Genomic DNA, 57,671 nt, shown 5'->3' with positions numbered 1-57,671 from the left:
GCGGTGATCGGCGCGGTCATCGCGCGTTGATCCTGACACTCGTGCAGGCTGCCCCAACCCTTGCCGAGGCTGGCGCTGTGGTTGACGCTGGAAATCACCAGCATCGGAATCGAGTCGGCGTAGGCCTGGCCGATGCCGGTGGCGGCGTTGGTCACGCCGGGGCCGGTGATGATGAAGCACACGCCGGGTTTGCCACTGACCCGCGCATAGCCGTCAGCCATGAAACTGGCGCCCTGCTCATGCCGGGTCAGCACGTGGCGAATCCCGCTGCCGGGCAAGCCGCGATACAGTTCAAGGGTGTGCACGCCGGGAATGCCGAACACGGTGTCGACGCCGTAGTTGGCCAGCAGACGCACCAGCGCCTGGCCACCGGTCAAGGTTTTGCTTTGCATGTTCAGCTCCTCACGCATGGCCGAGGCGAATCAACGCATCGACCGCAGTCGTGCCATCGGCGCCGACCAACAATGGGTTCACATCGAGTTCAAGCAGTTGCGCGACGTTTTCGCAGGCGTAATCGGCCACGGCACGGATCGCCGCCACCAACGCGTCCAGGTCCGCCGCTTCGCGACCGCGAAAGCCTTGCAGCAACGGCGCGCTGCGCAGGCTCAGCAAGGCTTGGCGAATCGCGCCCTCGGTGGTCGGCAGCAACAGGCTGCGACTGTCCTTGAGCATCTCCACCAGAATGCCGCCGGCACCCATCACCAGGGCCAGGCCGAAATCGTTTTCACGCTTGATGCCGACGATCAGCTCGGCCAAGGGCGGCGTGGCCATCGGCTCCAGCAGCAGTTGCTCGAAGGCCACGCCCGGCGCATACGCGGCAATGCTCGCGCGCATTTTTTCCAGGGCTGCGCTCAGGGCCGCGTCGTCCTTGAGGTTGAGCGCCACAGCGCCGGCCTCGGTCTTGTGCGGCAGTTGCGCGCTGACGGCTTTGAGCACCAGCGGATAGCCCAGCGCTTGTGCGTCTTGCAATGCGTTGTCTGGCGTACTCAAGACGCCGTTGGGCGTTGGCAGGCCAAACACGCGCAGGGCCTGCTTGGACTCCCATTCATTGAGCAACCGGTCTTCGCCTTCCAGCGCTTGCGGGCACAACGGCACCAGCGCCGATTCGCCCAAGGCCAGCAAGGCCTGACGATTGCGCTGATAACCGGCGATGCGGCCCCAGGCGGCCAAACCGTCTTCGACACCTTGCAATGCCGCGACACCCTGCTGATGCAAATGCTCGCGGGCATGCGCCGGCAGCAATTCGGGAAATGCCGAGGTGACAAAACCGGTCTTGCCGTGACGCACCAGCGCTTTGCAATACAGGTCCAGCAGCAGGTCGCATTCCTTACGCTCGCCGGTGAATTCCGAGGGGTAATCCAGTACCAGCATCGCCGCATCGGCTTCGGTGCGCAGGGCGCTGTCGAGCATGCGGTTCAGCGCTTCGCCATCGCCCCAGATCGCCGTGGTGAAATCCAGCGGGTTGACCAGGTTGGCGTAGCTGGGCAGCACTTGCGCCAGTTCATCGACTTGTCCTTGATCGAGTGTCGGCAGCGCCAGCTCATTGCGTTCGGCGTAGTCAGCGATCAACCCTGCATCACCGCCGGAACAGGCCAGCGCAATCAGACTGTTGCCCGCCGGCAGGACGCCGCACGCCGCGGCTTTCAGGGTTTCGACAAAACTCACCGGACCACTGACGCGAATCACGCCGAGACGGTCGAACAAGGTGTCGTACAGCGCATCGGAACCAGACAGTGAACTGGTGTGACTCAGGGCCAGTTCGGCACCGATCTGCGACACGCCGGTTTTCAGGGCAATGATAGGAATGCCCTTCTCCAGCGCCTTGTGCGCGGCGCGGGCGAAACCCGGCACGTTGTTCAAGCCTTCGAGGTGCAGGCCAATGGCGGTGACCCGCGGTTCATCGAGCAGGACGTCGAGCAATTCGGCCACGCCCAACTGCGCCTGATTGCCGACCGAGGCCATGTAGGCGATCGGCAGCGAACGGTCGCTCATCGACAGGTTGTAGGCAAAGTTGCCGCTCTGGGTCAGCACCGCCACGCCCTTCTCCACCGCTTTGCCGCCATGGGCCACCGGCCACAGCGCGCAGCTGTGCAGGTAGTCGAGCAGGCCGTAGCAGTTGGGGCCGAGCAACGCCATGTCGCCAGCGGCATCGAGCAGTTGCCGTTGCAGGGCCTGGCCTTCGGCACCGGTTTCGGCAAAACCGGAGGCGTAGCAAATCGCGCCGCCGGTGCCGATGGCGGCCAGTTCGGCGACGGCGGTCAGGGTCAGGTCGCGGTTGGTGGCGATGAATACTGCGTCCGGCCCGCACGGCAGTTCGGCAATGCTGCGCACACACGGCACGCCTTCGAGGCTGTCGTGCTGCGGATTGACCAGCCACATCTGGCCAGGGTAGCCGCCCTCGGCACAGCGCTTGAGGGCGCGGGCCATGCTGCGGCCACCGACGAACGCGACGTGCCGGGGTGCGAGCATGCGTTTAAGGTTGTCACGAAGGGTCTGGGACATAGCAATTCTCCGCGCCGATCAGCGCAGCAGTGGCCGCAGCAGTTCGCGGGAAATGATGTGACGCTGGATTTCCGACGTGCCTTCCCAGATCCGTTCAATGCGCGCGTTGCGCCAGATGCGCTCCACCGGACCTTCATCCATCAGGCCCATGCCGCCGAAAATCTGCACCGCCTCGTCGGCCGCGCGACCCAGCACTTCACTGGCAAACAGCTTGGCCATGCCAGCCTCGCCATCGGTCATGGTGCCCTGGTCCATCTTCCAGGCGGTGTGCAGGGTCAGCAGTTCGGCAGCGCGAATTTGCGTGGCCATGTCCGCCAACTTGAACGACACCCCTTGGTAAGTGCCGATGGGCTGGCCGAACTGTTTGCGGTCCGCCGCCCATTGCAGCGACAGGTCGAGTGCCCGTTGCGCCTGACCGACGCAGTTGGCGGCGACCATCACGCGTCCGGCGGTCAACCAGGCGTTGGCCACGTCCCAACCCTTGCCGACTTCGCCGAGCACTTTGGACGCCGGCACGCGGCAGTCGTCGAAGAACATCTCGAAGGTGTGGTAGCCGCGGTTGCTCACGCACTTGGGTCCCCGGCGGATGGTCATGCCCGGGGTGTTGCGGTCGACCAGGAACGAGGTCACGGCGTTGCGTTTCTTGCCGTTGTGCTCGTAGGTGTCAGTCACCGCAAAAACGATGGCGAAATCGGCGTGGCCGGCGTGACTGATGAAGTGCTTGCTGCCGTTGAGGACAAAGTCGTCACCGTCACGCACCGCGCGGGTCTTGATCGCGTTGGCATCGGAACCGGCGCCCGGCTCGGTCAGGGCGAAGCAGTCGATCTTTTCGCCCTGGATGCACGGCAACAGGTAGTCGTTGATCTGGTCGCCGGTGCAAGCCATGAGGATTTTCGACGGCCGCGCGACAAACACGTGCAGCGCCCAGGAGACCTTGGACAGCTCACGTTCGATCAACGCCTGTGACAGGTAATCCAGGCCGCCACCACCGACCTCTTCCGGCATGTTGAAGGCGTAGAAACCGGCGGCAATCGCCTTGCCGCGAATCTGTGCCGCCAGTTCCGGCGAAACTTCGTCGGCGCGATCGACTTCATCTTCATAGGGCAGCAGTTCCTTCTCGACGAAGCTGCGTACCGAGTCCACCAACATTTCTTGTTCTTGGGTCAGTTGGAAATTCATGCTGCTACCTGTTGTTCGTGTGCTGATAGAGGGTGCGAAGACTTAGCGACCGATGAAGCGTGCCGGGCGTTTTTCCATGGCCGCGCGCAGGGCTTCGTTGCCGTCTTCGCTGCGACCGCACATCAGGCCGGCGGCGAGTTCCGCTTGCAGTTGTTCGGGCAGGCTGCGGTTGGCGCCTTCGCGCATGAGCTTTTTGGTCTGGGCAAAGGCCAATGTCGGCCCGGCGGCCAGGCGAGCGGCGAGCTCACTGGCGACGCTTTGCAGTTGATCGTCGGCGCAAACGTCGCTGATCAGGCCCGCGGCCAGCGCACGGTCGGCACCCCACAATTCGTCGAGGAACAACAGGCGCTTGGCTTGCTCGACACCGATCAGGCGTGGCAGGTGCCAACTGGCGCCGGCGTCCGGCGAGTAGGCCATGCTGGTGTAGCCGGCCTTGAACCGCGCCGATTGAGCGGCGATGCGCAGGTCGCAACACAGGGTCAGGTCCATCCCCGCGCCGACGGCGGTGCCGTTGATGGCGGCGATGGTGGGTTTTTCCAGGCTGTACAAACGGCTCATCAGGGCGTGGGCGGTTTCGGTCCAGCCGTAGCTTTCCAGCGCGCCACGGGCTTCGGCGGCGGCCCATTCGTCGAGGTCGGCGCCGGCACAGAAGCTGCGCCCGCTGCCGGTCAGTACCACAACGCGGACCGCCGGATCAGCGTTGAAACCGTCGAGCAAGGCGTGGAGATTTTTCAGCATCGGGATGTCCAGCGCATTGCGCTGGGCGGTGCGATTGAGGGTGATCCAGGCAACGCCTGCTTCGACCTGACTGAGCAGAGAATCATGAGTAGTCATGCGAGTCCTCGAATTATTGTGTTTGGCATGAGGTGATGCGACTTGAGGCCATACTAAACGAGTGTTCAGTAAGGCGGCAATCGGGGGTGAAATGCGCTGTAACAGGCTTTAAATCTTTTTAAGTTGTTGTTTTATATTGATTATTTATCGCAAGGCGATCGTAGGGCGGTGGCGCTGTTACAACTTCGAACAACTGGCTACAGGGCCCCGTCGCGCGCTATGACGCAAACCTGCACCTATCACAAAACGAAATGTGGGAGCGGGCTTGCTCGCGAAGAGGCCGTGTCAGTCAACTTTAATGGTGACTGACACGGCCTCTTCGCGAGCAAGCCCGCTCCCACAGGGAAAGGCGTTTAATTCAAGGAATCAAACACTCGGCAAGCTCGGCGCCAGCACCGCCTCACGCTTGCGATGGAACACAAAGTACGCGCCATAGCACAACGCGATGAACCCAAAGCCCCAATACAGTGACGGCCGCTGGGTTTCATCCAGCGCCAGGAACACGAACAACGAGCAGCACAGCGTGATGCACATCAGCGGCAACACCGGGAACCAGGGGGCGCGGTATTTCAGGTCGCTGAGCTTGCCGCCGTCGCGCAGGTAGGCCTTGCGAAACTTGTACTGCGCCAGCGCGATGACGATCCAGGTCACGGTGCCGGACATCCCGCTCACCGCCATCAGCACCATGAACAAGGTGTCGGCCGCGACGAAACTGGTCATCAGCGACACCAGCGCAAAGCACAAGGTGATGCTCAGGGCGCGTAATGGCACCCCACGTTTGCTCAGGGGCGAAAGGCTTTTCGGTGCCATGCCGGTTTTCGACATCGCCCACAGGATGCGGGTCGAGGCGTACAAACCGGAGTTGCCCACCGACAGAATGGCCGTGAGGATCACGAAATTCATCAGATCAGCGGCGAACGGAATGCCGACCATGTCGAACACCTGCACGAACGGGCTTTCCATCAGTCCCGCCTGCTGCCACGGCACGATGGCCGACAGCACGATGATCGCCAGCACATAGAAAATCAGCACGCGGAACACCACGTTGCGCACGGCACGCGGGATGCTTTTTTCCGGTTGATCGGTTTCGCCGGCGGCCACGCCCATGATCTCGCAGCCCTGAAAGGCGTAGACCACGGTCATCATCACCGCGAACACCGCCGACATTCCATTGGGGAACAGAGAGTCGCCGATCAGGTTGGTCGCCATCGGCGCGGGCGCGCCACTGGTCAGCGGGATCGCGCCGAAGATCACCAGCACACCGACGACGATGAAGCCGAGGATCGCCGCGACCTTGATCCCGGAGAACCAGTATTCCGCCTCGCCGAACGCACGGGTTGCCAGGGCATTGATGCCGAACAGCACCACCACGAACAGCGCCGACCAGTACCAGATCGGTATCGCCGGGAACCAGCGGGTCATCAGCATGCCGGCGGCGGTGAATTCCAGGCCCACGGTGGTGGCCCAGCTCATCCAGTACACCCAGCCGATCATGAAGCCCGTAGCCGGGCCGATGAATTTTGTGGCGTGGGTCTGGAACGAACCGGACACCGGCATCTGCACCGACAGTTCGCCGAGGCAAACCATCACCAGGTACATCAGGAAACCGGCGACGAGGTACGCCAGAATCGCCCCCACCGGCCCGCCCTGGTTGATGGTCACGCCGGAGCCCATGAAGAGCCCGGTACCGATTACGCCACCCAGCGATAGCATGAAAATGTGCCGGCTCTTCAGGGCGCGGGTCAGTTGGATGCCTTTGCGGTCGATGTTATCGCTCATGTCGGCACCTCGGCAGTCAGTGAGGTGCGCAGCGCATGGCGCAGGGAAGGATCAGCTTTACGGCCATTCATTATTATTATCTCCAATAAGCTTCGAAGACCGCGCTGCGGCGGTTGCGTCGATTATTGGAAAGCCATGTAAGGTCACGTTGTACGTAAAGATCAAAGATGTAAAAAGTCGTAACAAACTTGTGCGTCAGGGCCGCAGCAAGGCGTCCAGCGCCGCTTGCGAGCGTTGCAATTGCTCATCCACTGACGGTGCCAGTGCGCGTATCGCCGCCTCGTCACTGGCCAGTGCGGCGGTTTCGAGTCGCCGCAAAACGTTGGCCAAGGCCCTGAACCCCAGGGAATCGCCGCTGCCCGCCAGGCGATGGGCCAAGTGGGCGACCTCGGTGCAATCGTCCGCCGCGATGGCTTCGCTCAACGCCTCACGATGTTGCAGGATCGAGTCGCGCAGCACCGCGAGCAGGCCCTGAACTTTCTGTTCACCGAGCAAGGTGCGATGGGTGTGCAGCAACGGCCAGTCCATCTCGTCATCCATCGCCGGCTCGGGAGGCGGCGCCTGCCCGGCCAGCGCCTGACGCAAATGATCGAGCTTCAGCGGCTTGGCCAGAACGCCGTCCATGCCCGCCTCCAGATAACGACGCACCAGCGCCGGTTGCACGCTGGCGGTCAGGGCGAAGATGCGAGTGTGGCGGTTCGGCCCCGGATGGTTGCGAATCAACCTGCACAGCTCGTCGCCACTCAGGCCCGGCAGGTGCACGTCCAGCAGAATCAGATCGAACGCCTGCCCGGCACACTGCGCCAACGCCTGTTGCGCCTCCTCGGCCAGCCACACCTGGTGGCCGTCCCGTTGCAGCAAGCCCTGGACCACTTCGCGGTTCAGCGCAACATCCTCGACCACCAGCACCCTCAACGCCGGCCCCATCACCGCAACGGGTGCGACGGCCGTCACACCGGTCGCGGGCCGCAACGTCAGCTCGAACCAGAAGCAACTGCCGCGTCCGACTTCACTGCTGACGCCGATGCTGCCGCCCATGTGCTCGACCAGATGTTTACAGATCGCCAGCCCCAATCCGGTGCCGCCAAAGCGCTGCGCCACCTCTTCACTGGCTTGGGTAAAACGCTCGAAAATCTTCGCCTGCATCAGCGGCGCGATGCCGATGCCGTTGTCAGTCACACTGATCCGCAGGTGTTGCCCGCTCTGCCCTTCGGGTTGTGCGAGGCACGTCACCTCGACACTGACCTCCCCGCCCTCGGTGAATTTGATCGCGTTGGCCAGCAGGTTGCTCAACACCTGTCGCAGGAATTGTTCGGCGCCGTGGTGATGCTCGGCTACCCGTTGATCGACCCGGCACTGCAGGAGCGTGTCGTTGGCCAGGGCCTTCGGCTCCAGCAGGGTCAGCACTTCGTCCAGCAGATGGCGAATAGCAAAATCCACCGGTTCGGGCAGGCTGGCGCCCTCTTCCAGTTTGGCGAAATACAGCACTTCATTGAGGATGGTCAGCAAGCCCTCGCCCGCCTTGTGCAGCGCATCCAGACGTTTGCCGTCGCGCTCGTCGAGGCTGGCGCCACGCAGCAATTCCGCCATGCCGAGAATGCCGTTGAGCGGCGTGCGCAATTCGTGGCTCATGGTTGCCAGAAACCGTGACTTGGCCTGGTTGGCCGCCTCGGCTTCATCCTTGGCGCGCATCAGGCTGGCCGTGCGGCGCTCGACCATGCGCAGCAGTTCATCGCGATTGTCCTGCAACGCCAGGCGATCGGTTTCACGCCGATCGATGTCACTGAGGATCGCCCGGCGCATGTCGTCGAGGGCGTGGGCCACGGTGTCGATTTCGTCAGCGTGCGCGCTGCGCCGCTTGTCCAGGCGCAAGGGCTCGTGCCATTCACCGGCGGCGATACGCCGGGCAAATTCAGCCATGATTTGCAGATGGCGCGTGACCAAGCGGTAAAACAGTCCGGACAACGCCACCGCCAACCCACACAGGAACACCCCCATCCACAGCAGGCTGGTCAAGCCGCTGACAATCAGGCGCTGATACACCGCGCCCAGATCGGTACTGACCTCCAGCTCACCGAGGTGTCGCAACGGGCCGGACGGTGGCTGATAATCCAGGGCGAAACGCTCGACCCGCAACGGCCCGATCGGGTCCGGATTGCCTTGCACCAGGTCGTAGTCCGGCCCCGTCAAGTGCACCCGCGCCACGTCGGAGAAATCCACCAGACCGCGCAATTGCACGTTCAACTGTTCCTGGTTCAGATCCCACAGGCTGCGTTCCAGGCTGGCCAGATAGCCAGCGCGGATCAGTTCCATGCGCGAGTCGATGTCGCGCATTTCCCGGCGGTATTCGATGTACAACTGCACGGTGCTGGCGAGCACGGTGAAACACAGGCTGAACAGTAGAATGAACAACAACAGGCGCCGCAACAGCCCACCGGGACGGGCGCGGATCATTGCTCGTTCGCCGGCAGGTTGATCATGTCGCGGTAGGTGACTTCGCTTTCATTGAGCAGGCGCTCGATATCGCCGGCATCGACCATGCGCTGCAGCTGCGCATTGATCTGCGCCATGCTGCTGGCCAACGGCGAGCGGCGCGACACCGCGACCCGCAAATAGTCGACGCTCAGGGCCGTGGGCAGGGCCACGATGTCTTGCGCTCCGGCCAGGTTCTCGATGTACAACTGGCCGGTGCGACGTTCCTGAGTAATGAAATCAATGCGTCCGCGAATCAGCTTGCCGAAGTTCTGGCGGCTGTCGGAGACCCATTCAATGTTGTTGTTTTGCGCGACCATGCGATCGAATTCCACGCCGTAACTCTCGCCGAACAGCAATCCGCCACGGTAACGGGCCAGGTCTTGCAGGCGTTCGAACTGCACTGGATGTTGGCGATTGATGAACAATGCAACCTCTTCGCGCAGCACCGGCACCGTGGAAAACAGCATGCTCTGCTCCCGTTGCGCGGTGCTGTAGGCGAGCACCACATCGACCCGGCCTTCGGCGGCGTCAAGCAGGCAGCGCTTCCAGTTGCCCAGCACCACGATGTCGACCTCGTAGCCCAGTTCGCCGAACAGTTTATTCACCACGCTGGGCGCGAGGCCACGCACCTGTTTGCCGTCGCTCCAGGAAATCGGCGGGTACACCGGATAATCGCAATAGCGCACCTTGTCGGCGGCCATCGTCTGCCCCGTGATCAGCACGAGCAGCAGCCACAACACTCGCCTCATCACGCCGCGAGGCTGGCCGTGAACAGGTAACCGGCGCCATGTATGGTGATGATCAACTGCGGTTCGGCGGGATCGTCGTGCAACTTGCGGCGCAAGCGGCCCACCAGCACATCGATGGAGCGATCGTTCGGCACCCATTCGCGGTTGCGAATCTGGTCCATCAATTGGTCGCGGCTCAGGGTGTGGCCGCTGTTGCGCAGGAACACGCTGAGCAACTGGTATTCGCCGTGGGTCAGCAGGGTTTCACTGCCGGCATGATCGATCAGGCGTCGACGGTCGGTGTCCAGCGCCCAACCGGCAAACTGTTTGATTGGCCGGGAAACGGCGGCCACCGGTGGTGGTGTCTGTGCGTGGCGCACCCGGCGAATCAGGTTTTTCGCCCGCGAGACCAGTTCACGGGGATTGAGCGGTTTGATCACATAGTCATCGGCGCCGCATTCGAGACCGACGATGCGATCGATTTCATCGTTGCGTCCGGTGATCAGGATGATCCCGACTTCCGAACGCACCCGCAGTTCGCGGGTCAGGGTCAGGCCGTCCTTGCCCGGCAAACGGATATCGAGCATGACCAGGTCCACGGTCTGGCTGGCCAGAAAGGTTTCGGCCAGTTCCGCCGTGGCGGCGCAATGCACCTCATAGCCTTCCTGGGACAAGTAGGAGTGCAACAGTTCGCGAATCAGCGGATCGTCATCGACGATCAGTACCCGAGGAGTCATTGCTGGGTGTCCTGCACGGGCCCGAAGGCTTGTTTCTTATTAGAGTGTTTTGCGGCGTCAGCGGCAGAGAGTAGCCACTGTTGAACAAGCGATCAACAGCTGCTCGTCTGCCCGCAAAAGCGCTGGCGACCGCCGGCCTGCAATCCGTCGACCCAGGCCTCGCAAATCTGCATGCCCTGTTCCGGGGTGAAGGTGCCGGGGTTCAGGCCCAACTCCAGCCACAAACCGTCAAGCAAAGCGCTCAGGCTGATGGCTGCGAGATCGGCGTCGAAGTTCTCCCAGTCTTCCTCCTGCGCCAGTTCCGTCAGCACTTTGCGCAAGATGCCGCGGTACTCGCCGTAGGAATGGTCGTGCGCCTGGTTGATCGCCTCGGCAGTCTTCACCGCGCCCCAGAACGCCAGCCAGGCGTCAATCAGCTGCGGATCGAGCAATTCGGCGGAGAATGAACCCCGAAAAAACGCCGACAAACGCTCACGGGCATTGGGCGCCGCTTGTTCCATGGCGTCGCGCAGCAAGGTCATGACCCGTCCGGTGATCGCCATATAAGCTTCGGCCACCAGTTCATCCTTGCCGGAATAGTGGTGGCTGATCAGCCCCACGGAAACCCCGGCTTCGGCGGAAATTTTGCGAATAGACGCCCCTTGAAAGCCGTGACGCTTGAGGCACACCAGCGTCGCCTCGATCAGATTGGCCTTGCGCAACTCCGGTTCCATGCGGGAAAAACGGGCTTCCTGATTCATCGGCGACACGCTCCTGGATTCAACATAGGGGCTCGCGTTTTACGGGCGAGCTGAACGACTGTACAGCAAGAGTGTTGCCGATCTCCAGTCTTGCAAGGCCGAAGAACCGAGGCGCCTGCATCGCGAGCAGGCTCGCTCCCACCTTCGATCCCATCTCCCCTGTGGGAGCGAGCCTGCTCGCGAAGAGGCAAGCCCAAACAACACAAGAACACAGGTCAATCCCTATACCCCGGCGCCACCCGCTCCAGCAACCGCAGCAAAGCCGCCCAAGCCAGTTGCATCGCATCCGGATCACTGAGTTCACCCTCATCCAGCGGCCGCCCAGGATCATTGAACTGCCGTTCGGTGTGCTCGCAAATCTCGGCCGGCGGTAGCACCACCTCCCCGGCGGCCTGTGCCGCCAACTGGATTTCGCACGCCTTCTCCAGGTAATACATGCGCAAAAACGCCTGGCTCACGGTTTCACCCACCGTCAGCAGTCCATGATTGCGCAGCATCAACACCGGTTTGTCGCCGAGGTCGTGCACCAATCGCTGCTGCTCGCTCATGTCCAGCGCCACGCCTTCGTAATCGTGGTAAGCCACACGGCCGTAGAACTCCATGGAGATCTGGTTCACCGGCAACAATCCGCACTTCAACGCGGCGACCGCGCAACCGGATTTGGTGTGAGTGTGCAGCACGCAGTGCGCATCTTCACGGGCACCGTGAATCGCGCTGTGAATCACGAACCCCGCCGGGTTCACCGGGAACGGTGACGGCTCGACCGCGTGGCCATTGAGGTCTATCTTCACCAGGTTGGACGCAGTGATTTCATCGAACATCAGCCCGTAAGGATTGATCAGGAAGTGATGCTCCGGCCCCGGCAGACGCACCGAGATGTGAGTGAAGATCAAGTCGGTCATGCGAAAGTGCGCAATCAGGCGATAACAGGCCGCCAGTTCCTCACGCAGCCGCTGTTCGTTGGTGCTGCGCGTGTCAGGCAGGTGGGTGGCGATCTCATTCATTGTTGTGATTCTCCAGGCTGATCGGCTGGAGCAGACAGTACGACTGGACACGCACGGTCGTCCAGCCACTCAGTGATAATCCGACCCTGCCACCGCACGTAAATAGGCATGATCGGCCTTGACTCGAAGGTCTCGCCACTCCTCCCAATCCACGATCTTCTGCCGATCCATTTCATCCGCTTGCCGGATCAGTTCCTCGTGATAGGCATCCGGGCAATCCATGCGCAGAGAGACGTTTTCGAGCGCACGGTGCCAAAAATCCAAAGCACGAAGTCTTCGCTCTTGAGCCAGCGTCAGGACGTTCTTGAATGAGTTCATGGCTGTACGGAATCCTGAAGGCATTTCTAGATGGATCAGGCAGCTTCGTGACAGGTTCATGAGTACCGACGGGAGGACGTAGCGTTGAGCGGTATCACCCTCACCGATACCGGATAAGGCGTTTGTCGAGCGTTCTAAAAGGGAACGGCGCAGTGACTCGAACCTGCCAAGGAATCGCCCTGCCATAAGGTGCATGCCCAGGGCGCGGGAGCGCGACATCAGTCACTTCATGTCGGCTCCCTCGCGGTTCACGGTTTGATTACCGCTTTCGGCCCGTTGCCGTCACCGATACGGAAGGTTGGCAGCGCGGCGGAGTTGACGTAGCGCACGCCATCCCAACTTGGCAGCGGTGTCGGCATCAACTGGAACTGCCCGGGTTTTTCAACGTCCCAGCGCAGCAGCATCGAGTTGTCTTCATGCTGAGTGTTGTGACAGTGCTCCATGTACGTCCCGGCGAATTCGCGGAAGTTGATCGCTATTTCGACGTTGTCCAGGCCATCCTTTTCCGGGCCGATGCGGTACACGTCCTTGCGTGCCCATTTTTCCCATTCCGGTGGTGCCTTGCCGCCGCGATTGAGGATGATTCCCTCCTCGAAGTGCACGTGCACCGGGTGGCTCCAGCCCTCGCCACCGAGCTTGATGTTCCAGATTTCCAAGGTGCCGAAACCGGCGATACCGGCATCGGTGGGGCCACTGGCCAATTTGATCGCGGTGTTCAAGCGCCGTGGGTCCATGCTGAAGCCGAACCCGCCATCGGTCTTGACCGTCCACGGTGCTTCATCAGTGCCATCGGAACGGCCGAAGGTGAAGGTGCGGTGACGGGCATTGGCCAGCAGCGCTTTGTCGGCGGCGTTGTCGCGATGGATCTTCAGCGGGATCATCACCAGGCCTTCAGCCTTGCCCGGTTTGGCCGGCTCATACGCTGCCGGGTCCATGGCCAGGTCCTGGCCGGTGTAGGCCTTGACGTTGAGTTGCAACACCTTGCCCACCGCCGGATCACCGTCCTCCCACTTTGGCCCCTTGCTGGTTTGCTTGAGGATCGCCTTGTACTTCTCAGACAGCACGTCAGCCAGGGAGACGGGTTCTTCCGGGCCCTTGCCGTCTTCGTGCACCAGCAGGTTGACGAAGAACAGCTTGTCGCCCGGTTTGATCCCGTTTTTCGCGAAGTTGACGATGATGTCGAAACGCTCGGCGATCCCCATGGTGGGCAGGATCGCGTTGTGGTTCTGTTTATTGCCGTCGGCATCCAGGTCCATGCTGCCGTCGAACGGCACGCTGTGTTCCATGATGTTGCCGTCGTTGGCGATCATGTGGAACGGCACGCGGGCAAACGACACGCCCGAGCCGGCAGGCCCTTGAAACTCCCCGCTGGTGCCCTTGATCTCACGTACGAGCGCCAGTTTGAAGTAGCGCGACACTGAGCCGTTGAGCATGCGCAACCGATAGCTGCGGGCACGCACATCCAGGACCGGTTTCCACTGCCAGTTGACCAACACCTGATCACCGAGGAAGCCGTCGGTATTGAACGGGTTGAACCATAGTTGACCGTTCTTATCCCACGCCTTGTCGGCAAACAGCAGGTTGACGTCGTAGTCGCGATTACCCCACGGCAAGGCGCTGCCACTGGGGAAACGCAGGTTGACGCCGTCATTCACCGACTCATTGCCGCGGTCCAGGGCGCTGTAGTAGTTCATCATGGCCGCGTTGCCCTTGTAGACGTTCTGTGCGGTGAAATCGAGCATGTGGTCATGGAACCAGTGGGTGCTCATGGTTTCGCGCCAGTCGCCGCGGATCTTGATCGTGCCGTTGTCGCAGGTCTTGCGGCTGGGGGTGACGTCGTTGGTCCACAGGGTTTCGCCCGGCGCGCAAGGAAATGCTGCACGCGGGTCTTCAGCCTTGGTGTTGATGCTGTCGTAGCCGGCCAGCTGGATCGGCCAGCGATAGTCGTAAAATTGCCCCGGGAAGAAAAACGCGTTGGCATAACCGTCGCTTTCCGCCGGGGCGTGACCGTTGTGTTCATGGGTACTGATGGTGTGCAGACCAAACCCCATGTTCGCGGACGGGTCGATCGGCAAGCCGTTGTAATGGCGCATCAACACCGGTTGCCCGTAACGCACCATGAGCAATTTGGGCGGCAAGGTGCCGTCGAAGGTCCACACCGAGTTGTGATTCTGCACCGGCATTTTCGGGTGGAAACGCGGGTCGACGCCCTTGGCGGTGCCATCCGTGACCGGAACACCGGCCACGTTGTGATAGAGGCCACCGGGGCCGAACTCACCCACTGCATAGCGATGCATCTGACGACTGTCACGCCAACCGCTGTTGAGCCTGGCCCCGGTTTGCACGGTCTTGTAGGCCACTTGCGGGTAGAACTCGTTCCAGCGCTGGTGCGACCAGCCTTTTCCTGGCGGACGGCCTTCCGCCGACGAGCCGATACGGCGATTGAGGAAAAATTCGATCTGTCTCTGCCAAGGGTTGCGGTCGACCACGTTGGAATACTGGCTCGGGAACGGGGTCAAGCCCGGTTGACGCAAGAACGCATCGAGTGCGGTGCTGGATGGCGCGCTGCGGGCCGCACTGGTGGGATCTTGTTGCGGCATCGGGCCAATGGCGGCCGGTGGAAACGGCAAGAGTGCCGCCGGGGTGGTGGGGTCGAGTTTTTCCGGACCGAATTCTTCGAACAGCACCAGTTGCTGAGTGAACGGCAGCGCACCGTACAGGGGGCTGGGTTTGCCGTTGGTAGGGTAATTGAAACTGGTCTGCACCGCCGGCGGCAGGATGTTTTCCTGGCGTGTGGTGTCTTTGCTGCCTTTGACGCCCGCCGGCAGGTCGAAGGAATCCAGGTTAGCCGGGGGCATGGTCAAAATGCCGTTCAAGGCGCCTGCTTTGTCAGCCGCTTCATCGTGGTAAGCCGAGGGGTCGGAAGGTTCTGGCTGTCGCTCGTCATCGATGGGGCTGGCACGCAGCGGCGTGGTGCCCAGCGTCATTGTCAGAAGAACGCTCAGAGGCGTCAGGAGGCCGAACCATTTGCAGGGGTACCGCGTTTCTCTGTCCATCACCAGCCGCCTCGAAGTTGTTAAGGGGGTAATGGGGCTGGTGCAAGGACCTCGCCAGACTTGTCACTTTTCTTACGAAAGTACGGAGACTGAACAAACAATGGCGCGTCAGCATTACTGTGCCACGACCGGGGAAAACAGCTGGGGAATGACACCCGCTAACGGGGAAAGTTCACACCCGTTTCAGGGCCCCCATCTGCACGACAGACGCACACTCTCGGTCTCTCCTTGACGACGAACCGCTGTGCTTTGTTCATGCCTTCGTCACCCACATTTGGGGGTAATGGTCGGGACGCGGCGATGCAGCACTTCGATTAAACAACCCGCGAAGGAGATCACTGTCCCGTAGACGGCCCTGTCGAACTTTGGAAAAAGTACAGCGATGGGGTATTTCAACTTTAAGGTCCAACCGGAAGAACCAGCCTCCACGACCCACCTGAAGTTATCGGTAATATCGCTCTATCCATGCGCCGATAAATCCCCCCATAAACGGGTTGTATTACCCGCATTCTATTGCAACTTTTTTAATGGAGAACGGGCCACAAAATCAGTCTGCCCCGCCGGCCGGGGTTTATAAGCTGTTGAATTTTTTGGCATAGAGAATGCTCTGTGTTCACTAGCGCATTCGTTGAGAGTTTGAAGCTGTTGCCGCCGGGAAGTCAGCTCTCCCGGGACACTCTCAGGCGTGCAATGCGTGCCCTTCCGAGGAGCCACTTTCATGCGCATCAAACCGCTAATCCTCTCGCTGGCACTCACGCTTTACATTTTCACGATCGGGGCAGCCTGGAGTCTTATCAGCTTGTTCAGCAACTAAGCGCCGGTTGAGTTTCCCTCTCTCCACTCCTCAGTCAAACATTGATCACGCGTTTCCTACCGTCCGACCTGCCAGGATGGCTGATCCATTTTCAGCGTAACAAACGGCCAGTTTCCTAGAAAAAAAAGAGGGAGGGCATCCCTGCCCTCCCCTCCGCTTTTCACGCGTCTGCAACTGTGCTGATCAGGACCTCAAGTGGCGAGAATGAAGTCGGCGGCAGTGACGGTTGTTGCATCGGCCACACCGACCAGGCGGATGGAGTCAGCTATTCCTGCGGAGCTGATCAAGGTATCCGCACCGACATCGGTGATGATGACGATGCCCGCAAAGGTCGCCGCTGTGACGCCGAACGAGGAAATGTCGAGCCGGTCCTGGCCTCCCACCGCGTCGGCGTCGAAGCCGATGATCTGATCGACCCCGAAGCCCGCTGCGAACATGAAGATATCGTTGCCACTGCTGGCAACCATCGTGTCGTTGCCGGCACCGCCCGTGACCGTATTGTTGCCGGTCCCTCCATCGATAACGTCATTGCCGAGTCCCCCCAGCAATGTGTCGTTGGCGTCACCACCGAGCAGCGTGTCGTTGCCTGCGCCACCGTTCAAGACATCCGCCCCATCACCGCCGTCGAGGCTGTCATCGCCCGTGCCGCCGTTCAGGGTATCCGTGCCAATGCCACCGAACAGTTGGTCGTTACCGGCGTCGCCATTCAGTGTGTCGTTGCCGCCGTTGCCGGTGAGGATGTCGTTGCCGTCGCCACCATTGAAGGTGTCATTACCCACCCCGCCGGTGATGGCGTTGTTCAACACGTTGCCGTTGCCGACGAAGTTGCCGGCGCCGGTGTAGGTCAGATTTTCGACATTGGCGCCCAGTGTGTAGCTGGCCAGCGACGTCTGCACGGTGTCCGTACCGCCACCCGCTGCCTCGACCACCACGTCTGCGGCGACATCGACAACGTAGGTATCGTTGCCGGCGCCCCCCACCAACCGGTCAACACCGGCACCGCCATTGAGGACGTCGTTACCCACCCCGCCGGTGATGGTGTTGGCTAGCGCGTTACCGGTACCGGTGAAGTTACCGGTGCCCGTATAGGTCAGGTTCTCGACGTTGGCCCCGAGCAGGTAGGTCGTCAGACTGGCCTGCACCAGATCGGTACCACCCCCCAGTGCCTCGGTGACAAGGTCACCGACGTTGTCGACCACAAATGTGTCGTTGCCGACACCGCCGCTCATGGCATCCGCGCCGAGCCCACCGTTGAGGGTGTCGTCGCCGTCCTCGCCATTGAGGACGTCGTTGCCGTCTCCGCCGTTGAGGATGTCGTTGCCAGTGCCGCCAAACAACTGGTCGATACCGGCGAGGCCATTCAGCGTATCGTTCCCGCCCAGGCCAAGCAGCACATCGTTACCCGCGGTGCCGGTGAGGGTGTTCGCCAACGCATTGCCCTGCAGTGTCACGCCCTGTACCGCAAGCGCCGCCGTGGCCGCCGTCGCCGCAGAGGTCACCGACTCCAGCGTGCCGAAGCCATCGGTATAGCGCACGATCACTCGCAGTTGCAGATTGACCTGCGCCACACCAGGGGTGAAGGTCGCGGCCGTCGCGCCGTTGATGTTAGTGAAGGTCGCGCCAGTACCTTGCTGCCACTGGAAGCTGAAGGTGCCAAGTCCATCGGCATCGGCAATCCCGCCCGTCAGCGCGGTCAGCACCTGCCCTTGATCCGGGGTCGTATCGCTGATCAGCAATAGGCCTGTCGGTGCATCGTTGACGTTGGCCACCGGCCCCAGGACGTTGGACGAAACGCTTTCGGACGCACCGAAATCATCCACGTAACTGACCACCACGCGCACTGCCTGGCCGACCTGGGCCTGGCCAAGCGCAAACGTGCTACCGGTAGCGCCGGCGATGTTGACGAAGCCAGGCCCGTTGTTCGCCTGCCATTGGTAGGTGAACTGCGGATTGCTGAGGCCATCAATGTCGATGATGCTCGCCGGGTTAGCCGTCAATACCTGGTTCTGCGCGGCAAGCCCGGTGACGGTCGGCCCTGCAGTCGGTGCATCGTTGACGTTGTCCACCGGCCCCAGGATGTTGGACGAAACGCTTTCGGCCACACCGAAGGCATCCACGTAACCGATCACCACGCGCACTTCCTGGTTGACCTGAGCCTGGCCAAGCGCGAACGTGCTGCCGGTGGCGCCGTTGATGTTGACGAAGCCAAGCCCGTCGTTCGCCTGCCACTGGTAGGTGAACTGCGGATTGCTCAGGCCATCGAGGTCGACGATGCTCGACGGGTCAGCGGTCAACACCTGGTTCTGCACGGCCAGCCCGGTAACGGTCGGCCCTTCGGTCGGTGTACTGTTCCCGGCCGAATCGACGATCTCCAGCGTGCCCTTGCCATCCTGGTACACCGCCCGGACGCGAATGTTCAGGCCCGCCACATCGTCCGCCACCCGGTAGGTGGTGCCGATCGCCCGCGTGGCCTCGCCCGCGGCGACAGTGGTGATGTCTTCAAAGATGCCCGACCCGGGAATGTTTTCAACCTGCCAGTAGTAAGCCACCGCGCCCGTCACCGCACCGGTCGGATTGGTGACGCTTTGACTGTCCGCGTCGTGTACTCCCCTGTCACTGACTCGCAGCAACTGGCCAGCGACAGGCGTTTCGTCACGCACACCGGTGGCCGCATCGAGGATTGCCAGGTGACCCACTGGGTCGTTGTTTTGCGCGGTCCCCACTCCGGACGCCAGCGCAACGTCAGCGAACTGCAGACGCTCGACGCCCGTCAGGCGATCGACGCCATCACGCCCTGCCACCGAGTCGGTCACGATGACCGTGTCGCCATCGACCTCGATACCGTATTCGCCCAAATTACCGGAGAACAACGCCGTGTCGAAGCTGTTATCGCCGGCCAGAATCTCCCGCACGATGACCAACTGGCCCGGGTTGTACGTACCGTTGAGCATGAACGGCACCAGTGGCTCCATGCTGTCGAACGTGGCAATTTCAGCGCCAGTGCCGTCAACGTTTTCCCGTACGCTGATGCGTACGTTTAGCCACTTGTCGCCATCGATGATGTCGTCACCCCCGCGACCTTCGATCAGGTCGCTACCGCTACCACCGAGGATGATGTTGCCGCCATCGAAGAACGTCGCTCCGTCTGGCAGCAATTCAGCCAGGCCGTTGATCAGGTTGATGTGGGTCAGCACACTGCCGGTTGCACCCGACGTCGGCAGCGAGGTGGCATCTTCGTTATCACCGCGCAGGAAGTCACCGTGCGATGAACCCGACAGACCTTCCATGATGTCGAAACGCACCAGCGCTGAAGCCCCCGAACCCGGCATCGGCGGCACATCGAAAAAGCGGTCGGTGAAATCAATGGTCACGCCCTGGGCGAGCCCCTTGAAGGTTGCCCAGTCAAAGCCGGAGCCACCGATATAACGGTCACCCAGGCCGAGACTGCCGACCATGATGTCGTCGCCGCCTTCGCCGTTGAACTTATCGTTCTCGTTACCGCCGATGAACACATCGTGGCCGATCACCGGGTCATTGCCCGCCGGGTCGAAGTTGTCGCCAGGGGCACCGTCCGACGTGCCCTTCTCGATCCAGTCGTCGCCTTCGTTCCCCATGTCCTGTTCGTTGGCTTTGCTGCCCAGGATGAAGTCGTTGCCCTGGCCACCGATGGCCTCGGAAGCGTCCTCACCGGTCACGATGAAGTCATTGCCGAACCCGCCAATGATCAGGTTGACGCCGTTGCCACCGTGCAGCACGTCGTTGCCGTCGCCACCTTGGATGTTATCGTCGCCACCGCGGTCGGTGATGATGTCGTCGCCGGCACCACCACGCAGTTGGTCGTTGCCGTCACCGCCTTCGATGCGATCGTTGCCGCCGTCACCCCAGACCGTGTCATCGCCTTCACTGGCGATGAGGATGTCTGCATTGTTGGTGCCGCCCAACACGATGTGCTCGTCACCCGAGTACCGGATGTAGTTGGTGTCCGGTCCTGCGGTCAGCGGGTTGTCGCGGAACACCACCTGCTCGCCGTTCTCGCCCAATGGATCGGCGTTGCCCAGGCCATCGTTGTACTGCTTGCTCTGGTCCCTTTCCAGATAGAACCCCGGGTCCGAGAACACCAAGCCCGGCAAGTGCGTCGCCGAGGTGTTGGCCATGATCAGCTTGGCGAACGAGTTGCTTTCCAGTTCGGCGTTCATCGACAGGCCAGCGGTACGCTCCAGGTAATAGAAGCGGTCACCGTCCTGCAGTTTTTCCAGCTGGTTCTCGAACACGAAGTTGAAGGTCGAGCCGAGCATGCCGCCGAACGGCGTTTTCTCTTCGGCCAGGCCGCCGATCCACAGGTCGATGGCATCGACGCCCGTGATCGTCACACCCTTCAGATCGTCGGCCGTACCGAGCAGGCCATCTTTGCCTGCCCGGGTTACGTTGGCCCAGGCACCCGTGCTGTTGAGGAAGTCCAGGCGATCAGCCGGCGCATCTTCACCTCCCAACACCAACGCCAGGGCTGCCGCGCGCTTACCTTCCAGCGTGGTCGCCGCGGTGATCGTGTCATGGGTGCCATACGCCGCGATGAAGTTGATCAACGACTCTGGATGTTTGAGGTGCTGCACCAGGTCGACCCAGCTGATGTAAGGCGTGAGTTGGGTATCACCGGTTTGGCTGTAGATCTCGCGGCGGACCGCATTGAGCGAGGGAATCCCCGCGTCGCGGCCACGGGCGATGTTTAGCGCCGGCAGGTCGAGTGGCAGGCCGAGCAGGTTGTTGCGCAGCGCCTCGGTGACGAACTCGTCGATTTCGTTACCCGCTTGCCGCGTCATCCCACGCACGATCGCACTGGTCGCATCCTCGGGTGTCACGCCACTGGCGGCGTACGCCAACGGGTTGAGGAACGCCGCGATCAGGCCCATTTGCTGATCAGGATCAGCACTGTTCGGATCGCCGATCACATTGAAATCGACGTCGAAGCGATCGACGGTCTCGGTCAGCATCGAGTGGCCAAACCGGTACACGGTGTGGGCGAACTCGGCGACGATCGAGGCATCGAGGTCAACGTCATAGACCTGGGTCGGTGCGAAGAACAGGTCGACCCTGGGCTGGATGGTCCGGGCAAATTCCTCGAACACCAGATGCTGATACTGCATCTCGGTGCCGAACTTGGCAGCCTGGAACAGGCGCTCGCCATTCCACACCAGCGCATCGATCTCAGCCTGGTTGGCGGGCAACGTGCTCACCGGATTGAGCAGCCACTCGTTGAGGAAGGCCACGTCACCCGAATCGAGTACGGTGTCCTTGGTCTGCGCGACCAGCCGATTGTGCTCGGCGTGGAAGATTGCATGCACCGCGGTCAGGCCGATGTTCTCGTTGACCCGGCCGTCGCCAGCGATGTAATGCGCATCGAGCAACTCGTTGTCGTAGGCCAGGTTGGCCCCGGTGTGCGGGTTGAACGGCACTGCGTTGCCAATGTGGCTATCCGCGTCAGGCACGAGCACACCACCGCTGAACACCGGCGCGGCATTGTGGGCGATGTCGGCGAGGAACTGGTGACCGGTGCGCACAGCGTTGGTCAGGCTAATGGGGGACAGCGGATTGCCTTCGACAAGGACGTCATCCGCCGTGCCACCCAGGCCGTCAGCCCCTTTCATCACGACCATCGGGAAGCCGTTCGGCCCCTTGATGAAATTGCCATAGGCGTCCGTCGCCAACAGCGGGGAGTTCTCGACGTCGGCATCGGTAAGGCGGATCCCCAGAATGTCGTTGGCCTGCGCCTTGACCACCTTCCAGGTCGCCATGCCACCGATTTCCGTGTCGTCGGCGGTACCAAATTTGCCATCCGCCCCCAGGTCCCGGTTGGTGATCAGCCTGCCGGTCGCGACGGGGCCGTTGTCGGTCAGCTCATAACCGCGCAGGAAAACCTGGTGCGACGGGTGGGAGCTGTAGGTCTGGTTCTGGTCCACGAACGGCGTCGTGGTGTTGGTGTGCTCATGGATGTCGTCGGCCGTGCCGAGAATGCCATCCGCCCCAGGCTGGTTGGTCGCGCGGGTCAGCACCATGAAGTTAGTGTTGCCACCGGGCACATACAGCGGATCATCCGGTTGCAGCGGGATGAAGATGGTGCCCGAACCGCCCTTGGTCACCAGGTCCAGGCCGTGATCGAAGAACTGCCCGAAGAAGGTCATCCAGGCGTTGAACGGCGCGGACAAGCCCGCATCCGCAGCGGTGTTCTCGAACAGGTACACGTCGTGGTCGTCATCAGTACCGAACTGACCATCCATGCCGGGACTGGCGACGATGCGTACGCCATCCTTGAGCACGTCGTCGCTGTGCGCCGAGCCGAAGTTGAGCACGCCATCCGCGCCCGCGTCGTAAGCCGTGGCATAGGCCGCCGGGTTGTTCGACGTCTGGTCGACGATCAGATTACTGATGGTGCGCGGCTGCGAGTCAAACACTGAGCCGCTGGTCTGCTGGTACGACGAGCCCGGAATGGCCGGCGAGCCGGGGCCAAAAAACCCGGCAGGAGCACCTTCCGCCGGATTGAAGACCGGATCGGTCAAACGCGGGAAGGTATTGTCCGCGGCACCAAATTCGGTGTTGTTGATGCCGTTGAGGTTCATCAGGTTGTTGTTCGAGCCATCGACCGCACGCAGGCCCAACGGCGCGCGGATATTCGGGATCAGCGAGAGGATGTCCTGGCCGGCCGCGTCTGCCTCGGCAATCTTGATCTGATCAAGAATGAAGTTGAGGTCGGAGCGGACCATGTGAAGGCCCTCGCCACCCGCCGTGGCATCGACGACAGGTGTCGGCGCCGTCGGCACTACCGGTGCGCCGGGAACCACCACGGCCGTCGGCTGCGAGAACACCACTTCAGTCGTGCCATGACCATCCTGGTAGATCGCCTTGACCCGCAGTGCCAGCCCGGCAAGATCCGGGGAGACCTTGAACGTGGTGCCGTCGGCACTTTGGAACCCCAGGTCACCCGCCGGCAGCAGGATGATGTCTTCGAACACGCCGGTGCCGGGGTCGGCTTCGAACTGCCAGTAGTAGGACACCGAAGCGTTGTTGACGAAACCTTGCAGGTTACCCACCGCGATGTTGTTGGCATCGCGAACACCGGCCATGCTCACGGTCAGTGTGTCGCCCACGGTGATCTCGCCGCCGTTGCCGTCAGTGACGGTCGGCCTGCCCGTCGGTTGTGCGTTCAGCCCCGGTACCAGCACTTGCTGGGTATCGGCGAATTGCAGGCGTTCGATGTGCAGCAAGGTGTCGGTGCCGTCGCGACCCACTACGGTATCGGTCACCGTCCAGACGTCGTCCGCCACATTGGCCGTGCCGCGGGTGTCACGCGTCACCACATATTCGGACTGGAGCCCGGAGAAAATGGCGGTATCAAAGGCCGCCCCGCCCGTCGAGGTGCCGGGCATGATTTCCCGCACAGCCTTGAGCTGACCAGGGTTGTACGTGCCGTCCAGCATGAACGGGATCATATCGACCATGCTGTCGAAGGTGGCGATTTCGGGGCCGGTATGGTTGACGTCGCCGGCGCTATACACGGCAATTCTGACGTTGATCCATTTGTCGCCATCAATCAGATCATCGCCCCCGCGGCCCTCGATCAGGTCACTGCCATTACCGCCGAGGATGATGTTGCCCGTGGCAAAGCCGGTGGTCGGCAAACCGGCATCGGACAGAAACTGCTCCAGCCCGCGGATCAACGCCACATTGGTCAGCGCACTGCCCGTGGTACCACCGTGGTTGATGATCGTGTCCGCATCAACGTTATCGCCCTTGAGCACATCGGCGAATTTCGAACCGGACAAACCTTCGACCTCGGCAAAACGGTCGAGAATCGAGGCCGGCGACGCGCCGACCGGATTGAACACGCCGTTGTTCTGGTTTGGCGCGTTGCCATGTGGCTGCGCCAGCTCGGCCATGGTCAGGTCAACGGTCACGCCGATCTTGTCATTTTTGTAGGTCACCCAGTCGAAACCGGACATGCCGTCCATATTGTCCTGGGCATCGCTGCCGACAAAGATGTCATCGCCACCCTCGCCGATCATTTCGTCGAAGCCGCCACCGCCGACAAAGATGTCGTTGCCGATCGTATCGTCATTGAGCAACGGCGAGGCGTTATCGCCAGGCGCGCCGTCCTGGGTGCCCTTCTCGATCCAGTCATCCCCTTCGTTGCCGGTAGCGGGCAAGTTGGTCTTGGCGCCAAGGATGAAATCGTCACCCTGACCGCCGAAGGTGGTCGTGATGTCTTCGGTGGTGACGATAAAGTCCTGGCCATCGCCACCCAGGATCAGGTTGCCTGCAACCCCCATGCTACCGGCCACGATCACGTCGTTACCGGCATTACCTTCCAGACGGTTGTCGCCAAACGAGTCGGTGATGATGTCATCGCCGGCACCGCCCAGTACCGCGTCGTTCCCGGCACCGCCTTCGAGGCGATCGTTGCCGCCGTCGCCGTACAGGGTGTCATCGCCGTCACCGGAGATGATGATGTCATTGCCGGCGGTACCGCCCAGGACGACATGGTCTTCACCGGTGTACTGCAGATAATTGCTGTCCAGACCCGGGGTGTTGGGGTTGTCGCGGATCACCAGCGGCACGATTTCCACGCCGTTGATCATCAGGCCGCCCGTCGGGTCGGCGTTGCCGCCCGCGCCAAGGTTAGTGAACTGATTGGCCTGGTTCACTTCGAGGGTGAACGTCGGCGTCAGGAACACGGTGTTCGCCAGGTGGGTGACATCGGTGTTGAGCATGATCAGCTTGGCAAAGGAATTGTTCTCCAACTCGGTGCCGAAGTTCAGGCCGGCCGTACGCGACAGGTAGTAGAAGCGGTCGCCGTTCTGCAACGCCTCCAGTTGGGTTTCAAACACGAAGTTGAACGTCGAGCCGAGCATGCCGCCGAACGGCATTTTCTGCTCGGCGAGGCCGCCGACCCAGAAGTCGATGTCGTCGAGCCCCGTGATCGTCACACCCGTCACGTCGTCGGCAGTGCCCACCAGGCCATCCTTGCCGGCCAGCGTTACGTTGGCATAGGCACCGGCGCTGTTGAGGAAGTCCAGGCGATCAGCCGGTGAACCCGCACCGCCGAATACCAGCGCCAAGGCTGCAGCGCGTTTGTCGGCCAGGGTGGTCGCCGCGGTAATCGTGTCATGCGTGCCATAGGCAGCGATGAAGTTGATCAACGACTCGGGGTGCTTGAGGTGGTCCGCAAAGTCAGCCCAACTGATGTACGGCTTGAGTTGGCTGTCGCCGGTTGATGCGTACATCTCACGCCGCGCTTCATTCAGCGTGGGGATGCCGGTGTCGCGACCACGCGCCAGGTTCAGGGCCGGCAAGTCGAGCGGCAGACCCAGCAGATTGTTGCGCAACGCTTCGGTGACGAACTCGTCGATCTCGTTGCCGAGTTGGCGGGTCACACCGCGAATGATCGCCCCTGCCGCTTCGTCCGCAGTCGCCCCGCTGCCGGCAAACGCCAGCGGGTTGAGGAAGGCCGCGATCAGACCCATCTGCGAGTCCGGATTGTTCGGGTCAGTGAGGAGCGGATTGAATTCGGGGTCGAAGCGATCGACGGTCTCGGTCAACATCGAGTGACCGAAGCGGTACACCACATGGGCGAACTCGGCGAGGATGGCCGGGTTGATCGAGGTGTCATACCCATTGGGAGCAAGGAATTCGTCGATCTGCGGCTGAATGGTCCGTGCGAACTCCTCGAACACCAGATGCTGGTACTGCATCTCGGTGCCGAACTTGGCGGCCTGGAACAGGCGTTCGCCGTCCCACACCAACGCCGCGATCTCGGCGGGTGTCGTCGGTATCGCGGCCACGTCGTCCACCAGCCACTCATTGAGGAAGGCCAGGTCGCCGGCGGCAAGGAGGGTGTCCTTGGATTGCTGGACCAGGCGGTTGTGTTCGGAGTGGAACACATGGTGCACGGAGGTCAGGCCGATGTTCTCGTTGACCCGGCCGTCGCCGGCAATGTAGTGAGCGTCGAGCAGTTCGTTGTCGTAGGTCAGGTTGTTGCCGCCTGCGCCCATCGGCTGCGCATTGCCGATATCGGCGTCGGCATCCGCCTGCAAAACCCCGCCGACGACCACCGGCGCGGCATTGTGGGCGATGTCGTCGAGGAAGCCATGCCCGGCGCTCACGGCGCTGGCCAGGCTGATCGGAGCATCGCGGTTGCCTTCGACCAGTTGGGTGACGTCATCAGCCGTCCCGGCGATCCCGTCAGCCCCGTTGCTGACACGCATCACCACCTGCGGCATGCCGCTCGGTCCCCGGAGGAAATTGCCATACGCATCGGTTGCCAGCAGCGGCACGCTGTGCACATTGGCGTCGGTCAGGTTGATACCGAGAATGTCACGGGCCTGAGCCTTGACCACGGCCCAGGTCGCCATGCCGCCATTGGAGCCGTCACCATCATCGGCCGTGCCGAACTTGCCATCGCCGCCGAGATCGCGGTTGGTAATCAAGCGTCCCGTTGCAACAGGGTCACCTGCCGCGTTTAGGACATACTCGCGCAGGAACACCTGGTGCGATGGGTGCGAGCTGTACGTTTGGCTTTGGTCCACGAACGGCGAGGTGGTGTTGGGCTGGCCGTCATCGGCAGTGCCGAGAATGCCGTCCGCGCCGGGGGTATGCACGGCTCGTGGCAGCACCATGAAGTTGGTCGGGCTGCCCGGCACGAACAACGGATCGTCCGGTTGCAACGGTACAAACACGAAGTCGGTGCTGCTCTTGGTGACCAGGTCGAGGCCGTGGTCGAAGAACTGGCCAAAGAAGGTCATCCACGAGTTGAAGCCGGCAGTCAGACCCACGTCCGGCGACTGGTTAGGGATGAAGAACACTTCCTTGTCGTCGGCCGTGCCGAACACGCCATCCAGCCCGGGGCTGATCACCGGGTCGGCGCCACCGTTCGCCGCAACCGCGGCCGGGTTGTTGGCGGTCTGGTCGACGATCAGGTTACTGATAGTCCGAGGCTGCGAGTCGAACACCGTCCCTGACGCGGCATAGGCCGCTCGATACTGGGCATCAAGCAGGCGCAGGAAGGAATTGTCCGCGGCACCAAACTCGCTTTGCCCGGCGACCAGGTTGTTGTCGCTGCCATCGACGGTGCGCAGGCCGAATGGCACCTGACTGTTGGGGAGTAAATCACTGAGGCTGGCGCCGTCGGCATGCGCTTCTGCGATGAAGATTTGCTTGAGGATGAATTCCAGGTCCGACTTGTTGAAATTGGCCATTTTGATTGCCCTCGATCTCTTTGAAGAAGGGCACGGGACGATAGGAATCCTCCCGCGCCCAGCCCTGTGTTGGCTTGCGCAGTGTGTTGTTATTTTTTTTGGGCGAGCGCTGGCACGGGAAGGCAGAGCCGTTACACGGCCCCTCCGGGATGCGCGCCTGGAATTCGTGAAGACGGGTTCGCAGAGCGATCAGGCAGAGCGAACCCGAGCCCTGGGTGGGCCGTGGACACTTGAAGAAAAGGCGAACGTCTGGAACATCCCCTTCACTCTGCGGAATAGCGAAATCATCGACATGTGCGCTCCATCGGGAAAATCATCACGCCTGGCGTTGCCAAAAAGTTGACAAGCTTGAGGCGCGCGTCTCCCTCAATGATTGAGACTAAAGTTGCAGAGCGAAAAATTGTCAATTTTACGGCACGCAAAATAGACAATTGGTAATAGATCTCACAACTAGCTGTTTTTAAAAGACTTATAGATAGTTCATTGCGATATTAGAGCGAAATGTTATTTCAGATTGTTTCGACCCCACCTACGCTGCTGGCTATGGAAGCAACGCAGTGATTGGCAGGTGATGCGCCCCTAGAGCGACCAACCTGCTCATCAACAAGCTGCCTGCGGAACTGCTTTTGTTAGTTGTTGCGCCGCAAGGGCACACGGCTTTTCGAGGAGGGGTCACCCAAATGCACAAACAATCGAGTACCCGATCCGAGCTGGCCGACGCGCTTTTTCGACTCCGCCAAAGTTTTTACTCGCTCGCCGGGTTCAGCGGCGTGATAAACGTCATGATGTTGACGCCAGCCATTTATATGCTGCAGGTCTATGATCGGGCCCTGGTCAGTCGCAACGTCACAACATTGACGATGCTGACCATTCTGGTGATAGGCCTGTTCCTGCTGATGGCCACACTGGAAATGTTCCGCACCCGCGTGCTGATCAGGGTCGGCAACTGCCTCGACATGGACCTCAATCGACGCATCTTCACCGCAGCCTTCGAGCGCAACCTGAGCCGCGCCGGGGGTAATCCGGCCCAGGCCCTGCAGGATCTTGCACAGGTGCGCCAGTTCCTCACCGGCAATGGCCTGTTCGCGTTCTTTGATGCGCCATGGACGCCGATCTACCTGCTGGTCGCCTATCTGATCCACCCGCTGCTGGGACTGGTCACGCTGATCGGTTCGCTGATTCTGGTGGGCCTGGCTTATCTCACCGAGAAGGCCACACAAAAGCCGCTGGCCGAAGCCAATCAGGCCGCCCTCTCCTCCGCCACCTACGCCAACAACAACTTGCGTAACGCCGAGGTCATCGAGGCCATGGGCATGCTGCCCTCGATCGGCAAGCGCTGGTACCAAAGCCATTTGCGCATCCTGGAAATGCAGACCCTGGCCTCCGACCGTGCCGCCCTGATCAGCAGCACCGGGCGCTTCGTGCGTATCACGTTGCAGTCGCTGATCCTCGGTGCCGGCGCGCTGCTGGCGATCGAAGGCAAGATCACCCCCGGGATGATGATTGCTTGCTCGATCCTCACCGGCCGCGCGCTGGGCCCGGTGGAACAAGTCATTGCGTCGTGGAAGCAACTGCTGGGTTGCCGTTCGGCGTGGGGCCGGTTGAACGAGATGCTCAACGACTATCCGCGCCGGCCGCCGAGCATGTCGCTGCAGCGGCCGCTGGGCATGTTGGCGGTGGAAAATGTGTATGCCGGGTCCCCCGGCACCGGCAACACGATTCTGCGTGGGGTGAGCCTCAACCTTTCGCCGGGGGAAAGCCTTGGCATTATCGGTCCATCCGCCTCGGGCAAATCCACCCTCGCCCGCCTGTTGGTTGGCGTCTGGCCGGCACAGGCCGGCAAGGTGCGCCTGGACGGCGCAGACATATTCACCTGGGACAAGGGCGAACTGGGTCCTTGGCTCGGTTACCTGCCGCAGGATGTGGAGCTGTTCGAGGGCACCATCGCCGACAACATTGCGCGCTTTGGTGAAGTGGACAGCGACGCGGTCATCCGTGCCGCCAGGGCGACGGGCGTGCACGAGATGATCCTGCGTTTGGCACAGGGTTACGAGACGCGCCTGGGCACCGATGGCAGCCCGCTTTCCGGAGGCCAGAAGCAACGCATCGCCTTGGCCCGCGCGCTGTATGGCGAACCCAATCTGATTGTGCTGGATGAGCCGAACGCCAACCTCGACGACGTCGGTGAAAAGGCCTTGGTCGATGCGTTGGCTCAACTCAAAAGCCGCGGCGCCACCGTGATTCTGATTTCCCACCGTCCCAATGTGCTCTGTGCCGTCGACAAGGTGCTGATGCTGCGCGACGGCGGCGTGCAGATGCTCGGCACTCGCGACGAAGTATTCGCAGCGCTGCGCAAGGCCAGTGTGATGCCTGCAGGCGCATCAACTCCGCTGGCCTCCGTCAAAGCACGGGAGTAACCGATCATGCAAATGAGCCAACACACCGACATGATGCTCACCGATTCCAGGAACGTGGTGGATCTGGACGTCGGTAAGCCCGTGCGCTGGGGCATGTTGCTGATGCTCGCCGGCTTAGGCGGCTTCCTCTTGTGGTCCTGGCTGGCGCCACTGGACGCCGGCGTGGTAGCGACAGGCACGGTGAAAGTCACCAGCAATCGCAAAGCCGTGCAGCATCTGAGCGGCGGCACCGTCGAAGCCATTCTTGTTCGCGAAGGCGATGCCGTGAAAAAAGGCCAGGAGGTGGTCCGCCTCGACTCGTTGCGTGCTGCGGCTGAACAGGGTGCGGTCAGCGCCCAGTACATCGTCAGCAAGACCGTGGAAAACCGCCTGGAAGCGGAACGTGACGGCCGCGCGGTGGTGAACTTCGACCCCGAATTGCTCAAGCGCTTCGGGAATGACTACCGCCTGGTGGCCGCCATGGATCTGCAACAACGCCTGCTGGACACCCGGCGTGCCGGTCTCGCGGGCGAAATCAGCATCCTGCAGGAAAACCTCGCGGCGTCGGCGGTTCAGCTCAACGGACTGCAGCAGGTCTATGGCGCGCGCGCCTCGCAGATCAACTTCCTCAACCAGGAACTGAAAGGCACCCGCGTGCTGGCGGCCGAAGGCTACGTGCCGCGCAACCGTCTGCTTGAGCTGGAACGCAGCAATGCCGACCTCTCCGCCGGCCAGGCCGAGAACCTCAACAACATCGCTCGCGTGCGTAGCCAGACCACCGAAATCAAGCTGCGCATCCTGCAGCGCCAGCACGATTACCTGAAGGAAGTCGAATCGCAGCTCACCGACACCGCCAAGGAAAACACCACCCTGGCCGACCGCCTGCGTGCGCTGGACTATGAAGTGACCCACACGGTGATTCGGTCGCCGATCGATGGCATGGTCCAGTCCCTGAGCATTGCGACCATCGGCGGGATCATTCAGCCCGGCTTCAAGATCATGGAAATCGTCCCGGACAACGAACCGCTGCAGGTCGACGCAATGATTCCCGTGCAGGCCATCGACAAGATGGTTCCCGGCCTGGCCGTGGACATCGCCTTCCCGGCCTTCAACCATGCCCGGACGCCCAACATTCCTGGCCGCGTGAAGACCGTCTCCGCCGACCGCTTGCTCGACGAGGAAAGCAAGCAACCGTTCTATCTGGCTCAGGTAGAAGTCACGCCCGATGGCATGAGCCTGCTTGGCAGCAATCACATTCGTCCCGGCATGCCCGCCAGCGTCACCATCAAAACGGGCGAGCGCAACCTGCTCAGCTATCTTCTCAAACCCATGCTTGAGCGTGTTGACAGCGCCTTCAAGGAGCAATGAAATGGATCGTCATTGCCTGTTCTTCAGCCTGCTGGCGCTGACCCTCCCGGCCAGCGCCATGGACCTCAAACAAGCCTGGGATCTGTTGCAGTACCAAGGCCCCGTCTATCGCGCCGCCGTGCATGAAAAGGAGGCCGGTGCGCAAAACCGCGATATCGGCATGGCCGGCCTGCTACCGCAAATCAATGCCTCGGCCTACGACAACAAGGTCAATGGCACCCAACGCCAGAGCGGCGTCGACAGAGATCTTGACTACACCTCCAAGGGCGCTAACGTGCGCCTGCGCCAGCCGCTGTTCAACAAACAGAAGATGGCCGAATACCGCCAGGGCCAGCAGCGTGCCGACTACAGCGTCGCGGTGTTCGATGCCAAGAGTCAGGACGCTGCGGTGCGCCTGGCTGAAAGCTATTTCGACGTGCTCCTGGCCAGCGAAACCATCGTCCTCGCCAAGTCCAAACTGAACGCCTTCGACGAGCAGCTCGCTTCGGCGAAGCGGCGCATGGAGTTGGGGGATGGCACCATCACCGACATCGACGAGTCGGCCGCTCGCCGCGACCTCGCCGCGGTGGAGCTGATCGAAGCGCAGGACAGCCTGGTCAACGCGCGTCGCAAGCTTGAAGAATTTATCGGTGAAACCCCCGAATCGCTGACCACCTTGCGTCCGAGCTTCGATACACCCCCGCTGCTGCCGGGCAACCTGCAGGACTGGTTGGTCAAAGCCCAGACCGACAGCCCGCTGATCCATGCGCGCCGACATAGCAGCGACCTCGCCGAAGAAGAAGTGAAGCGTGCCAAGGCCGGCCACTGGCCAACACTGGATTTCGTCGCCGGCTACACCGCGGGTCAGAGCCAATCCATCTCCGAGCTCAATCAACGTAACCGCTACGGCTCAATCGGGCTGGAAGTCAACTTCCCGTTGTACAGCGGTGGCGGCACCACCGCGTTGACACGCCAGGCGAGTGCCAACAGCTACAAGGCCCTGGACGAACTCGACGCCACGCGCCAGGAAGTCATCACCGGCACCACCCGTGAGTACCGTGGCGTAGAGAGTGGCGCCACGCGTATTCATGCGCTGGAGAAGGCCGTGGCGTCTAGCGAACGCTCACTGACTTCAACCCGCAAGGGCTTCAGGGAAGGAGGCACCAGCACCAACCTGGACGTCCTCAATGCCGAAGAGCTGCTCTTCGTTGCGCGCCACGATCTGTTCGAGGCCAAGCTGCGCTACTTGATGTCACGCCTGCGCCTGGCCTCCTCGGTGGGCAGTCTGGGCGACGACGATATCGACCACATCAACGACTACCTCGGCCCGGAACTGTTGGTCACCAACTGAGGCTCACCTGCACGGCACTTTGGAAAAAACGATTTTCCGAACACCGGATTGATGTACTGGAAAATGGGCCCATTAGGGCTGGATATGAGTGTTTTCAGGAGGGGCGCGGCAAAAGCCAAAGAAAGACTTTTCTTTGGACGAAAAAAATGGACCTCTTTTCAGAGATCCATTTTTTAATGCTTGGAGCGGGAAACGAGACTCGAACTCGCGACCCCGACCTTGGCAAGGTCGTGCTCTACCAACTGAGCTATTCCCGCGTCTTGGTGAGGCGCATTCTATAGAATCCAGAAGCCCCGTCAACCCCTTGATTCAAAAAAGTTTTATTTCTTTTCCACATCGGTCTTCAGATGCGGCCAGGCAGCCCGTAGATACTGGACCATCGACCACAACGTCAGGCCGGCGGACACCATCAGCAAGGCGTAACCCACCAGGACCCAGAAGGTGAAGTCCGACGGGTTGGCCAACAGGATCACCAGTGCGAGCATTTGCGCGGCGGTTTTCCACTTGCCCAGGTTCGACACGGCGACGTGAGCTCGGGCGCCGAGTTCGGCCATCCACTCGCGCAGTGCCGAGACGACAATCTCGCGACCGATGATGACCGCGGCCGGCAGCGTCAGCCACAGGTTGCCGTGTTCTTGCACCAGCAACACCAGCGCAACGGCGACCATCAGCTTGTCAGCCACCGGGTCGAGAAAAGCCCCGAACGGCGTGCTTTGTTCCAGACGGCGGGCCAGGTACCCATCCAGCCAGTCTGTGGCGGCAGCAAATGCGAAGACCGAGGCGGACGCCAGGTAGCTCCATTGGTACGGCAGGTAGAACAGTAAAATGAAGATCGGAATGAGCAGGACACGTAGAACGGTAATCAGATTAGGGATATTCATCGGCACAACTGGCTACGAGGTGAGGGGGCATTCTACTCGCTGTGCAGATTTGCATAAATCAACTCTGCGAGCTTTTTACTGATCCCGGGGGCTTTGGCGATCTCTTCGATGCTGGCACGAGACAGCTCCTGCAATCCACCAAAATGTTTCAACAAATCGCGTCGACGCGTCGGTCCGACGCCCGCCACGCCCTCCAGTGTAGACGTGCGGCGTGTTTTGCCACGTCGCGCGCGGTGCCCGGTAATCGCGAAACGGTGGGCTTCGTCGCGTATCTGCTGGATCAAATGCAGCGCGGGAGAATCGCCGCGCAAGGTGAATTCGTGGGCAGCATCGTTCAGGTACAAGGTTTCGAAACCGGCCTTGCGCGTCGCACCTTTGGCCACGCCCAGCAAGATCAGGTCGGGCACTGCCAGTTCATTGAGCACGTCGCGGGCCATGGACAACTGACCTTTACCACCGTCCACCAGCAAAATATCCGGTAGCTTGCCCTCCCCGTCCTTCAGTTTACTGAAGCGTCGGGTCAGGGCCTGGTGCATCGCGGCGTAGTCATCGCCCGGGGTAACGCCTTCAATGTTGTAGCGACGGTAGTCGGACTTGATCGGGCCTTCGGGGCCGAACACCACGCAGGACGCCACGGTCGCTTCGCCGCTGGAGTGACTGATGTCGTAGCACTCCAGGCGTTGTGGCGGCTCGTCCAGGTTCAGCACTTCGGCCAAGGCATCGAAACGTGCTGCAACATGTTGACGGTTGGCCAGGCGCGCACCGAGCGCCTGCTCGGCATTGGTGACGGCCAATTGCTGCCAGCGCGCCCGTGTGCCGCGCACCCGATGACTGATGGTCAGTTCGCGACCGCGCAGCTCATCGATGGCCGCAATAAGGGTCGGGAAGTCTTCGTGAACCACGTTGACGATCAACTCGCTCGGCAAGTCGCGTTCGGGACTGCTGATGAAGTACTGGCCAAGAAACGCCGCCATGACTTCGGAAACGTCTTCTTCAATACCCACCTGCGGGAAGAAATTCTTGCTCCCCAGCACCCGGCCGCCGCGCACGCTGATCAAGTGCACGCAGGCGCCGCCCGGATTGACGAACGCCGCGATCACGTCGACATCGCCCGTCCCGCCTTCCATGCTCTGCTGATCCTGGACCCGGCGCAGCAACGAGATCTGGTCGCGCAACTCGGCCGCACGCTCGAACTCGAGGTTGATCGCCGCCTCTTCCATGCCAGCGGACAACTCGTCCGTCAGCGCATTGCTGCGCCCCTCAAGAAACATCACCGAGTGCCGCACGTCTTCGGCATACACCTCGGGCTCCACCAGCCCGACACACGGCGCCTTGCAGCGTTTGATCTGGTATTGCAGACACGGCCGCGTGCGGTTCTTGTAATAACTGTCTTCGCACTGACGCACGAAAAAGGTCTTTTGCAGCAGGCTCAGGCTTTCGCGAATCGCACCGGCGCTTGGATAGGGCCCGAAATATTTGCCCTTGGCCTTTTTCGCACCGCGATGAATGCTCAGGCGTGGAAACGGGCCATCCGAGAGAAAGACATACGGATAGGATTTATCGTCGCGCAGCAGGATGTTGTAGGGCGGACGCCATTCCTTGATCAGCGTCTGCTCAAGCAACAAGGCTTCGGTTTCATTGGCCGTGATCGTCGTCTCGACCTGAGCGATACGCGCGACCAGCGCCGCTGTCTTGGGCGCCAGACCGGATTTGCGGAAGTAACTCGACAGGCGATTCTTGAGGTTCTTGGCCTTGCCGACGTAGAGCAGGCGTGCCTCGCTGTCGAACATGCGATACACACCGGGACGCCCGCTGACCGTCGACAGAAAGGCGCTTGGATCGAAGGTGTCAGTCATTTTCAGAGGCTGGCATCGACCATGCCGTGACGAACCGCCAACAGCGTCAGCTCGACATCACTGCTGATCGAAAGCTTTTCGAAAATGCGGTAACGGTAAGTGTTCACGTTTTTTGGCGACAGGCAAAGCTTGTCGGAAATGATCTGGACTTTCTGGCAGCCGACAATCATCAGCGCGATCTGGATCTCCCGCTCCGACAGTGCATCGAACGGCGAATCGTTGGTCGGCTGGAAGGATTTGATCGCCAGTTGCTGTGCAATTTGCGGGCTGATGTAGCGTTGCCCGGCAAATACCAGGCGAATGGCCTGGACCATTTCCGGAAGTCCAGCCCCCTTGGTCAGATAACCGGCGGCCCCCGCCTGCAACAGGCGTGTCGGAAACGGATCTTCTTCGCACACGGTGACCGCGACGACTTTAATGTCCGGATGGCTACGCAACAATTTGCGCGTGGCTTCAAGACCGCCGATGCCGGGCATCTTGACGTCCATCAGGACCACATCGGGTTTCAATTCACGCGCCTTGAGCAGGGACTCTTCACCTGACTCGGCCTGGCCGACTACTTGCAGGCCATCGATGTCAGCCAGCATTCGTGTAATGCCTGTACGAACGAGATCATGGTCATCGACCACTAGCACCCTAATCAAGCAGACACCTCGCGATATGGTCATATTCAGTTGCCCGACACCTTAGCAAAAAGCGACTGGCAGACCTAGCGGCAAGCGTCATATAAAAAGTTTCAAAGTTCTTGAAAGGCTTGGCGTATGCGTGTTTCAGGGATGCCGGTCGCCGACATCGCGCTGCATTCTCAGGAAACACTCGTCCATGCCGACCACCTTCAATCCCTTTCGCTCATACAACGCTCGCGCCGGGTTGTTTTCAAATACCGTCAAGCGCAATGCCGGACGCCTTTCCCGCCCCGTCATGGCCAATACCTGATCGATAGCCCAGGAACCTGCGCCCTGGCCTCGAAACGCTTCGAGGACGTGCAGTTCGCGGATGTACAGGGCTTTGGCGTCACGACTCAGACTGAAAAAGCCCAGCACGGTACTGCCACTCACAATCAGCCAGTTCTCGCGCCCGGCCCAGCCGACATCGAACCCTTCGTCCTGCCACAGCAGATCGTGCTGTAGGTAATAGCGGAGCATGTTGTTGCGGGTCAGCTCACGCGCGAAATCGAGGTCCCGAGATGTCGCCGGGCGTAAATCAAAGACCATCACCCCTGCGAAACCTCCACAATGTGCCCTTTCCAGCCGTCAGTGTTACGTCGAGCGACGACCATCAGATTGCCCGTACCCGGTGCGGCGGCAATCAATGAACCGTCCGACGCCCAGATCGCGCTGCGCCCCGCCGACTCCCAGCCACCCGTTGCGCCGCCATGATTGGCCATCAAGACCGCCATTGAGTGCGTATGGGCATAGCCTTGCAACAACGCCGTATCCGCAGCGTAGCCGTTTTCCGTGATCAGTACGCCTGCGGCATAAAGGTCAGCGCCTTGCTGCGCCGCCGCAGCTGCATGACTGGCGTGAGAAAAATCCGCACACACCGCCAAAGCAACCGTGTCGGCGCCGATCGTCAGCGTCGAACCGCCAGTGCCTGGTGCAAACGCGACCTCCTCGCCTGGGTGCAAATGTTGTTTGCTGTAGATCCCCAGCGAACCGTCGGCGCCCAACACCAGTGCGCCAATCAATACCGGTGAATCGTCCGACAGACGAATCGGCATCCCGACGACAGCCGTCACGCCGACTTCCCGCGCAACATCGCGCAGCGGTTGCAGCACGGAGGCGTCCGGCGCAATGGTCAACTGGGCCGCGAGCCCGCGCTCGTAGCCGGTCAATGACAGCTCCGGGAACACCAGCAAGTGCACGCCGTGCTCAGCGGCCACCTGGATGAAGCGTTGATGCCAGGCGATGTTGGCGGCCAGGTCACCGGCAATGGAGGTCGATTGAGCGGCGGCGAGGGTCAGTGGCGTCATGATTCGTCCTTGTGACGGTGTACGTAGGCGAAAAACCAAGTGTGTCACACCCGGCGACGCACTCAAGCGATAGAAAACACCGGCGATGATCGATAGCATTTTCTGATTGAATCCGTGTACCCGCCTCTAGTAAGCTCGGCGCATCCATCGGAGACAGACCATGTTCAACGCCCTCTCACAGCTTCGTACCGCCAGCGCCCTGCGCTCGGTTGCGGCTGCCCGGGTGAATGACGTTTGTGCTCCGGTCAGCTTTTATTTTGGGTATTGGTTTAGCCACTGGCGCGCCTGATACCCACACGGCGCCCACATAAAACGGGTCGCCACCAGAGAATTCTCAACCCCCGGTCGGCCTCCCGACCGGGGGTTTTGTTTTTTCAGCCCCAAACATTTTTCAGCAACAACCAGACAATTTGAGGATTCACCCCATGAACTACGCCACTTATTACCGTCACGACAGTTTTACCGCCTGGCGATTTACCAGCCTCCGCTCGGGACAGCCTGCCGCCTCCGATCGGTCACCCACAGGTGGCAAGCACACACACGCAGCCAATCCGGCCAATTGTCGAACACCCCAGTAGGGCCGAGCGCGCGGGAACGAACCCGCCGCCAGCCCAGGAAGCCCGAATATGAACTCGTCCGTCTCTGCTCTGCCGCTGTCCACCCTGAGCCCTGCCAATGAAGCGCTGACCCTGCGCCTGCCCAGCTCATTGCAACTCAAGCAGCAACTGCCACTGAGCAACGCCCTCAACCAGCAAGTCGCCGCCCACCGCCAAGCGGTTCGCGCGATCCTCAACGGTGAAGACGCCCGTTTGCTGGTCATCGTCGGCCCGTGCTCGATTCACGATCCGCAATCGGCCCTTGAATACGCCGGCAACCTTGCCCGCCTGGCCGCCGAAGTCAGCGACGAGATGTTGCTGGTCATGCGTGCCTACGTCGAAAAACCCCGTACCACGGTTGGCTGGAAAGGCCTGGCCTACGATCCGCACCTCGATGGCAGCGACGACATGGCCGGCGGCCTGACCTTGTCCCGTGAGCTGATGCGCGAAATGCTCCGACTCGGGCTACCGATTGCCACCGAACTGCTGCAACCGATGGCCGCCGGCTACTTCGACGATCTGCTGAGCTGGGTAGCCATTGGCGCCCGCACCACCGAATCGCAAATCCACCGGGAAATGGCCAGCGGCCTGAGCATGCCGGTCGGTTTCAAGAACGGCACCGATGGCGGCGTTGGCGTCGCCAGTGACGCCATGCGCTCGGCCGCCCATCCCCATCGTCACTTCGGTGTCGATAGCCAGGGCCATCCCGCGATCATTCAAACGCCGGGCAATGCCGACACTCACCTGGTACTGCGCGGCGGCCATCGCGGGCCGAACTACGACCGCGACAGCGTCGCCCAGGTGCACAGCGACCTGACCAAACTGAAGATCCCGGCCCGAATCATGGTCGACTGCAGCCACGCCAACAGCGGCAAAGACCCATTGCGTCAACCGGCGGTATTCAACGATGTGCTTGAACAGCGCCTGCAAGGTGATCGATCGTTGATCGGCATGATGATCGAGAGTCATCTGTTCGAAGGTTGCCAACCGCTGAGCCCATCGCTGCGTTACGGCGTGTCAGTCACCGATGGCTGCCTTGGCTGGACCGGAACGGAAGACTTGTTGCGCCAGGCCGCGGAACGGCTGCGCGCACAACATAGCGTTCAACAGCCGGCATGACCAACACCCACCCGGACTCAATCGAGGACGGGTGGGTGATGACCACTGGTTAAGACTGCACCTGCACCCACGTCACGTCGGATTTCTGACTGACATCGTCCAGCCGCTCCACCGAGTAGGCCACCCGGACGGTCAAGTCTCGATGCTCGCGCCAAAACCTGTAGGGGACGATAAACACCAGCGGCTGCCCGGCCATTTCCCAGGTGATGTCGCGATCATCGCGGTGACTGAAATAGTCGCCGTCGCATTTCAGGTAGACCAGTTCCCCTTCTTCCGCCTGGGCGTCATTGATGACAACGGTTACACCATCCATTGCGTCTTGCAGATCCAGCCTGCCTTCTTCGGCCTCAAGCACTTCGGGCGCTAACAACGGACCGCGCTGCAAAGGTCCGATCAACACTCGCGCGGGCTCTGAGTAACGGGGGGATTGTCCGTCCTGTACGACGCAATAGCTGACGGTGACAGTGGCCCCAAGGTTCGGCGCAATGCAGTCCGGGCTTATCCAGAACGACAGGTCCCCGCCTATCGCAAAGGACTCGACGATTAACGCGTCATCGAGGCTCGCCTCGGGTGTAACACCCGCCCAGGACAACAAAACTTTGTCGCCAATCGCCATACGGGCGTAGGGCTTGAGGGTGACAAGCGCGCCTTCCACTACCCTCTCGGGATCGAGCGTACCGCCTACGGCATCGTTAACGATTGCAGGCAGCAAGTCGGGCCTGGCATCGCCTACGTCCAGTTGCAAACGTCGGGACTGCACAGGTTCAGGCAGCCGCGCACTCTGAAGCGTGTAATAAAGCTCCAGCGAACCACCGTCGAGGGCGGCGATGTGCACGGCGGGCACCGTGAAGACGATCTCCTGGGCCACCTGCCCCTCACTGACAAAACGCGCAATTTCATGCGGGTAAGCAATGCCTTCGACGTCCAGCCCTGCCCAGGACAGGCGCAATTTGTCTCCGCAGGCCATTCCCGGATAAGGCTTGACCTTGATGACGGCTTTTCTTTCAGAGGGATCCAGCATCCCGTTTTGCGCCTGATCCAGCACGGGCATTGATTGGCTTACAACGGTTTGAGTCTCTGCTTCATGGGTAGTCATTCACACGCTCCAGTCCTTGGAATAAACGCCACCTCGAAAGGCTGCATCGAATGAAGACTATTGAACCCCATGGGCATGATCCGCGATGTCAGGTGAGTGCTTCGGGGTGCACGGACAAATGCCATTCGCCAAGTAGGTCATTGCTCGAAAGCGACCGGAACTCGATGAAAAGATGTCGGGACATTCCGACCAAGACCTCATCCAGTTCCGACTTTTCGTACGTTTTCTATTCCGTTTTCATCAGGTTACAGCGGCTTCTTCAGACATCGCCGCACCGCCGGAGTGTTTTAGAGTGAGCCCCAGGCACACACTTCGAACTCCTGAGAAAAGGTATAAACATGCAACGGAATGCAAGCACTCACTCGCCTATCCTGCTGGTTCACGGGCTCTTCGGTTTCGATCGCATCGGCCACATCGAGCTGTTCCAGGACGTCAAACAAGCCCTGAGATGTGCCGGTGCCAGGGTGTTCGTTCCCCACCTGTCGGCTACCCATAGCAACGAAGTTCGCGGTGACCAACTGCTGGCGCAGATCGAACGGGTCCTGGAAGGAACCGGTGCGAAAAAAGTCAACCTGATCGGTCACAGTCAAGGCGCACTCGCTGCGCGTTATGCAGCAGCGGTTGCGCCAGACATCGTCGCTTCGGTGACGTCGGTCAGCGGGCCGAACCACGGCTCGGAACTGGCCGACTTCCTGCGCAAGGCCCTGATACCCGGACGCCTGCCGGAACATGTCGCCGAGACGGTCGCCACCTTGTTCGCCGACTTTCTGTCGTTGCTCAGCGGCAATCGAGACCTGCCGCAAAACGCCATCGCGGCGCTGAACGCCCTGACCACCGAAGGCGTAGGCGCGTTCAATGACAAATACCCCCAGGCGCTGCCAAAAAGCTGGGGTGGCAAGGGGCGTGAGCTGGTCAACGGTGTACGCTACTACTCTTGGAGCGGCACCTTGCAGGGGAACAGCCTCGATGCAGGACTCCATGTACTCGATCCGCTGCACGCTGTGTCCCGAGCCTTTTCCCGGTATTTCACCACCGAAGCCGAGCAGAATGACGGCATGGTCGGCCGCTACAGCTCCCACCTGGGTAAAGTGATTCGCTCCGACTATCCGATGGATCATCTGGACAGCCTCGGCCAGACAACCGGCCGGGAGCGAAAGGGTGTCGACCCGATTGAGCTGTATGTGCAACACGCCGAACGCTTGAAAAAGGCCGGTTTATAAGCAACGCCATCCTGACCATGCAATGTGGACGGAACTTTGAGGAGAAATAGGCCACTGAATCCGGTAGGCTCAGCACTTTAACGAACATTGAAAGGAGTATTTTTCCATGGCTAAAGCCACTGCCCGTCACATCCTGGTTGCCAGCGAAGCCAAGTGCAACGAATTGAAGGCCCAAATCGAAGGCGGCGCCGATTTCGCCGAAGTCGCCAAAGCCAACTCTACGTGCCCTTCGAGCCGCCAGGGCGGTGATCTGGGTTCGTTCGGTCCGGGTCAGATGGTCAAGGAGTTCGACACCGTGGTCTTCAGCGCACCGCTCAACGTGGTGCAAGGCCCGGTCAAGACCCAGTTCGGTTACCACCTGCTGGAAGTGACCAGCCGTCAGGACTGATCAACGCCTGCACTGTGCATAACGGCCCGCCTTTTGGTGGGCCGTTGTGTTTCTGTTACGTATACGGCTGGCGAGGGACGCGCCGCTAGCGTACAAATTGTGGTTAACGACCACCCGGCTCTAAGGCTGACAATGCGACTGGCTTTCCCTACTTTATTGTTCACTGCCGTGGCGCTGTTATTGGGCGCCGCCGGTGTGAATGCTGCTGCACCGCAACAAGCGATGACCGTGTACGGCGAACCGGCGAAATACCCTGCCGGCTTCAGTCACTTTGCCTACGCCAATCCACAAGCGCCCAAGGGCGGCACGATGCGGCGCTCGGCGATCGAGATCGGTCATTTCGACCATATGCTGCCGTACATCGACAAAGGCATCGGCGTTACGCAGATCGACGGCCTGCTCTATTCGCCCCTGGCCCAGCGTTCGCTGGACGAGCCTTACACCGTGTATGGCCTGGTGGCGCAGCAGATGGAGCGCTCCGACGACGGTCTGTCCCTGCGTTTCTACCTCAACCCCAAGGCCCGTTTTGCCGACGGCAAGCCGATCACCGCCGAAGACGTGCGCTACACCTTCGACTTGCTGATGACCCAGGGCAGCCTGCGTTATCGAACCCAGTTCGCCGACGTCAAAGGCGTCGAAGTGGAGTCGCCACTGACCATTCGTTTCGACTTCAAGAACAACGAAAACCGCACCCTGCCGCTGGACATCGCGACCTTGCCGGTGTTTCCCGAGCATTGGTGGAAAACCCGCGACTTCGCCGGTGGCGGCGGTTACGAACCGCCGCTGGGTAGCGGCCCGTACAAAGTGGGCAAGGTCGACTCCGGGCGCAGCATCACCTTCGAACGCAATGCCGACTGGTGGGGCAAGGATTTGCCGGTGAGCCGCGGCCTCTACAATTTCGATCATTTCAGCATTGAGTACTTCGGCGACACCGACGTGGCGCGCCAGGTGCTGCGCGGCGGTGCCTACGACTACAACCGCGAATTTTCCGCCACCGGTTACTCCATCGGCTACGACAGCCCGGCGCTGAGCGACGGTCGCCTGCAAAAGTCTCACCTGGCAAGAGAGGCACCCCAACCGGCCCAGGGCTTTGTCTTCAATTTGCAAAACCCGATGTTCCAGGACCGCCGGGTGCGCCAGGCGCTGGTGATGCTCTGGGATTTCGAGTGGAGCAACCGGCAGATGATGCGCGACATGTACATCCGCCAGCAGAGCTTCTTTTCCAACACCGACCTCGCCGCCCGACAATTGCCGGACGCCGCCGAGCTGGCGATTCTCGAACCCTTGCGCGGGCAAATTCCCGATGAAGTCTTTACCAAGGTCTTTGAAGCCCCGAAAACCGATGGCAGCGGCCTGATTCGCGACAAACAGTTGCAGGCCCTTGACCTGCTCGAACAGGCCGGCTGGAAACCCGACGGTGATCAACTGGTCAACGCCGAAGGCAAACCGCTGAGCTTCACTTTCCTGGTCAGCCAGAACGGCATGGACCGTTTGCTGCTGCCTTATAAGCGCACCCTCAAGCAGATCGGCATCGACCTGAACATCCGTCGCATCGATTCGTCGCAGTACGTCAATCGCCTGATGAGCCGCGACTACGACATGATCGTCACCGGCTACCCGGTCACCACCTCGCCCGGGAGTGAGCTACTCAATTACTTCGGCTCGGTCTCGGCCACCGATCCCGGTGCCAACAATTACATGGTGCTGAAAAACCCGGCCGTGGATACCTTGATCGCCGGGCTGATCCGCGCGACCACCCAAGCCGACATGCTGCGCTATGCCCACGCGCTGGACCGGGTGCTGCAATGGAACTACTACTGGATTCCCAACTATTACCCGCCGGGTACCTCTACCGTGTGGTGGAATCGTTTCGGCATACCGAACGTGCAAGCGAGCAATGACGAAGCCATCGAGAGCTGGTGGGAAATGAGCACCACGCCATTGACCAACCAACAGATGACCGCCGAGAAAATCCGCCGTGGCAAACCCGGAGGGCCGCACTGATGTGGGCTTATATACTGCGGCGTTTGCTGCTGATCATTCCGACGCTGGTGATCATTCTGCTGGTCAACTTCATCATCGTTCAGGCCGCGCCGGGCGGACCGGTGGAACAGGCCATCGCGCACCTGCAAGGCATTGGCGGCGCCAGTGTCGGTGGCGGTTCCAGCGAGACCATGTCCGGCACCTCGCGGGCCAGTCGCGGCCTCGATCCGCAACTGATCAAGGAGATCGAAAAACAGTACGGCTTCGACAAACCGGCACCGGAACGCCTGTGGCTGATGCTCAAGAGTTACGCGCGCCTGGACTTCGGCAAGAGCTTCTTCCGTGGCGCCACCGTCACTGACCTGATCCTTGAAAAAATGCCGGTGACCATTTCCCTCGGGCTCTGGGCGACGCTGATCACTTATCTGGTGTCGATTCCCTTGGGCATCCGCAAAGCCGTACACCACGGCAGCCACTTCGATATCTGGAGCAGCACCGCAATCATCATCGGCTACGCCATGCCGGCGTTCCTGTTCGCGATGTTCCTGATCGTGGTCTTCGCCGGCGGCACTTCGCTGAACTGGTTCCCGGTGCGCGGGCTGGTCTCGGACAACTTCGATTCGCTGTCGACCGTGGGCAAAATCGCCGATTACTTCTGGCACCTGGTTCTGCCGGTGACGGCGCTGGTGATCGGAGGTTTCGCCACGTTGACCATCCTGACGAAAAACTCGTTCCTCAATGAAATCACCCGTCAGTACGTGGTCACCGCCCGTGCCAAAGGCTTGAGCGAGCGCCGAGTGTTGTACGGCCATGTGTTTCGCAACGCCATGCTGCTGGTGGTGTCGGGCATTCCCCAGGCGTTCATCAGCGTGTTTTTCGCCGGTTCGTTGCTGATCGAAGTGATTTTCTCCCTCGACGGCCTGGGTCGCATGAGTTACGAAGCGGCGGTGTCGCGGGACTATCCGGTGGTGTTCGGCTCGCTGTTCATCTTCACGCTGTTCGGCCTCTTGATCAAACTGGTCGGCGACCTGTGCTACACCCTGGTCGACCCGCGTATCGACTTCGCCGCGAGGAACGCCTGATGTTCAAGCTCTCGCCGTTAGGCCGTCGGCGTTTCGAACGCTTCAAGAAAAACCGTCGTGGCTGGTGGTCGCTGTGGTTGTTTGTCGGCCTGTTCGTGCTGTCCCTCGGCGGCGAACTGATCGCCAACGACAAGCCGCTGATTGTCAGCTACCAGGGCTCGTTGTACTTCCCGGCCTTCAAGCGCCACACCGAACAGGAGTTCGGCGGGCAGCTGCCGTTCCAGGCGGACTACCGCAGTGACTATGTGCAGAAGCTGATCAAAAAGGACGGCGGCTGGTTGCTGTTCCCGCCGATTCCTTTTAGCGACGACACACCCAACTACGACCTGAACAAACCGGCGCCGAGCCCACCCTCGAAGGTGAATTGGCTGGGCACCGACGACCAGGCTCGCGACGTGTTGGCCCGGGTGATCTTCGGCGCACGGGTGTCGATCCTGTTTGCCTTGATGCTGACCTTCGTCAGCGCGTTGATCGGTATTGCTGCCGGCGCGCTGCAAGGCTATTACGGCGGCTGGGTTGATCTGATCGGCCAGCGCTTGCTGGAAGTCTGGTCGGGGCTGCCGGTGTTGTACCTGCTGATCATCCTGTCGGGGTTTGTCGAGCCGAATTTCTGGTGGTTGCTGGGGATCATGGCGCTGTTTTCATGGCTGGCCTTGGTGGACGTGGTGCGTGCCGAGTTCCTGCGCGGGCGCAATCTGGAATACGTCAAAGCGGCGCGGGCACTGGGCCTGACCGACCGCAAAGTCATCGTGCGGCACATCCTGCCCAACGCGATGAACGCGACCCTGAGTTATCTGCCGTTCATTCTGACCGGCGCCATTTCCACGCTGACTGCACTGGACTTCCTCGGTTTCGGCATGCCGGCCGGCAGTGCCTCGCTGGGCGAGTTGATCGGTCAGGGCAAGCAAAACCTGCAAGCGCCGTGGCTGGGGCTGACGGCGTTTTTCACCCTGGCGCTGATTCTTTCTTTACTGGTGTTTATCGGCGAGGCGTTGCGTGATGCCTTTGACCCACGATCATGACGCGGACTGTTGATATGACTAACCTGATCGAAATCCGTGACCTCAGCGTCGCCTTCAACGGCCAGGCCGTGGTGCGCAAGCTGTGCCTGGACATCCGCCCGGGCGAATGCCTGGCGCTGGTCGGCGAGTCGGGTTCCGGCAAATCGGTGACCGCCCACTCGATCCTGCAACTGCTGCCCGAGACCGGTACCGAAACCACCGGCAGCATTCGCTATCGCGGCAAGGAACTGGTGGGCGCCGACGCCAGGGTGCTGCGCGAGTTGCGCGGCAACCGGATCGCGATGATCTTCCAGGAGCCGATGACCTCGCTCAACCCGCTGCACAGCATTGAAAAGCAGATCGGCGAAACGCTGCTGCTGCACAAGGGCCTGGCCGGTAAAGCGGCACAGGCGCGGATCCTCGAATTGCTGCACCTGGTGGGCATTCAGAAACCCAAGGAACGCCTCAAGGCCTATCCCCATCAATTGTCCGGTGGTCAGCGCCAACGGGTGATGATCGCCATGGCCCTGGCCTGCGAGCCGGAGTTGCTGATCGCCGACGAACCGACCACGGCGCTGGACGTGACGGTGCAGCGCAAGATCCTGCTGTTGCTCAAATCCCTGCAACAGCGGCTCGGCATGTCGCTGCTGCTGATCAGTCATGACCTCAATCTGGTGCGCAGCATCGCCCAGCGGGTGTGCGTGATGAAGGCCGGGGAAATCGTCGAGCAGGCCCCTTGCGAAATACTGTTTACCGAGCCGAAACACCCTTACAGCTGCGTGCTGCTGAACGCCGAGCCGGAAGGTGAAGCCCTGCCCCGGGACGAGCGCGAAAATGTGTTGGAAGTGGACAATTTGCGGGTGCAGTTCGCCCTCGGTGGCGGGCTGTTCCAGCGCAAGACCTACCTGACGGCCGTGGACGGCATCAGCCTGAATATCCAGCGCGGCAAAACGTTGGGTATCGTCGGCGAATCCGGTTCCGGCAAGTCGACGCTGGGGCAGGCGATCCTGCGTTTGCTCGACTCCGAAGGCAGCATTCGTTTTCAGGGTGCGGCGCTGGACGGCTTGACGCAGAAGCAGTTGCGGCCGTGGCGCAAGAAGATGCAGGTGGTGTTCCAGGACCCGTTCGGCAGCCTCAGCCCGCGGATGTCCGTGGCGCAGATCATCAGCGAAGGCCTTGAGGTGCATAGCCAGTTAACCGCTGACGAATGCAAGGCTGAAGTGATTCGGGCCCTCGAAGAAGTCGGCCTCGACCCGCAAAGCCGCCATCGTTACCCTCACGAGTTCTCTGGCGGCCAGCGCCAACGCATCGCCATCGCCCGGGCGCTGGTGCTGAAACCGGCGCTGATCCTGCTCGACGAACCGACCTCGGCGCTGGATCGCACGGTGCAAAAGCAAGTGGTCGCCCTGCTCCGCCAGCTTCAGGAAAAACACGGCCTCACGTACCTGTTCATCAGTCACGACCTGGCAGTGGTGCGTGCGCTGGCTCACGACATGATCGTGATCAAGGACGGCAAAGTGGTGGAACGCGGCGCCAGCCACGACGTGTTCGATTCGCCGCAGCATCCGTACACCAAAGAGCTGTTGGCGGCGGCGCATCCAGCGTAGGCCATTATGAACCGAGGCTTGCCCGCGAAGGCGCCCGCACCAGCAACAAACAATCAGGATCAGCCTCCATGAACACCACCGAAAGCCTCAAGGACTACCAGCGCGTTCGCCTGCTGGCGATCCGTTCGTTGTTCGAGATCATTGAGCAGTCGAGTGAAGGCACGGTGATTGTCGATCGGGACGCCAATATCGTCTGGATGAACGAACGCTACGCGCGGCGCTTTGGCCTGGAATCGGCCGAGGTGGCGATCGGCAAAGCCTGCGAAAGCGTGATCCCCGGCAGTCTGTTGCGCGAGGTGGTGCGCACCGGCCGGCCGATTTTGCTCGACATGCAGGACACCCCCAAAGAACCGCTGGTGGTCATGCGCCTTCCGATTCACGACGATGCCGGCGTGGTGATCGGCGCCATCGGCTTTGCGCTGTTCGACGAATTGCGCAGCCTGTCGCCGATGCTCAAGCGCTACATGAGCATGCAGGAAGAACTGGCGTCCACCCGCTCGCTGCTGCGCTCGCGGCAGACCAAATACAACTTCGCCCACTTCATCGGCACCAGCGCCGCCAGCCTCGAAGTCAAACGCCGCGCCCGACGCAGTGCCAGCGCCGAGTCGCCGGTGTTGCTGCTCGGTGAAACCGGCACCGGCAAAGAACTGCTGGCCCAGGCGATCCACGGCGCTTCGCCGCGTGCGCACAAAGCCTTTGTCAGCATCAACAGCGCGGCGATTCCCGAGTCACTGCTGGAAGCGGAATTCTTCGGCACGGCCCCGGGCGCGTTCACCGGCGCGGACCGCAAGGGCCGGGTGGGCAAGTTGCAGATTGCCCAGGGCGGCACGTTGTTCCTCGATGAAATCGGCGACATGCCGTTGCCCTTGCAAAGCAAACTGCTGCGGGTGCTGCAGGAAAAAGAATTCGAGCCGGTGGGCTCCAATGAGGTGATTCAGAGCGACGTGCGCGTGATCGCCGCGACCTCTACTGACCTGGAAGCGGCGATCAAACGCGGCGAATTTCGCGCCGACTTGTATTACCGCCTCAACGTGCTGCCGATCCAGGTGCCGCCACTGCGCGATCGCCTCGACGATCTGCCAGCGCTCAGTGAAGCGATCCTTGAGGAACTGCGCAGCCAGCATGAACTGAACCGCGAAGCCCTGGACCTGCTGGGCCAGCATGCCTGGCCGGGGAATATTCGTGAATTGCGAAACGTGCTGGAGCGAGCGGCGTTGCTCAGTGATGACCTGATGTTGAACGCGGGGGATATTCGTGCGGCGATTGGGACATTTACGCCAGTGGAGCGTGTGGCGCCCCTGAATGTCGAGCCGGTTGCGCATGAGACATTCAGTGAGGCTCGGGAGCGGTTTGATCGGCAGTTGATTGAATCGGCCTTGGCGCAATGCGGGGGGAAGGTGATTGAAGCAGCGGCGCGGTTGGGGTTGGGGCGGTCGACGTTGTACAAGAAGATGGTAGCGTTGGGGATTGCTGAGTCTCTATAAAGAGACATATATCTCTATTGTTAGATAGACCATTCGCGAGCAAGCCCGCTCCCACATTTCTACCGAGTCGTGCAGAAGAATGCGGTCGAATGTGGGAGCGGGCTTGCTCGCGAAGAGGCCATCCCTATCCGCAGAAATCTCACAACAGAGACGAACTTCTTAAAATCAACATGAATAAATAAAAATATCCTTATCTTTCAACATGTTGCATACGTGGCACGAATCTCGCTAAAGCCCTCACCCACAAAAGATCCACCCTACAAAAATAACAATCCAGGAGACACACCATGAGTGTGATCATTGCCTTGGCAGCCCTCACGCTGCTAATGCTCGCGGCTTACCGTGGCTACAGCGTTATCCTTTTCGCCCCGATTGCCGCCCTCGGCGCCGTGCTGCTCACCGACCCTTCCGCCGTTGCCCCTGCCTTCACCGGGGTGTTCATGGAGAAAATGGTCGGCTTCATCAAACTGTATTTCCCGGTGTTCCTGCTCGGTGCGGTGTTCGGCAAGCTGATTGAGCTGTCCGGCTTCTCGCGCTCGATTGTCGCGGCGGCGATTCGCCTGCTTGGCACCCGTCAGGCGATGCTGGTGATCGTGCTGGTCTGCGCCCTGCTCACCTATGGCGGCGTGTCGCTGTTTGTGGTGGTGTTCGCGGTCTACCCGTTTGCCGCGGAAATGTTCCGCCAGAGCAACATCCCCAAACGCCTGATCCCGGCGACCATTGCCCTCGGCGCGTTCTCGTTCACCATGGACGCCCTGCCCGGCACCCCGCAAATCCAGAACATCATCCCCAGCACCTTCTTCAACACCACCGCCTGGGCGGCGCCGTGGCTGGGCTTGATCGGAGCGATTTTCGTGTTCTGCGCCGGCATGCTGTTTCTCCAGCGTCAGCGCAACAAGGCTCAGCGCGCCGGCGAAGGGTATGGCACCGAACTGCGCAACGAGCCGGAAACCGCTGCTGATATCAAGCTGCCAAATCCGTGGATCGCACTGTCGCCACTGCTGGCCGTCGGCATCATGAACCTGCTGTTCACCCAGTGGATTCCGCAGTGGTACGGCAAGACCCACAGCCTCGCGCTGCCGGGCATGGCCGCGCCGGTGACCACCGAAATCGCCAAACTCACGGCGATCTGGGCCGTTCAAGCCGCGTTGCTGGTCGGCATCCTCATGGTGCTGGCGTTCGGCTTCAAGGCGATTCGCGGCAAGCTCGCCGAAGGCAGCAGAAGTGCGGTCAGCGGCGCGTTGCTGGCGGCGATGAACACCGCGTCGGAATACGGCTTCGGTGCGGTGATCGCCTCGCTGCCGGGCTTCCTGGTGCTGGCCGACTGGCTCAAGAGCATCCCTAATCCGCTGGTCAACGAAGCGATTACCGTGACCCTGCTGGCCGGCATCACCGGTTCAGCCTCGGGCGGCATGAGCATCGCCCTGGCGGCCATGGCCAATGACTTCATCGCCGCCGCGCAGGCCGCCAACATCCCGCTTGAAGTGCTGCACCGGGTTGCCTCGATGGCCAGTGGCGGCATGGACACCCTGCCGCACAACGGCGCGGTGATTACCTTGCTGGCGGTCACCGGCCTGACCCATCGTGAGGCCTACAAAGACATTTTCTGTATTACGCTGATCAAGACCCTGGCGGTCTTTGTGGTGATCGGTACTTTCTACGCCACTGGCATTGTGTGAGATATACATGACGACTCTTTCGGGCAAGACCGCACTGGTCACCGGTTCCACCAGCGGCATCGGCCTGGGCATCGCCCTCAGCCTGGCCAAGGCGGGGGCCCATTTGATCCTCAACGGTTTCGGCGACGCGTCCAAGGTGATTGCCGAAGTCGAGCAGTTCGGCGGCAAGGTCGGCCATCACCCGGCCGATGTCAGTGATCCGGCGCAGATCGCCGAGATGATCGCCTACGCCGAGCGCGAGTTCGGCGGCGTGGACATTCTGGTGAACAACGCCGGCATCCAGCATGTGGCACCGGTGGACGAGTTCCCGGTGGAGCGCTGGGACTCGATCATTGCGATCAACCTGTCGTCGGTGTTTCACAGCACTCGTTTGAGCCTGCCGGGCATGCGCGCCAAAGGTTGGGGACGGATCATCAACATCGCTTCGGTGCATGGTCTGGTAGGGTCGACTGGCAAGGCTGCGTACGTCGCGGCCAAGCATGGCGTGATCGGCTTGACCAAGGTGGTCGGGCTGGAAACCGCCGCAACCAACGTCACGTGCAACGCTATCTGTCCGGGTTGGGTGTTGACGCCGCTGGTGCAGAAGCAGATTGATGATCGCATTGCCAAGGGGATCGACCCGCAGCAGGCGCAGCACGATTTGCTGGCCGAGAAGCAGCCGTCCCTGGAGTTCGTGACGCCGCCGCAGTTGGGCGAGTTGGTGCTGTTTTTGTGCAGTGAAGCCGGTAGCCAGGTGCGGGGCGCGGCGTGGAATATTGATGGTGGGTGGTTGGCGCAGTGATTTGACGCTGGACCGCGTTATCGTTCTTCGCGGGCAAGCCTCGCTCCTACAGTGAAATGCGATCCCCTGTAGGAGCGAGGCTTGCCCGCGAATGGATCTGAAGATAGAACAAGAGGCAAGCCATGTCCGACATCCTCTGGCAACCCAGCGCCCAGCGCATCGGCAAGACCCGCATGGAGGCCTTTCGGCGCTTCATCAATCAGCGGCACCACCTGCACGTCGACGACTACCCTGCGCTGCATCAATGGTCCATCGATCAGCGAGAAGCCTTCTGGCAGGCGATCGTCGACTTCTTCGACATCCGCTTTCACGACCAACCCGACGCGGTGCTGGTGGAAGGCGCGCAAATGCCCAGTGCCGAGTGGTTCCCCGGCGCCACCCTGAACTTCGCCGATCACCTGCTGCGCCGCCGCGATGATGCCGTGGCCGTGGTGGCCATCGGTGAGAACGGCCAGCGCGAACAGTTGACCTGGGCCGAACTGGCCGAGCATGTCGCCGGCTTTCAAAACAGCCTGATCGCCGCCGGGGTCGGTATCGGCGACCGTGTCGCCGCCTGCATGCCGAACACCTGGCAAACCCTGGTGGCAATGCTCGGCACCACCAGTCTTGGCGCAATCTGGTCGTGTTCTTCGCCGGACTTCGGCACTCAAGGGGTGATCGACCGTTTCGGCCAGATCGAACCGAAGGTGCTGATCACCTGCGCCGGTTATCGTTATGCCGGCAAGGAAATTGACCAGACCGCCAAGGTCAACGAAATCCTCGAACGCCTGCCGTCCTTGCAGCAGTTGATCGTCGTGCCTTATGCGCGCCCCCACGCGCACATCACAGACTTCCGCACGGTGGCCAACGTAACGCTGTGGGATGATTTTTACGAACCGGGCGGCGAGCCGGATTTCGTTCCGGTGCCCTTCGCACATCCGCTGTACATCCTCTATTCCAGCGGCACCACTGGCGTGCCGAAATGCATCATTCACAGCACCGGCGGCGTGCTGTTGCAACACGTCAAGGAACACGGCCTGCATTCCGGTCTCGGCCCCGGAGACCGTTTGTTCTACTACACCACGTGCGGCTGGATGATGTGGAACTGGCTGGTCTCGGCCCTGGCGGTGGGCAGCGCCGTGGTGCTGTATGACGGCTCGCCGTTTCATCCGGGGCCCGAGCGCTTGATCGATTTGATCGACGACGAACGCATCAGCGTATTCGGCACCAGCCCCAAATACCTCGCGACCCTGGAAAGCAATGGCGTGAAGCCGCGCGACAGCCACGACCTGGACAGCCTAAAAGTCCTGCTGTGCACCGGTTCCGCGCTGTCGCCGCAGAGCTACGATTACGTCTACCGCGATTTCAAGAGCGACCTGTGCCTGGCGTCGATGTCCGGCGGCACTGACATCGTCTCGTGCTTTGTGAACGGCAATCCGTTGCAGGCGGTTCGCCGAGGGGAAATACAGGGCAAGAGCCTGGGCATGGCCGTCGAGGTCTGGAATGACGAAGGCCGTCCGGTCATCGGCGAAAAAGGCGAACTGGTCTGCACCCGGCACTTCCCGGCAATGCCCATTGGCCTGTGGAACGACCCCAGCGGAGAAAAGCTGCGCGCGTCTTACTTCAGCCAGTTTCCCGGGGTCTGGGCTCAAGGTGATTACGCTGAACAACTGCCCCACGGCGGGATGATGATCCACGGCCGCTCAGACGCCGTGCTCAACCCTGGCGGCGTGCGCATCGGCACGGCGGAAATCTACCGTCAGGTGGAAAAAGTCACGCAGGTGCTTGATAGCGTAGCCATCGGTCAGCAGTGGCAGGATGACGTGCGGGTGGTGCTGTTTGTGCGTTTGCGCGATGGCGTCGAACTGGATGAGGCGCTGCAAACGCAGATTCGCCAGGTCATACGTGCGAACACCACGCCACGGCACGTGCCGGCGAAGATTGTCGCGGTGACCGACATTCCCCGGACGATCAGTGGCAAGGTGGTCGAGTTGGCGGTAAGGAATGTGGTGCATGGGCAGACCGTGAAAAACACCGATGCACTGGCCAATCCCGAAGCGCTGGAGCAATTCCGCAACCGCCCCGAACTACTTTATTGACAGCGATCGAGTGTGGGAGCGGGCTTGCTCGCGAAAGCGGTGTGTCAGTCGAAATGAATATTGACTGACACGGCGCCTTCGCGAGCAAGTCGAATCGTCGCACCGCCGCTCCCACAGTTGAATTGTGTCAGTCCATCAGGCCCCATTCGCCCGGTGGTGCGTGGGGGCCGGGTGACGCTTCGGCGTGCAGCTTCAGGCGCAATCTGAGGTTGTTCACCGAGTCTGCGTGTTTCAGCGCTTCTTCCTCATCGATCGCCCCCTCGACCACCAGTGCGTAAAGCGCGCAATCGAACGTCTGCATTCCCAGCTCCACCGACTTCTCCATGATCCCCTTAAGCTCGGAAAGCTCATTGCGCCGGATCAGATCGCCGATGGTTGGCGTGCCCAGCATCACTTCCACCGCCGCCCGTCGCTGTCCATCGCGAGTACGCACCAGGCGTTGCGAGACGAAGGCCTTGAGGTTGTTGCCCAAGTCATGCAGCAGTTGCGTGTGGCGCTCTTCGGGGAAGAAGTTGATGATGCGGTCCAGCGCCTGGTTGGCGTTGTGCGCATGCAGGGTGGAAATCACCAGGTGACCGGTATCGGCAAATGCCAGCGCGTGCTCCATGGTTTCGCGGTCGCGGATTTCACCGATCAGCACCACGTCCGGTGCCTGGCGCAGGGTGTTTTTCAAGGCGGCATGAAAACTGCGGGTATCGACGCCGACCTCGCGCTGGTTGATGATCGACTTTTTGTGCCGATGAATGTACTCGACCGGGTCTTCGATGGTGATGATGTGGCCGCAGCTATGGCGGTTTCGATAGTCGATCAAGGCCGCCAGCGAGGTAGACTTGCCCGAGTCGGTGGCGCCGACGAACAGCATCAGGCCTTGCTTGAGCATGACTGTTTCGAGCAGTACCGAGGGTAAATTGAGGTCTTCAAAGCGTGGAATGTCGAGTTTGATGTTGCGCGCCACAATCGACACATCGTTGCGCTGCTTGAAGATATTGACCCGAAAGCGCCCGACACCCGGCAACGAGATCGCAAGGTTCATCTCCAGTTCCCGATCGAACTCCAGCCGCTGCTCGGCGTCCATGATGGAGTCGGCAATGGCCACGATTTCCCCCGGCTTGAACAGCTGATCGTCCAGGGGCTTGAGGACGCCGTCGAACCGCGCGCTGGGTGGCGCGCCGGTGGAAAGGTAAAGATCGGAGCCATTCTGGCTGGCCAGCAGTCTTAACAGTGCATCGATATCCATGGCAAAAAGCACCCGCGAAGCATTCAATGAAAAAATATGACCCCGAACGGGTCATCCAGCGTCGACCGCTTGCAAGGATAGTAGACGTCGCCACACCGACTTTAGTGCAGGACATTTTGATGAACGCATCACCGACCGGCAGCGATGCCCAGGCCTTGATTGCCAGGCTCGACTGGACACGCAGCCCGCTGGGCGCTGCCAGTACCTGGCCGCAGAGCCTGCGAACCGCCGTGGACATCGTGATTCATTCGCCGATGCCGATGCTGTTGCTGTGGGGGCCGCAGCTGACTCAGATCTACAACGACGGCTTCGCCCTGCTGGCCGGCAGCAAGCATCCACACGCTTTCGGACAGCCTACTCACCAAATCTGGCCAGAACTCAAAGACTTTACCGACCCGATTTACAGCGCCGTCCTACAAGGACAAGTGCGGAGCTACAGCGAGCAGCGCTTCACTCTACAGCGTGACGGCGTGGATTCCGACTTCTGGCTGGACCTGACCTACAGCCCCATCCGCGATGAAAGCGCCGAGGTCGCCGGGATTCTGGTCACCGCCATTGAAACCAACGAGCGCCGACGCATTGCCCTCGAGCTTGAACAGCGCTCGGCCGCCAGCCTCAAGGCCCAGCACGAAACCGAAGAACGCTTGCAACTGGCCCTCGCCGCCACCGACGCCGTCGGCACCTGGGATTGGGACATCAGCGAAGACCACTTCATCGCCGACACCCACTTTGCCCAATTACATGGCATTGACCCGCTGTTGGCCAGTCAGTTACCCATCAGTGCCTACCTCCATGGGGTCCACCCGGAAGACCGCGGCATGGTCACCCGCGCCATCAAGCACTGCATCACCCACGGCACCGAATACGCCGAGGAATATCGCCTGCTGCAAGCCGATGGCCAGTTGCGCTGGGTGTTTGCCCGCGGGCGTTGCTATAAGGACCACCATGGTCGGCCGATCCGCTTTCTTGGCGCAGCCCTGGACCTGACGGAACGCAAGCTCACCGAGCAGGCGTTGCGCCAGAGTCAGACCGAGCTGCAGTTGATCATCAACGCCATGCCGATCCTGATCAGCTACGTCGACAGCGAAGAGCGCTTTCGCCTGAACAACGCCGCTTATCTCGACTGGTACGGCCTGACACCCCAGGAACTCTTCGGCCGCACCGTTCGTGAAGTCCTCGGCGAAGAAGCCTATGCCTTGCGCGCCGAGCACATCGCCGAAGCACTGTCCGGAAAGCCCTGCTGTTTCAACATCAGCACCCCGCACCGAGACGGCAGTATTCGCCATGCCCTGATGAATTACTTGCCGCGCCACGGTTCCGATGGTGCGGTGAACGGTTTCTACATTTTTGTGATCGACGAAACCGAACGCAAGCAAACCGAAGAAGCCCTGCGCAATCTCAACGAAACCCTTGAGGAGCGAGTCGCCGCCCGCACCCGACAATTGGCCGAGGCCAATGAAAAGCTGCTCAGCGAGATGTTCGAACGCGAGCGCGCCGAAGAGGCATTGCGCCATGCGCAGAAAATGGAAGCGGTTGGCCAGCTCACGGGCGGCATCGCCCACGACTTCAACAACATGCTCACCGGGATCATCGGCAGCCTCGACCTCATGCAACGCTACATTGCCGACGGGCGCGCTGCCGAGATTGGTCGTTTCACCGAAGCAGCGGTGTCGTCGGCCAACCGCGCCGCCGCCCTGACCCATCGCCTGCTGGCGTTCTCGCGCCGTCAGTCGCTGGATCGCAAGCCGCTGAACGCCAATGAGCTGATCCATTCCCTGGAAGACTTGCTCAGCCGGACCAAGGGCGATCACATCGAGCTCAAACTGCAACTGGCCGATGAAGTGTGGCCGGTCAGCACGGACGTCAGCCAACTGGAAAACGCCCTGCTCAACCTGGTGATCAACGCCCGGGACGCGATGCCCGATGGCGGCGAGTTGCTGATCGAAACCGCCAATGTGTACCTCGACGGCAGTGACATCACCACCCTGGAACCGGTCAAGGCCGGGGATTACGTGATGATCGCCGTCAGCGACAACGGCACCGGCATGACGCCGTCGGTGCTGGCCAAGGCCTTCGACCCGTTCTTCACCACCAAACCGATCGGCCAGGGCACCGGGCTTGGGTTGTCGATGATCTATGGTTTCGCCCAGCAGTCGGGCGGACACGTGAGCCTGCACAGCGTGCCCGGTCAAGGCACCAGCGTTCGCCTGTACCTGCCACGGTTGTTCGTCGCGGTGCCGGAAAATACCTTGTTGCCGGTCACGGGCGAGACGCCGGCAGCCATTGCCGGCGAAACCGTGGTGCTGGTGGAGGACGATCCGGCGGTGCGCATGCTGGTGCTCGACCTGCTCAACGAACTGGGTTATCACGCCCATGAAGCGGAAGACGCGAAGACCGCCCTGCCCTTGCTGGAATCGGACCTGAGGGTCGACCTGCTGGTGACCGATGTCGGGCTGCCGGGAATGAACGGCCGACAACTGGCGGAAATCGCGCGCCAGCACCGTCCCGACCTCAAGGTGCTGTTCATGACCGGTTATGCGGAGAAAGCCGCCGAGCGCCAGGGCTTCCTGGAAGAAGGGATGGACATGGTAGCCAAACCCTTTTCCATTGACCTGCTGGCCAACAAGATTCGCACGATGATCGGCCAATCCGAGTGAGTTAAGGCATAATCCCGCGCCCCATGCGGGCACCAACATAGCCATCACCGTTGCAAGGTACTGCCAAATGAAAGCTCAAGCCCGCCACATTCTGGTGAAAACCTCGGAAGAAGCCGAGCAGCTCAAACAACGCATCGCCAAGGGCGAAGCCTTTGATGTGCTGGCCAAGAAGTACTCCACCTGCCCGTCCGGCAAGCGCGGTGGTGATTTGGGTGAAGTGCGGCCGGGGCAGATGGTCGGGGTGATTGATGCGGTGATCTTCAAAAAGCCGCTACGGGTGGTGCATGGGCCGATCAAGAGCAAGTTTGGGTATCACCTGGTGCAGGTGTTTTACCGGGATTGAGGTGTTGGCTTTAGGGGAGTGTCATAAATTTTGTGTTCGGGCATAACATGTTGCAGAGGTGCATGTATGCCGACCAAAAAGAAACCGGCCAGTAAGGCCCAGCGTGAC

Annotated in this window: 36 protein-coding genes and 1 tRNA gene (1 of these 37 running past the window's edge); 16 read left to right on the top strand and 21 right to left on the bottom strand. The window is 61.0% G+C overall.

Going from position 1 to position 57,671, the window contains the following annotated elements:
- The 13 genes from ACIPL2_RS29700 to ACIPL2_RS29640 all read right to left on the bottom strand — a co-directional run.
- Window positions 1-392, bottom strand: partial view of a 5-guanidino-2-oxopentanoate decarboxylase gene (locus ACIPL2_RS29700; protein WP_401362792.1) — the 5' end (the start) only. 1,216 nt of this gene lie to the left of the window's left edge; 392 of the gene's 1,608 nt are visible here — the first part of the coding sequence; its start codon is at window positions 390-392; its stop codon lies beyond the left edge, outside the window.
- 10 nt (window positions 393-402) lie between these two features.
- Window positions 403-2,502: an acetate--CoA ligase family protein gene (locus tag ACIPL2_RS29695; RefSeq protein WP_401362789.1), complete on the bottom strand. Its 2,100-nt coding sequence runs from the start codon at window positions 2,500-2,502 to the stop codon at window positions 403-405.
- A gap of 18 nt (window positions 2,503-2,520) precedes the next feature.
- On the bottom strand, window positions 2,521-3,681 hold the full coding sequence (locus ACIPL2_RS29690) for an acyl-CoA dehydrogenase family protein (RefSeq protein WP_401362787.1): 1,161 nt from the start codon (window positions 3,679-3,681) through the stop codon (window positions 2,521-2,523).
- Window positions 3,682-3,723: 42 nt separating this feature from the next.
- On the bottom strand, window positions 3,724-4,515 hold the full coding sequence (locus ACIPL2_RS29685; RefSeq protein ID WP_401362785.1) for an enoyl-CoA hydratase/isomerase family protein: 792 nt from the start codon (window positions 4,513-4,515) through the stop codon (window positions 3,724-3,726).
- A 366-nt stretch (window positions 4,516-4,881) separates the two neighbouring features.
- Entirely contained in the window at window positions 4,882-6,294 is a 1,413-nt protein-coding gene (locus ACIPL2_RS29680; RefSeq protein WP_401362782.1) for an amino acid permease, read from the bottom strand.
- 195 nt (window positions 6,295-6,489) lie between these two features.
- On the bottom strand, window positions 6,490-8,748 hold the full coding sequence (locus tag ACIPL2_RS29675) for an ATP-binding protein (RefSeq protein WP_401362779.1): 2,259 nt from the start codon (window positions 8,746-8,748) through the stop codon (window positions 6,490-6,492).
- Window positions 8,745-9,518: a substrate-binding periplasmic protein gene (locus ACIPL2_RS29670; protein ID WP_401362776.1), complete on the bottom strand. Its 774-nt coding sequence runs from the start codon at window positions 9,516-9,518 to the stop codon at window positions 8,745-8,747. Before ACIPL2_RS29670 ends, ACIPL2_RS29675 begins: the two co-directional genes overlap by 4 nt.
- Window positions 9,518-10,234, bottom strand: coding sequence for a response regulator (locus ACIPL2_RS29665; RefSeq protein ID WP_401362773.1), 717 nt, complete (start codon window positions 10,232-10,234; stop codon window positions 9,518-9,520). Before ACIPL2_RS29665 ends, ACIPL2_RS29670 begins: the two co-directional genes overlap by 1 nt.
- Window positions 10,235-10,326: 92 nt before the next feature.
- On the bottom strand, window positions 10,327-10,974 hold the full coding sequence (locus tag ACIPL2_RS29660) for a TetR family transcriptional regulator C-terminal domain-containing protein (protein WP_401362770.1): 648 nt from the start codon (window positions 10,972-10,974) through the stop codon (window positions 10,327-10,329).
- A gap of 215 nt (window positions 10,975-11,189) precedes the next feature.
- Window positions 11,190-11,978: a class II aldolase/adducin family protein gene (locus tag ACIPL2_RS29655; protein WP_401362767.1), complete on the bottom strand. Its 789-nt coding sequence runs from the start codon at window positions 11,976-11,978 to the stop codon at window positions 11,190-11,192.
- Window positions 11,979-12,047: 69 nt separating this feature from the next.
- Window positions 12,048-12,296 (bottom strand): hypothetical protein, encoded by a 249-nt coding sequence (locus tag ACIPL2_RS29650; protein WP_401362765.1) that lies wholly within the window; start codon window positions 12,294-12,296, stop codon window positions 12,048-12,050.
- Between the two features lie 248 nt (window positions 12,297-12,544).
- Entirely contained in the window at window positions 12,545-15,352 is a 2,808-nt protein-coding gene (locus ACIPL2_RS29645) for a multicopper oxidase domain-containing protein (RefSeq protein ID WP_401362762.1), read from the bottom strand.
- 1,005 nt (window positions 15,353-16,357) lie between these two features.
- Window positions 16,358-27,409 (bottom strand): peroxidase family protein, encoded by an 11,052-nt coding sequence (locus ACIPL2_RS29640; RefSeq protein ID WP_401362760.1) that lies wholly within the window; start codon window positions 27,407-27,409, stop codon window positions 16,358-16,360.
- Window positions 27,410-28,089: 680 nt separating this feature from the next.
- On the opposite strand from ACIPL2_RS29640, the gene ACIPL2_RS29635 reads away from it, so the two are divergent.
- The 3 genes from ACIPL2_RS29635 to ACIPL2_RS29625 are packed head-to-tail and all read left to right on the top strand — an operon-like array spanning window position 28,090 to window position 32,503.
- Window positions 28,090-29,826 carry a type I secretion system permease/ATPase gene (locus ACIPL2_RS29635; protein WP_401362757.1) on the top strand — a complete coding sequence of 579 codons (1,737 nt, stop codon included), beginning with the start codon at window positions 28,090-28,092 and terminating at the stop codon, window positions 29,824-29,826.
- Window positions 29,827-29,832: 6 nt separating this feature from the next.
- Entirely contained in the window at window positions 29,833-31,173 is a 1,341-nt protein-coding gene (locus ACIPL2_RS29630) for an HlyD family type I secretion periplasmic adaptor subunit (protein WP_401362754.1), read from the top strand.
- 1 nt (window position 31,174) lies between these two features.
- Window positions 31,175-32,503 carry a TolC family outer membrane protein gene (locus ACIPL2_RS29625; RefSeq protein ID WP_401362751.1) on the top strand — a complete coding sequence of 443 codons (1,329 nt, stop codon included), beginning with the start codon at window positions 31,175-31,177 and terminating at the stop codon, window positions 32,501-32,503.
- A gap of 181 nt (window positions 32,504-32,684) precedes the next feature.
- Here the strand turns inward: ACIPL2_RS29625 and ACIPL2_RS29620 are convergent.
- The 6 genes from ACIPL2_RS29620 to ACIPL2_RS29595 all read right to left on the bottom strand — a co-directional run bounded on the left by ACIPL2_RS29620 (window position 32,685) and on the right by ACIPL2_RS29595 (window position 37,212).
- Window positions 32,685-32,760, bottom strand: a tRNA-Gly gene (locus tag ACIPL2_RS29620).
- A gap of 63 nt (window positions 32,761-32,823) precedes the next feature.
- Entirely contained in the window at window positions 32,824-33,384 is a 561-nt protein-coding gene (gene pgsA, locus ACIPL2_RS29615) for a CDP-diacylglycerol--glycerol-3-phosphate 3-phosphatidyltransferase (RefSeq protein ID WP_401362748.1), read from the bottom strand.
- Window positions 33,385-33,416: 32 nt separating this feature from the next.
- Window positions 33,417-35,240 carry an excinuclease ABC subunit UvrC gene (gene uvrC, locus ACIPL2_RS29610; RefSeq protein WP_401362745.1) on the bottom strand — a complete coding sequence of 608 codons (1,824 nt, stop codon included), beginning with the start codon at window positions 35,238-35,240 and terminating at the stop codon, window positions 33,417-33,419.
- Between the two features lie 2 nt (window positions 35,241-35,242).
- Window positions 35,243-35,884: a UvrY/SirA/GacA family response regulator transcription factor gene (gene uvrY, locus ACIPL2_RS29605; protein WP_401362743.1), complete on the bottom strand. Its 642-nt coding sequence runs from the start codon at window positions 35,882-35,884 to the stop codon at window positions 35,243-35,245.
- A 126-nt stretch (window positions 35,885-36,010) separates the two neighbouring features.
- Window positions 36,011-36,454 (bottom strand): GNAT family N-acetyltransferase, encoded by a 444-nt coding sequence (locus ACIPL2_RS29600; protein ID WP_401362740.1) that lies wholly within the window; start codon window positions 36,452-36,454, stop codon window positions 36,011-36,013.
- Window positions 36,454-37,212, bottom strand: coding sequence for a carbon-nitrogen hydrolase family protein (locus tag ACIPL2_RS29595; protein WP_401362737.1), 759 nt, complete (start codon window positions 37,210-37,212; stop codon window positions 36,454-36,456). The genes ACIPL2_RS29600 and ACIPL2_RS29595 overlap by 1 nt, the downstream gene beginning before the upstream one ends.
- A gap of 626 nt (window positions 37,213-37,838) precedes the next feature.
- On the opposite strand from ACIPL2_RS29595, the gene ACIPL2_RS29590 reads away from it, so the two are divergent.
- Window positions 37,839-38,927 (top strand): 3-deoxy-7-phosphoheptulonate synthase, encoded by a 1,089-nt coding sequence (locus ACIPL2_RS29590; protein ID WP_401362734.1) that lies wholly within the window; start codon window positions 37,839-37,841, stop codon window positions 38,925-38,927.
- A 49-nt stretch (window positions 38,928-38,976) separates the two neighbouring features.
- Here the strand turns inward: ACIPL2_RS29590 and ACIPL2_RS29585 are convergent, their stop codons facing one another.
- Window positions 38,977-40,023, bottom strand: a complete 1,047-nt coding sequence (locus tag ACIPL2_RS29585) for a hypothetical protein (protein ID WP_401362731.1) — start codon at window positions 40,021-40,023, stop codon at window positions 38,977-38,979.
- Window positions 40,024-40,361: 338 nt separating this feature from the next.
- On the opposite strand from ACIPL2_RS29585, the gene ACIPL2_RS29580 reads away from it, so the two are divergent.
- The 10 genes from ACIPL2_RS29580 (at window position 40,362) to ACIPL2_RS29535 (ending at window position 53,326) form a co-directional block, all read left to right on the top strand.
- Window positions 40,362-41,243, top strand: coding sequence for an esterase/lipase family protein (locus ACIPL2_RS29580; protein WP_401362728.1), 882 nt, complete (start codon window positions 40,362-40,364; stop codon window positions 41,241-41,243).
- A gap of 106 nt (window positions 41,244-41,349) precedes the next feature.
- Window positions 41,350-41,631: a peptidylprolyl isomerase gene (locus ACIPL2_RS29575; RefSeq protein ID WP_059405911.1), complete on the top strand. Its 282-nt coding sequence runs from the start codon at window positions 41,350-41,352 to the stop codon at window positions 41,629-41,631.
- A 132-nt stretch (window positions 41,632-41,763) separates the two neighbouring features.
- Complete coding sequence (locus ACIPL2_RS29570) at window positions 41,764-43,635, top strand: extracellular solute-binding protein (RefSeq protein ID WP_401362725.1); 1,872 nt, start codon at window positions 41,764-41,766, stop codon at window positions 43,633-43,635.
- On the top strand, window positions 43,635-44,696 hold the full coding sequence (locus ACIPL2_RS29565; RefSeq protein WP_401362722.1) for a microcin C ABC transporter permease YejB: 1,062 nt from the start codon (window positions 43,635-43,637) through the stop codon (window positions 44,694-44,696). Before ACIPL2_RS29570 ends, ACIPL2_RS29565 begins: the two co-directional genes overlap by 1 nt.
- Complete coding sequence (locus tag ACIPL2_RS29560; RefSeq protein ID WP_401362719.1) at window positions 44,696-45,718, top strand: ABC transporter permease; 1,023 nt, start codon at window positions 44,696-44,698, stop codon at window positions 45,716-45,718. Before ACIPL2_RS29565 ends, ACIPL2_RS29560 begins: the two co-directional genes overlap by 1 nt.
- Window positions 45,719-45,732: 14 nt before the next feature.
- Complete coding sequence (locus ACIPL2_RS29555) at window positions 45,733-47,304, top strand: ABC transporter ATP-binding protein (protein ID WP_401362716.1); 1,572 nt, start codon at window positions 45,733-45,735, stop codon at window positions 47,302-47,304.
- 68 nt (window positions 47,305-47,372) lie between these two features.
- Window positions 47,373-48,788 (top strand): sigma-54 interaction domain-containing protein, encoded by a 1,416-nt coding sequence (locus ACIPL2_RS29550; RefSeq protein ID WP_401362713.1) that lies wholly within the window; start codon window positions 47,373-47,375, stop codon window positions 48,786-48,788.
- 287 nt (window positions 48,789-49,075) lie between these two features.
- Window positions 49,076-50,467, top strand: coding sequence for a GntP family permease (locus ACIPL2_RS29545; protein WP_401362710.1), 1,392 nt, complete (start codon window positions 49,076-49,078; stop codon window positions 50,465-50,467).
- A 7-nt stretch (window positions 50,468-50,474) separates the two neighbouring features.
- Entirely contained in the window at window positions 50,475-51,248 is a 774-nt protein-coding gene (gene hbdH / locus ACIPL2_RS29540) for a 3-hydroxybutyrate dehydrogenase (protein WP_401362707.1), read from the top strand.
- A 122-nt stretch (window positions 51,249-51,370) separates the two neighbouring features.
- Complete coding sequence (locus tag ACIPL2_RS29535; RefSeq protein ID WP_401362705.1) at window positions 51,371-53,326, top strand: acetoacetate--CoA ligase; 1,956 nt, start codon at window positions 51,371-51,373, stop codon at window positions 53,324-53,326.
- Window positions 53,327-53,453: 127 nt separating this feature from the next.
- Here the strand turns inward: ACIPL2_RS29535 and ACIPL2_RS29530 are convergent, their stop codons facing one another.
- Entirely contained in the window at window positions 53,454-54,563 is a 1,110-nt protein-coding gene (locus ACIPL2_RS29530; RefSeq protein ID WP_401362702.1) for a PilT/PilU family type 4a pilus ATPase, read from the bottom strand.
- A gap of 119 nt (window positions 54,564-54,682) precedes the next feature.
- On the opposite strand from ACIPL2_RS29530, the gene ACIPL2_RS29525 reads away from it, so the two are divergent.
- Both ACIPL2_RS29525 and ACIPL2_RS29520 read left to right on the top strand, forming a co-directional pair.
- Window positions 54,683-57,220 carry a PAS domain-containing protein gene (locus tag ACIPL2_RS29525; RefSeq protein ID WP_401362699.1) on the top strand — a complete coding sequence of 846 codons (2,538 nt, stop codon included), beginning with the start codon at window positions 54,683-54,685 and terminating at the stop codon, window positions 57,218-57,220.
- Between the two features lie 67 nt (window positions 57,221-57,287).
- The gene (locus ACIPL2_RS29520; protein ID WP_007898282.1) at window positions 57,288-57,563 is read left to right on the top strand and encodes a peptidylprolyl isomerase; all 276 of its coding nucleotides are present in this window, start codon (window positions 57,288-57,290) and stop codon (window positions 57,561-57,563) included.
- Window positions 57,564-57,671 lie beyond the last annotated feature (108 nt).

This window comes from Pseudomonas sp. NPDC086251 (assembly GCF_044746405.1).
GTDB lineage: Bacteria > Pseudomonadota > Gammaproteobacteria > Pseudomonadales > Pseudomonadaceae > Aquipseudomonas.
The sequence above is the reverse complement of the archived record's forward strand: the minus strand, read 5'-3'. Positions and strand labels throughout refer to the sequence as shown.

Bases quoted from the DNA above. Each gene is read 5' to 3' on its own strand.
- ACIPL2_RS29695 (WP_401362789.1), bottom strand. From the start codon at position 2,502: ATGTCCCAGACCCTTCGTGACAACCTTAAACGCATGCTCGCACCCCGG.
- ACIPL2_RS29690 (WP_401362787.1), bottom strand. From the start codon at position 3,681: ATGAATTTCCAACTGACCCAAGAACAAGAAATGTTGGTGGACTCGGTA.
- ACIPL2_RS29685 (WP_401362785.1), bottom strand. From the start codon at position 4,515: ATGACTACTCATGATTCTCTGCTCAGTCAGGTCGAAGCAGGCGTTGCC.
- ACIPL2_RS29680 (WP_401362782.1), bottom strand. From the start codon at position 6,294: ATGAGCGATAACATCGACCGCAAAGGCATCCAACTGACCCGCGCCCTG.
- ACIPL2_RS29675 (WP_401362779.1), bottom strand. From the start codon at position 8,748: ATGATCCGCGCCCGTCCCGGTGGGCTGTTGCGGCGCCTGTTGTTGTTC.
- ACIPL2_RS29670 (WP_401362776.1), bottom strand. From the start codon at position 9,518: ATGAGGCGAGTGTTGTGGCTGCTGCTCGTGCTGATCACGGGGCAGACG.
- ACIPL2_RS29665 (WP_401362773.1), bottom strand. From the start codon at position 10,234: ATGACTCCTCGGGTACTGATCGTCGATGACGATCCGCTGATTCGCGAA.
- ACIPL2_RS29660 (WP_401362770.1), bottom strand. From the start codon at position 10,974: ATGAATCAGGAAGCCCGTTTTTCCCGCATGGAACCGGAGTTGCGCAAG.
- ACIPL2_RS29655 (WP_401362767.1), bottom strand. From the start codon at position 11,978: ATGAATGAGATCGCCACCCACCTGCCTGACACGCGCAGCACCAACGAA.
- ACIPL2_RS29650 (WP_401362765.1), bottom strand. From the start codon at position 12,296: ATGAACTCATTCAAGAACGTCCTGACGCTGGCTCAAGAGCGAAGACTT.
- ACIPL2_RS29645 (WP_401362762.1), bottom strand. From the start codon at position 15,352: ATGGACAGAGAAACGCGGTACCCCTGCAAATGGTTCGGCCTCCTGACG.
- ACIPL2_RS29640 (WP_401362760.1), bottom strand. From the start codon at position 27,409: ATGGCCAATTTCAACAAGTCGGACCTGGAATTCATCCTCAAGCAAATC.
- ACIPL2_RS29635 (WP_401362757.1), top strand. From the start codon at position 28,090: ATGCACAAACAATCGAGTACCCGATCCGAGCTGGCCGACGCGCTTTTT.
- ACIPL2_RS29630 (WP_401362754.1), top strand. From the start codon at position 29,833: ATGCAAATGAGCCAACACACCGACATGATGCTCACCGATTCCAGGAAC.
- ACIPL2_RS29625 (WP_401362751.1), top strand. From the start codon at position 31,175: ATGGATCGTCATTGCCTGTTCTTCAGCCTGCTGGCGCTGACCCTCCCG.
- pgsA (WP_401362748.1), bottom strand. From the start codon at position 33,384: ATGAATATCCCTAATCTGATTACCGTTCTACGTGTCCTGCTCATTCCG.
- uvrC (WP_401362745.1), bottom strand. From the start codon at position 35,240: ATGACTGACACCTTCGATCCAAGCGCCTTTCTGTCGACGGTCAGCGGG.
- ACIPL2_RS29600 (WP_401362740.1), bottom strand. From the start codon at position 36,454: ATGGTCTTTGATTTACGCCCGGCGACATCTCGGGACCTCGATTTCGCG.
- ACIPL2_RS29595 (WP_401362737.1), bottom strand. From the start codon at position 37,212: ATGACGCCACTGACCCTCGCCGCCGCTCAATCGACCTCCATTGCCGGT.
- ACIPL2_RS29590 (WP_401362734.1), top strand. From the start codon at position 37,839: ATGAACTCGTCCGTCTCTGCTCTGCCGCTGTCCACCCTGAGCCCTGCC.
- ACIPL2_RS29585 (WP_401362731.1), bottom strand. From the start codon at position 40,023: ATGACTACCCATGAAGCAGAGACTCAAACCGTTGTAAGCCAATCAATG.
- ACIPL2_RS29580 (WP_401362728.1), top strand. From the start codon at position 40,362: ATGCAACGGAATGCAAGCACTCACTCGCCTATCCTGCTGGTTCACGGG.
- ACIPL2_RS29575 (WP_059405911.1), top strand. From the start codon at position 41,350: ATGGCTAAAGCCACTGCCCGTCACATCCTGGTTGCCAGCGAAGCCAAG.
- ACIPL2_RS29570 (WP_401362725.1), top strand. From the start codon at position 41,764: ATGCGACTGGCTTTCCCTACTTTATTGTTCACTGCCGTGGCGCTGTTA.
- ACIPL2_RS29565 (WP_401362722.1), top strand. From the start codon at position 43,635: ATGTGGGCTTATATACTGCGGCGTTTGCTGCTGATCATTCCGACGCTG.
- ACIPL2_RS29560 (WP_401362719.1), top strand. From the start codon at position 44,696: ATGTTCAAGCTCTCGCCGTTAGGCCGTCGGCGTTTCGAACGCTTCAAG.
- ACIPL2_RS29555 (WP_401362716.1), top strand. From the start codon at position 45,733: ATGACTAACCTGATCGAAATCCGTGACCTCAGCGTCGCCTTCAACGGC.
- ACIPL2_RS29550 (WP_401362713.1), top strand. From the start codon at position 47,373: ATGAACACCACCGAAAGCCTCAAGGACTACCAGCGCGTTCGCCTGCTG.
- ACIPL2_RS29545 (WP_401362710.1), top strand. From the start codon at position 49,076: ATGAGTGTGATCATTGCCTTGGCAGCCCTCACGCTGCTAATGCTCGCG.
- hbdH (WP_401362707.1), top strand. From the start codon at position 50,475: ATGACGACTCTTTCGGGCAAGACCGCACTGGTCACCGGTTCCACCAGC.
- ACIPL2_RS29535 (WP_401362705.1), top strand. From the start codon at position 51,371: ATGTCCGACATCCTCTGGCAACCCAGCGCCCAGCGCATCGGCAAGACC.
- ACIPL2_RS29530 (WP_401362702.1), bottom strand. From the start codon at position 54,563: ATGGATATCGATGCACTGTTAAGACTGCTGGCCAGCCAGAATGGCTCC.
- ACIPL2_RS29525 (WP_401362699.1), top strand. From the start codon at position 54,683: ATGAACGCATCACCGACCGGCAGCGATGCCCAGGCCTTGATTGCCAGG.
- ACIPL2_RS29520 (WP_007898282.1), top strand. From the start codon at position 57,288: ATGAAAGCTCAAGCCCGCCACATTCTGGTGAAAACCTCGGAAGAAGCC.